Source organism: Arcobacter sp. AHV-9/2010 (genome assembly GCF_004116575.1).
GTDB classification, from domain to species: domain Bacteria; phylum Campylobacterota; class Campylobacteria; order Campylobacterales; family Arcobacteraceae; genus Aliarcobacter; species Aliarcobacter skirrowii.
This window is the reverse complement of sequence record NZ_PDKH01000001.1, coordinates 633,488-691,158: the sequence shown is the minus strand read 5'-3', so window position 1 is coordinate 691,158 and position 57,671 is coordinate 633,488. Positions and strand designations below refer to the sequence as shown.

At 28.0% G+C, this 57,671-nt stretch carries 58 protein-coding genes (1 of these 58 cut by a window edge); 33 read left to right on the top strand and 25 right to left on the bottom strand.

Annotated features, from left to right (window positions below; all coding sequences use genetic code 11):
* The 3 genes from moeB to typA form a co-directional block, all read right to left on the bottom strand.
* Positions 1–855 carry the 5' portion of a molybdopterin-synthase adenylyltransferase MoeB gene (moeB, locus tag CRU94_RS03685; RefSeq protein ID WP_129105451.1) on the bottom strand. Its footprint begins 273 nt before the window's first position, so only the first 855 of its 1,128 coding nucleotides appear in the window; its start codon is at positions 853–855; its stop codon lies beyond the left edge, outside the window.
* Positions 856–980: 125 nt separating this feature from the next.
* On the bottom strand, positions 981–1,394 hold the full coding sequence (locus CRU94_RS03680) for an Hsp20/alpha crystallin family protein (RefSeq protein WP_129105450.1): 414 nt from the start codon (positions 1,392–1,394) through the stop codon (positions 981–983).
* A gap of 321 nt (positions 1,395–1,715) precedes the next feature.
* A complete protein-coding gene (typA, locus tag CRU94_RS03675) occupies positions 1,716–3,530 on the bottom strand; it encodes a translational GTPase TypA (protein WP_129105449.1) in 1,815 nt (604 codons plus the stop codon).
* A 250-nt stretch (positions 3,531–3,780) separates the two neighbouring features.
* On the opposite strand from typA, the gene yedE reads away from it, so the two are divergent.
* From yedE to CRU94_RS03605, 14 genes are all read left to right on the top strand, one after another.
* Positions 3,781–4,974, top strand: a complete 1,194-nt coding sequence (gene yedE, locus CRU94_RS03670; RefSeq protein WP_129105448.1) for a selenium metabolism membrane protein YedE/FdhT — start codon at positions 3,781–3,783, stop codon at positions 4,972–4,974.
* Between the two features lie 10 nt (positions 4,975–4,984).
* Complete coding sequence (yedF, locus tag CRU94_RS03665; protein WP_129105447.1) at positions 4,985–5,224, top strand: sulfurtransferase-like selenium metabolism protein YedF; 240 nt, start codon at positions 4,985–4,987, stop codon at positions 5,222–5,224.
* A gap of 106 nt (positions 5,225–5,330) precedes the next feature.
* A complete protein-coding gene (locus tag CRU94_RS03660) occupies positions 5,331–6,938 on the top strand; it encodes a phosphoethanolamine transferase (RefSeq protein WP_129105446.1) in 1,608 nt (535 codons plus the stop codon).
* Positions 6,916–7,608: a phosphatase PAP2 family protein gene (locus CRU94_RS03655; RefSeq protein WP_129105445.1), complete on the top strand. Its 693-nt coding sequence runs from the start codon at positions 6,916–6,918 to the stop codon at positions 7,606–7,608. Before CRU94_RS03660 ends, CRU94_RS03655 begins: the two co-directional genes overlap by 23 nt.
* Positions 7,609–7,665: 57 nt before the next feature.
* A complete protein-coding gene (locus CRU94_RS03650) occupies positions 7,666–8,067 on the top strand; it encodes a DUF1924 domain-containing protein (RefSeq protein WP_129105444.1) in 402 nt (133 codons plus the stop codon).
* A 13-nt stretch (positions 8,068–8,080) separates the two neighbouring features.
* Positions 8,081–8,581, top strand: a complete 501-nt coding sequence (locus CRU94_RS03645) for a diheme cytochrome c (protein ID WP_129105443.1) — start codon at positions 8,081–8,083, stop codon at positions 8,579–8,581.
* 1 nt (position 8,582) lies between these two features.
* Positions 8,583–9,698: a cytochrome b/b6 domain-containing protein gene (locus CRU94_RS03640; RefSeq protein ID WP_129105442.1), complete on the top strand. Its 1,116-nt coding sequence runs from the start codon at positions 8,583–8,585 to the stop codon at positions 9,696–9,698.
* On the top strand, positions 9,664–10,053 hold the full coding sequence (locus CRU94_RS03635) for a hypothetical protein (RefSeq protein WP_129105441.1): 390 nt from the start codon (positions 9,664–9,666) through the stop codon (positions 10,051–10,053). The genes CRU94_RS03640 and CRU94_RS03635 overlap by 35 nt, the downstream gene beginning before the upstream one ends.
* Positions 10,046–10,711: a response regulator transcription factor gene (locus CRU94_RS03630; RefSeq protein WP_129105440.1), complete on the top strand. Its 666-nt coding sequence runs from the start codon at positions 10,046–10,048 to the stop codon at positions 10,709–10,711. The genes CRU94_RS03635 and CRU94_RS03630 overlap by 8 nt, the downstream gene beginning before the upstream one ends.
* A gap of 1 nt (position 10,712) precedes the next feature.
* Positions 10,713–11,903 carry an ArsS family sensor histidine kinase gene (locus tag CRU94_RS03625; RefSeq protein ID WP_129105439.1) on the top strand — a complete coding sequence of 397 codons (1,191 nt, stop codon included), beginning with the start codon at positions 10,713–10,715 and terminating at the stop codon, positions 11,901–11,903.
* 39 nt (positions 11,904–11,942) lie between these two features.
* The gene (locus CRU94_RS03620) at positions 11,943–13,841 is read left to right on the top strand and encodes an LTA synthase family protein (RefSeq protein ID WP_129105438.1); all 1,899 of its coding nucleotides are present in this window, start codon (positions 11,943–11,945) and stop codon (positions 13,839–13,841) included.
* A gap of 80 nt (positions 13,842–13,921) precedes the next feature.
* A complete protein-coding gene (locus CRU94_RS03615; RefSeq protein WP_129105437.1) occupies positions 13,922–14,743 on the top strand; it encodes an FAD-dependent thymidylate synthase in 822 nt (273 codons plus the stop codon).
* Complete coding sequence (locus CRU94_RS03610) at positions 14,740–15,357, top strand: trimeric intracellular cation channel family protein (protein ID WP_129098472.1); 618 nt, start codon at positions 14,740–14,742, stop codon at positions 15,355–15,357. The genes CRU94_RS03615 and CRU94_RS03610 overlap by 4 nt, the downstream gene beginning before the upstream one ends.
* A gap of 53 nt (positions 15,358–15,410) precedes the next feature.
* Complete coding sequence (locus CRU94_RS03605) at positions 15,411–15,872, top strand: hypothetical protein (protein ID WP_129105436.1); 462 nt, start codon at positions 15,411–15,413, stop codon at positions 15,870–15,872.
* A 14-nt stretch (positions 15,873–15,886) separates the two neighbouring features.
* On the opposite strand, the gene purN is transcribed toward CRU94_RS03605, so the two are convergent.
* Together purN and ruvC are read right to left on the bottom strand one after the other, a co-directional pair.
* Positions 15,887–16,471 (bottom strand): phosphoribosylglycinamide formyltransferase, encoded by a 585-nt coding sequence (gene purN / locus CRU94_RS03600; protein ID WP_129105435.1) that lies wholly within the window; start codon positions 16,469–16,471, stop codon positions 15,887–15,889.
* A gap of 6 nt (positions 16,472–16,477) precedes the next feature.
* The gene (gene ruvC / locus CRU94_RS03595; protein ID WP_129105434.1) at positions 16,478–16,948 is read right to left on the bottom strand and encodes a crossover junction endodeoxyribonuclease RuvC; all 471 of its coding nucleotides are present in this window, start codon (positions 16,946–16,948) and stop codon (positions 16,478–16,480) included.
* 198 nt (positions 16,949–17,146) lie between these two features.
* Here ruvC and dnaA point away from each other — a divergent pair, with 198 nt between their 5' ends.
* From dnaA to gyrB, 3 genes are all read left to right on the top strand, one after another.
* Positions 17,147–18,457 (top strand): chromosomal replication initiator protein DnaA, encoded by a 1,311-nt coding sequence (dnaA, locus tag CRU94_RS03590; protein ID WP_129105433.1) that lies wholly within the window; start codon positions 17,147–17,149, stop codon positions 18,455–18,457.
* 151 nt (positions 18,458–18,608) lie between these two features.
* Positions 18,609–19,679, top strand: a complete 1,071-nt coding sequence (gene dnaN, locus CRU94_RS03585) for a DNA polymerase III subunit beta (protein ID WP_129105432.1) — start codon at positions 18,609–18,611, stop codon at positions 19,677–19,679.
* Between the two features lie 18 nt (positions 19,680–19,697).
* Positions 19,698–22,019: a DNA topoisomerase (ATP-hydrolyzing) subunit B gene (gyrB, locus tag CRU94_RS03580; protein ID WP_129105431.1), complete on the top strand. Its 2,322-nt coding sequence runs from the start codon at positions 19,698–19,700 to the stop codon at positions 22,017–22,019.
* 1 nt (position 22,020) lies between these two features.
* Here the strand turns inward: gyrB and CRU94_RS03575 are convergent, their stop codons facing one another.
* Positions 22,021–22,989 carry an NAD(P)-binding domain-containing protein gene (locus CRU94_RS03575; protein WP_129105430.1) on the bottom strand — a complete coding sequence of 323 codons (969 nt, stop codon included), beginning with the start codon at positions 22,987–22,989 and terminating at the stop codon, positions 22,021–22,023.
* Positions 22,990–23,103: 114 nt separating this feature from the next.
* On the opposite strand from CRU94_RS03575, the gene queF reads away from it, so the two are divergent.
* From queF to tsaA, 4 genes are all read left to right on the top strand, one after another.
* Positions 23,104–23,481, top strand: coding sequence for a preQ(1) synthase (queF, locus tag CRU94_RS03570; protein WP_164966556.1), 378 nt, complete (start codon positions 23,104–23,106; stop codon positions 23,479–23,481).
* A gap of 12 nt (positions 23,482–23,493) precedes the next feature.
* Positions 23,494–24,066: a helix-turn-helix domain-containing protein gene (locus tag CRU94_RS03565; RefSeq protein WP_129105429.1), complete on the top strand. Its 573-nt coding sequence runs from the start codon at positions 23,494–23,496 to the stop codon at positions 24,064–24,066.
* A 206-nt stretch (positions 24,067–24,272) separates the two neighbouring features.
* The gene (locus CRU94_RS03560) at positions 24,273–24,680 is read left to right on the top strand and encodes a YqaA family protein (protein ID WP_066165573.1); all 408 of its coding nucleotides are present in this window, start codon (positions 24,273–24,275) and stop codon (positions 24,678–24,680) included.
* Between the two features lie 23 nt (positions 24,681–24,703).
* On the top strand, positions 24,704–25,192 hold the full coding sequence (gene tsaA / locus CRU94_RS03555; protein WP_129105428.1) for a tRNA (N6-threonylcarbamoyladenosine(37)-N6)-methyltransferase TrmO: 489 nt from the start codon (positions 24,704–24,706) through the stop codon (positions 25,190–25,192).
* An 11-nt stretch (positions 25,193–25,203) separates the two neighbouring features.
* Here the strand turns inward: tsaA and CRU94_RS03550 are convergent, their stop codons facing one another.
* The 13 genes from CRU94_RS03550 to CRU94_RS03490 all read right to left on the bottom strand — a co-directional run bounded on the left by CRU94_RS03550 (position 25,204) and on the right by CRU94_RS03490 (position 36,970).
* Positions 25,204–26,010 carry a class I SAM-dependent methyltransferase gene (locus CRU94_RS03550; protein ID WP_129105427.1) on the bottom strand — a complete coding sequence of 269 codons (807 nt, stop codon included), beginning with the start codon at positions 26,008–26,010 and terminating at the stop codon, positions 25,204–25,206.
* A gap of 18 nt (positions 26,011–26,028) precedes the next feature.
* On the bottom strand, positions 26,029–26,532 hold the full coding sequence (locus CRU94_RS03545; RefSeq protein WP_129105426.1) for a molybdopterin-dependent oxidoreductase: 504 nt from the start codon (positions 26,530–26,532) through the stop codon (positions 26,029–26,031).
* Positions 26,533–26,542: 10 nt separating this feature from the next.
* Entirely contained in the window at positions 26,543–27,310 is a 768-nt protein-coding gene (locus CRU94_RS03540; protein WP_129105425.1) for an ABC transporter ATP-binding protein, read from the bottom strand.
* A complete protein-coding gene (locus tag CRU94_RS03535) occupies positions 27,310–28,320 on the bottom strand; it encodes a FecCD family ABC transporter permease (protein ID WP_129105424.1) in 1,011 nt (336 codons plus the stop codon). Before CRU94_RS03535 ends, CRU94_RS03540 begins: the two co-directional genes overlap by 1 nt.
* Positions 28,317–29,327 carry an ABC transporter substrate-binding protein gene (locus CRU94_RS03530; protein ID WP_129105423.1) on the bottom strand — a complete coding sequence of 337 codons (1,011 nt, stop codon included), beginning with the start codon at positions 29,325–29,327 and terminating at the stop codon, positions 28,317–28,319. Before CRU94_RS03530 ends, CRU94_RS03535 begins: the two co-directional genes overlap by 4 nt.
* The gene (locus tag CRU94_RS03525) at positions 29,320–30,318 is read right to left on the bottom strand and encodes an LLM class flavin-dependent oxidoreductase (protein WP_129105422.1); all 999 of its coding nucleotides are present in this window, start codon (positions 30,316–30,318) and stop codon (positions 29,320–29,322) included. The genes CRU94_RS03530 and CRU94_RS03525 overlap by 8 nt, the downstream gene beginning before the upstream one ends.
* Positions 30,319–32,286 (bottom strand): TonB-dependent receptor plug domain-containing protein, encoded by a 1,968-nt coding sequence (locus tag CRU94_RS03520; RefSeq protein WP_129105421.1) that lies wholly within the window; start codon positions 32,284–32,286, stop codon positions 30,319–30,321.
* A gap of 46 nt (positions 32,287–32,332) precedes the next feature.
* Positions 32,333–33,187, bottom strand: a complete 855-nt coding sequence (locus CRU94_RS03515) for an ABC transporter ATP-binding protein (RefSeq protein ID WP_129105420.1) — start codon at positions 33,185–33,187, stop codon at positions 32,333–32,335.
* Positions 33,184–33,879, bottom strand: coding sequence for a molybdate ABC transporter permease subunit (gene modB, locus CRU94_RS03510; RefSeq protein WP_129105419.1), 696 nt, complete (start codon positions 33,877–33,879; stop codon positions 33,184–33,186). The genes CRU94_RS03515 and modB overlap by 4 nt, the downstream gene beginning before the upstream one ends.
* The gene (locus CRU94_RS03505; RefSeq protein ID WP_129105418.1) at positions 33,872–34,264 is read right to left on the bottom strand and encodes a TOBE domain-containing protein; all 393 of its coding nucleotides are present in this window, start codon (positions 34,262–34,264) and stop codon (positions 33,872–33,874) included. The genes modB and CRU94_RS03505 overlap by 8 nt, the downstream gene beginning before the upstream one ends.
* Before the next feature lie 11 nt (positions 34,265–34,275).
* Complete coding sequence (modA, locus tag CRU94_RS03500; RefSeq protein WP_129105417.1) at positions 34,276–35,022, bottom strand: molybdate ABC transporter substrate-binding protein; 747 nt, start codon at positions 35,020–35,022, stop codon at positions 34,276–34,278.
* A gap of 10 nt (positions 35,023–35,032) precedes the next feature.
* Positions 35,033–35,815 carry a TOBE domain-containing protein gene (locus tag CRU94_RS03495; RefSeq protein WP_129105416.1) on the bottom strand — a complete coding sequence of 261 codons (783 nt, stop codon included), beginning with the start codon at positions 35,813–35,815 and terminating at the stop codon, positions 35,033–35,035.
* A 318-nt stretch (positions 35,816–36,133) separates the two neighbouring features.
* Positions 36,134–36,970 carry a LysR family transcriptional regulator gene (locus CRU94_RS03490; RefSeq protein ID WP_129105415.1) on the bottom strand — a complete coding sequence of 279 codons (837 nt, stop codon included), beginning with the start codon at positions 36,968–36,970 and terminating at the stop codon, positions 36,134–36,136.
* Between the two features lie 95 nt (positions 36,971–37,065).
* Between CRU94_RS03490 and CRU94_RS03485 the strand changes: the two genes are divergently transcribed.
* The gene (locus tag CRU94_RS03485; RefSeq protein ID WP_129105414.1) at positions 37,066–38,247 is read left to right on the top strand and encodes a YbfB/YjiJ family MFS transporter; all 1,182 of its coding nucleotides are present in this window, start codon (positions 37,066–37,068) and stop codon (positions 38,245–38,247) included.
* A 9-nt stretch (positions 38,248–38,256) separates the two neighbouring features.
* Here the strand turns inward: CRU94_RS03485 and CRU94_RS03480 are convergent, their stop codons facing one another.
* Complete coding sequence (locus tag CRU94_RS03480; protein WP_129105413.1) at positions 38,257–39,159, bottom strand: RluA family pseudouridine synthase; 903 nt, start codon at positions 39,157–39,159, stop codon at positions 38,257–38,259.
* A 112-nt stretch (positions 39,160–39,271) separates the two neighbouring features.
* Here CRU94_RS03480 and purB point away from each other — a divergent pair, with 112 nt between their 5' ends.
* From purB to CRU94_RS03455, 5 genes are all read left to right on the top strand, one after another.
* Positions 39,272–40,600 (top strand): adenylosuccinate lyase, encoded by a 1,329-nt coding sequence (gene purB, locus CRU94_RS03475; protein WP_129105412.1) that lies wholly within the window; start codon positions 39,272–39,274, stop codon positions 40,598–40,600.
* 13 nt (positions 40,601–40,613) lie between these two features.
* Positions 40,614–42,998, top strand: coding sequence for a ribonucleoside-diphosphate reductase subunit alpha (locus CRU94_RS03470; RefSeq protein WP_129105411.1), 2,385 nt, complete (start codon positions 40,614–40,616; stop codon positions 42,996–42,998).
* A 30-nt stretch (positions 42,999–43,028) separates the two neighbouring features.
* On the top strand, positions 43,029–44,051 hold the full coding sequence (locus CRU94_RS03465) for a ribonucleotide-diphosphate reductase subunit beta (RefSeq protein ID WP_129105410.1): 1,023 nt from the start codon (positions 43,029–43,031) through the stop codon (positions 44,049–44,051).
* A 6-nt stretch (positions 44,052–44,057) separates the two neighbouring features.
* On the top strand, positions 44,058–44,576 hold the full coding sequence (locus CRU94_RS03460) for a hypothetical protein (protein ID WP_129105409.1): 519 nt from the start codon (positions 44,058–44,060) through the stop codon (positions 44,574–44,576).
* 75 nt (positions 44,577–44,651) lie between these two features.
* The gene (locus tag CRU94_RS03455) at positions 44,652–45,125 is read left to right on the top strand and encodes a hypothetical protein (protein ID WP_129105408.1); all 474 of its coding nucleotides are present in this window, start codon (positions 44,652–44,654) and stop codon (positions 45,123–45,125) included.
* Positions 45,126–45,135: 10 nt separating this feature from the next.
* Here CRU94_RS03455 and CRU94_RS03450 read toward each other — a convergent pair whose 3' ends face one another.
* Genes CRU94_RS03450 through CRU94_RS03430 form a run of 5 tightly spaced genes read right to left on the bottom strand, consistent with a single transcriptional unit; the run spans position 45,136 to position 49,796 of the window.
* The gene (locus CRU94_RS03450) at positions 45,136–46,119 is read right to left on the bottom strand and encodes a YhdH/YhfP family quinone oxidoreductase (protein WP_129105407.1); all 984 of its coding nucleotides are present in this window, start codon (positions 46,117–46,119) and stop codon (positions 45,136–45,138) included.
* Between the two features lie 10 nt (positions 46,120–46,129).
* A complete protein-coding gene (locus tag CRU94_RS03445; protein WP_129105406.1) occupies positions 46,130–47,026 on the bottom strand; it encodes an NAD(P)H-dependent glycerol-3-phosphate dehydrogenase in 897 nt (298 codons plus the stop codon).
* Positions 47,026–48,456, bottom strand: a complete 1,431-nt coding sequence (gatB, locus tag CRU94_RS03440) for an Asp-tRNA(Asn)/Glu-tRNA(Gln) amidotransferase subunit GatB (RefSeq protein WP_129105478.1) — start codon at positions 48,454–48,456, stop codon at positions 47,026–47,028. Before gatB ends, CRU94_RS03445 begins: the two co-directional genes overlap by 1 nt.
* 24 nt (positions 48,457–48,480) lie before the next feature.
* Entirely contained in the window at positions 48,481–49,305 is an 825-nt protein-coding gene (locus tag CRU94_RS03435) for a peptidyl-prolyl cis-trans isomerase (RefSeq protein ID WP_129105405.1), read from the bottom strand.
* A gap of 56 nt (positions 49,306–49,361) precedes the next feature.
* Entirely contained in the window at positions 49,362–49,796 is a 435-nt protein-coding gene (locus CRU94_RS03430) for a deoxycytidylate deaminase (protein ID WP_129105404.1), read from the bottom strand.
* Between the two features lie 127 nt (positions 49,797–49,923).
* On the opposite strand from CRU94_RS03430, the gene accB reads away from it, so the two are divergent.
* The 6 genes from accB to CRU94_RS03400 all read left to right on the top strand — a co-directional run bounded on the left by accB (position 49,924) and on the right by CRU94_RS03400 (position 57,671).
* On the top strand, positions 49,924–50,406 hold the full coding sequence (gene accB / locus CRU94_RS03425; protein ID WP_129105403.1) for an acetyl-CoA carboxylase biotin carboxyl carrier protein: 483 nt from the start codon (positions 49,924–49,926) through the stop codon (positions 50,404–50,406).
* 9 nt (positions 50,407–50,415) lie between these two features.
* Positions 50,416–51,768, top strand: a complete 1,353-nt coding sequence (locus CRU94_RS03420) for an acetyl-CoA carboxylase biotin carboxylase subunit (protein ID WP_129105402.1) — start codon at positions 50,416–50,418, stop codon at positions 51,766–51,768.
* Positions 51,769–51,978: 210 nt separating this feature from the next.
* Positions 51,979–53,466: a DEAD/DEAH box helicase gene (locus tag CRU94_RS03415; RefSeq protein ID WP_129105401.1), complete on the top strand. Its 1,488-nt coding sequence runs from the start codon at positions 51,979–51,981 to the stop codon at positions 53,464–53,466.
* Between the two features lie 79 nt (positions 53,467–53,545).
* Complete coding sequence (locus tag CRU94_RS03410; RefSeq protein WP_129105400.1) at positions 53,546–55,129, top strand: inorganic phosphate transporter; 1,584 nt, start codon at positions 53,546–53,548, stop codon at positions 55,127–55,129.
* Positions 55,130–55,170: 41 nt separating this feature from the next.
* Positions 55,171–56,082, top strand: a complete 912-nt coding sequence (locus CRU94_RS03405; protein ID WP_129105399.1) for an AEC family transporter — start codon at positions 55,171–55,173, stop codon at positions 56,080–56,082.
* Entirely contained in the window at positions 56,079–57,671 is a 1,593-nt protein-coding gene (locus CRU94_RS03400; protein ID WP_129105398.1) for an asparagine synthetase B family protein, read from the top strand. Before CRU94_RS03405 ends, CRU94_RS03400 begins: the two co-directional genes overlap by 4 nt.

Genomic DNA, 57,671 nt, shown 5'->3' with positions numbered 1-57,671 from the left:
AAACTCTTCAAGAGTTATCTCATCTACTTTTATATTTGTTTTCTCTTTTAATCCACAAAACTCTTCATAATCAATCAGCTCTTTAATTGTTGCATTTTTACTACAAATTGGGCAATTCTCATTTTTATTAAATTTCATATCACGAAACTGCATCTTTAAAGAGTCAAAACTTAGAAGTCTATTTTTTAAAGGTTCACCAATTTTTAAAATTATTTTTATAAGCTCATTTGTTTGAATTGTTCCAATAATTCCAGGTAAAACTCCTAAAACTCCAGCTTCTGAACAACTTGGAACTAGTCCAGCTTTTGGTGGATTTGGAAACAGACATCTATAACAAGCTCCACCATCATAATTAAAAACACTAACCTGCCCTTCAAATCTAAAAATCGAACCATAAACAAAAGGTTTTTTTAGCATTACACAAGCATCGTTGATTAGATATCTTGTTGGAAAATTATCTGTTCCATCTATTACAATATCAAAATCTTTTATGATATTTAAGGCATTTTTACTAGTTAGTTTATCATTAAAAGTAACTATTTTTGAGTTTGGATTTAAAGCCTCTAATTTCTCTTTAGCTGATTGGACTTTCTTCTTTTTTATATCATTTGTTGTATGAATAATTTGTCTATGCAAATTTGACTCTTCAACTACATCAAAATCAACAAGCCCAATAGTTCCTACACCAGCTGCTGCTAAATATAGTAAAATTGGACTTCCTAAAGCTCCAGTTCCAACTGCTAAAACTTTTGAATTTTTTAGTTTTAATTGACCTTCAAGTCCAACTTGTGGAAGGATTAAATGTCTGCTATATCTACTTATCTCTTGCTCTGATAGTTTTTGCTCTTTTGTCATACTAAATCCTTCTTAAAATTGAGTTGTAAGAATATCACAAGAGGTATTAGACTCTCTTTTATTTAAAGAGGTATTTTATTATTTTTAAGGTAAGTATTTTTGCTAAAGGCTTAGGCCTTTAGCTTTTATTTTATTTCAATAGATTTTTTAGTAATATCATCTTTTAATTTTGGAATTACAACCTCTAAAACACCATTGTCACTTTTTGCTTCAATATTTTCTATATCAGCATTTTCTGGTAATGTAAAACTTCTTGAGAATTTTCCAAAGTATGTCTCAACTTTGTAATAATCTTCTTGTTTTATCTCATCTTTAGATTTTCTTTCACCACTAATTGTAAGAATATTTTTGTTTATATCAACTTTTATATCCTCTTTTTTAACTCCTGGTAGATCAACATCAACATGATATGCAAACTCACCCTCTCTTGTATTTACAACAGGAACAAAGGCACTAACTCCTTCATTTTTTGAAACAGTATAAAAATCCTTCTCTAAATCTCTTAATTGTTTAAATGGGTCAAATTTTGTTAAAAACATCTTAAACTCCTCTATTTTTTATAAGCTTGATATGTTTCGTATCAAACTGCTGAAATTTTAGCAAAATATTTAGCACTTGTCAATAGTGAGTGCTAAATATTTTTAGAGTCGCCTATTTATGGCTTATCTTAATTAGCAATTAAACAATTGATTTGTAATTTTATTTTTGTGTCAATATTAAAAAAGGGAAAGAGGTAAAACCTCTCTCCCTTCTATTTAAATAAACTAAATTAGCTTTTTATGAATTTTTCTCTTTTTTGGCTGTTCGTTTTCTCGATATTGAAACTAAAGTTTCAAATCTCGTGCTCACAGATTAGCTTTTTATGAATTTTTCTCTTTTTTGGCTGTTCGTTTTCTAACTGTTGGGTCAAGCTCTCTTTTTCTAATTCTAATAGAGATAGGAGTAACCTCAACAGCTTCATCCTCTTCAATCCACTCTAAAGCATTTTCTAAAGACATAGTTTTTGGTGGAACTAATCTAATAGCCTCATCAGCACCACTTGATCTTACATTTGATTGTTGTTTCCCTTTAATAGGATTTACATCAAGGTCATTATCTTTTGCGTGTTGTCCAACAACCATTCCAATATAAACTTTATCTTGAGGTTTTATAAACATAACTCCTCTATCTTGTAGATTGAAAATTGAGTAAGCTAAAGCTTCACCATTTTCCATAGATACAAGTGCTCCATATTTTCTGCTTTCAACTGATCCACTATATGGTCTAAACTCTAAGAAAGAGTGATTCATAACACCCTCTCCTCTTGTATCTGTTAAAAACTCTGTTCTAATACCAATTAATCCTCGTGCTGGAATTTCAAACTCCAATCTTGTAAATCCAATTCCCATTGGAACCATATTTGTCATTACAGCTTTTCTTTTCCCAAGTTTTTCAATAATTGCTCCACTAAACTCATCTGGAGTATCAATTACTAAATGTTCAAATGGCTCCATTTTGATACCATTCTCTTCTTTTATAATAACCTCAGGTCTTCCAATACAGAACTCAAAACCTTCTCTTCTCATATTTTCTGCCAAAATAGTAATTTGAAGTTCACCTCTTCCGTTTACTTTAAATTTACCTTCACCAATTTGCTCATAACCCATAGCAATATTAGTATTCATCTCAGCTTTTAATCTCTCATCAATTTTGTTTGAAGTTACATATTTACCCTCAGTTCCAGCAAGTGGAGAGTCATTTACAGAGAATGTTACGCTTAAAGTTGGTTGTTCAATATGCATAGGATCAAGTGGCATTGGATTTATTGGATCACATAAACTATCTCCAACATCAATAGTTTCAAATCCAGCAACAGCAACAATATCACCAGCACCAGCTGTTTTAATATCGAATCTATCCATCCCTTTAAATCCAATAAGTTTAGTTACTCTTCCTTTAATTTTTTCACCATCTGCTTTAACTAAAAGTACAGTTTCACCTTGAGAGATAGTTCCATTAAAAATTCTAGCGATTCCTATTTTTCCAATAAAGTTATCATAATCAAGAGTAAATACTTGAAGTTGTAAACCATTTTCATCGCTTCCTTTTGGTTTTGGAACCTCTTTTAAAATAGTTTCATATAGTGGTTTAAAATCCATATTATCATCTGTTGGATTATATCTTGCAAATCCACTTCTAGCAGCTGCATAAACTACAGGAAAATCAAGTTGCTCTTCTGTTGCATCCATTTGTGCAAATAGGTCAAACACCTCATCAACAACTCTATCAGGTTCAGCTGCTGGTTTATCAATTTTGTTTACAACAACGATTGGTCTATGACCTAGTTGAAGTGCTTTTTTAACAACAAACTTTGTTTGTGGCATAACACCCTCTTGTGCATCAACAAGAAGTAAAACAGAATCAACCATTTTTAAAACCCTCTCAACTTCTCCACCAAAATCGGCGTGTCCTGGAGTATCTATAATGTTAATTCTTACACCCTCATAATCAATTGCTGTATTTTTTGAAAGAATTGTAATACCTCTCTCTTTCTCAATTGCATTACTATCCATAACTCTTTCATCTACGCTTTGATGCGCTGAAAATGTACCACTTTGTTTTAACAACTCATCAACCGTTGTTGTTTTTCCGTGGTCAACGTGAGCAATAACTGCTATATTTCTAATGTCTCTCATTTTTCTTCTTTATATAAAATTTCGTGCGGATTGTATCCAAAAAAAACTTAAAAGCTTATTATAGCTTAAAATATGGTTAAATAAAAGCTAAATAAAAGTAAAATATTTTTTACTTTTATATATTAATTTAATCTTATTTTGTTAATATTCCTAAATTATAGGTTTGCGGTGCAAACAGACAACTTGAAACTCTTTTTTTTACTTACTCAAGAATGTCAATCAAAAATATTTTTATTGTCAAAGGACTTTTATGGAGTTTTTACTAAATTTTAGAAAAACCCTTTCAAGATTTTGGTCACAAATTCCAGCAGTTATTGCACTTGGAGTTTTGAGTGCTTACTACTTTGGAATTACGGGAACTTACTGGGCTGTTACAGGGGAGTTTACTAGATGGGGTGGACACTTTTTACAGTTATTTGGTGTTGATGTTTCAACTTGGGGATATTATAAACTTATGAGTATAGAGGGAAATATCTTCACAAGAGTTGATGGCGTTATGATTATTGGTATGTTTGCTGGTTGTATTGCAGCTGCTTTTTGGGGAAATAATGTAAAATTTAGATTACCTCTAAACAAAATTAGGATTTATCAAGCCCTAATTGGTGGAGTTATAGCTGGATTTGGAGCAAGACTTGGAATGGGCTGTAACTTAGCTAGTTTTTTTACAGGAATTCCTCAATTTAGTTTTCATGCTTGGATATTTACTGCATTTATGATGGTTGGAGTCTATTTTGGAGTAAAAGTTGCTTTAAGTCCTTTTTTTCAATCAAAAATAAAGATGCAAAAAGTCTCTTGTGCAAAACCACTTGAACACAATGAAGAGAGAGTTAAAAAATTCTTTACTCTTGGAACATTTGCATTTATTGCAATTATGCTTTGGGCTTTATATTTAATCTTTGTTGCAAATAGTGTTAAACTTGGAATGGCAATGCTTTTTGGAGCATCTTTTGGACTTATTATTGCAAAAGCACAAATCTGTTTTACATCTGCATTTAGAGATATCTTTACAACTGGAAGAAGTGAGTTAGCAGTTGCAATTATTATTGGTATGGCAGTTGCCACTTTGGGAGTATTTACATATTTAAATATGGGTGCTGCTCCAAAGATTTTTTGGACTGGACCAAATGTTGTTATTGGTGGATTACTTTTTGGATTTGGAATTGTAATTGCTGGTGGTTGTGAGTGTGGTTGGATGTATAGAGCTGTTGAAGGACAAGTTCATTTTTGGATTGTTGGAGCTGGAAATATTATTGGTGCAACTTTACTTGCATTTGTTTGGGATGATATATCTGAACCTTTAGCAACTTCTTGGCCAAAAATAAATCTGCTTGAGAGTTTTGGTCAATATGGAGGTCTCGTAGCAAACTATGGATTACTTTTACTATTTTTTATAGTAATTTTAATTTTAGAGAAAAAATATTTAAGAAAATCAAGAAACAGATAAGGAAAAACTTATGGAAAATAAAAATATAGTTCCAGATTATAGAATTGATATGCAAGGTGAGCCTTGTCCATATCCAGCAATTAATACTCTTGAAGCTATGAAAGAGTTAAAAAGTGGTGAGATTTTGGAAGTTATTAGTGATTGTCCACAAAGTATAAATAATATTCCAATTGATGCAAAAAATCATGGATATAGAGTTTTATTAATAGATAGTGATGGACCAACTATTAGATATATAATTCAAAAATAGAAGTAGCATTTTGCTACTTTTAAATCTTGACACTTTCTTGACAAATCATTAATGCTATATTAATCTTACTCTCATAATATTCCTTCATTCGTAAATTAGGAACAACATGAAGAGAATTTCTCAAACAAAACTTATAATATTTAGCTCAATATTTTTTACAATATTTTATAACTTCAAATTTTTTAAAGAACTTTTCAACACTTATGGTTTTAGTGGTTTAAATACTATCTACTTTTTATCAACTACAATTTTATTAATATCTTTGATAACTCTGTTAATAACTCTTTTTAGCTCAAAATATACAACAAAAGCAATTTTAATAACTCTTTTTGCAATTTCAGCATTTACAGCTTATTTTATGGATACTTATGGTGTTGTAATAGATTCTGAAATGCTTAGAAATAGTATGCAAACAGATTTAAAAGAGTCAAAAGATCTACTTAGTTTTAAACTATTTTTATATATTTTATTTCTTGCTCTTATCCCAATATTTTATATTTCAAAACTTCAAATAGTTTATAAACCTATAAAACAAGAGATATTATCAAAAATAAAAACTATAGTTCTAGCTCTTTTAATAGTTATTACAATACTTTTTACTTTTAGTAAATTTTATACATCATTTTTTAGAGAGCATAAAGTTTTAAGATACAATGTAAATCCTATTTATTGGCTATATAGTGTAGGAAACTATATTCATAAAACTTTTGATACAGCCACTTTAACAATAAAACAAATAGGTCAAGATTCCAGAGTAGTTGAAGCAAAAAATGAGCCAAAAGAGCTAGTTATATTAATTGTAGGAGAGACAGCAAGAGCAGATAGGTTTTCAATAAATGGTTACCATAAAGAGACAAATCCGCTATTAAAGCAAGAGGATATTATAAATTTTCCAAATATGACCTCATGTGGAACATCAACAGCTTTATCTGTTCCTTGTATGTTCTCAATATATGAAAAAAGCAATTATAGTTATAAAAAAGGTATATCAACTCACAATATATTAGATGTACTTAAAAACACTCAAGATATAGCAATTTTATGGAGAGATAATAACTCTGATTCAAAAGGGGTTGCTTTAAGAGTTGATTATGAAGATTTCAAAACTTCTAAAACAAACCCTATTTGTGATGATGAGTGTAGAGATGAGGGAATGCTTGTTGGACTTGAAGATTATATTGAAAAAAACAAAGATAGAGATATATTAATAGTTCTTCATCAAATGGGAAATCATGGACCTGCATACTATAAAAGATATCCAAAAGAGTTTGAAAAATTTACTCCAGTTTGCAAAACAAATCAACTAGAAAACTGCTCAAAAGATGAGATAAATAATGCTTACGATAATGCAATTTTATATACAGACTATTTTTTATCAAAATCAATTAATCTTCTAAAAAAATATAACAATAGTCATGAAACTGCTTTAGTTTATATCTCTGATCATGGTGAGAGTTTGGGTGAAAATGGTATATATCTTCATGGAATGCCTTATGCCTTCGCACCAAAAGAGCAAACAAATGTTGCCTCTTTTATTTGGTTAGGAGATGGTGCTATGGAGCATGAATATGACAAAACAAAATTAAAATCTTATAAAAATAGAGAGTTTTCACAAGATAATCTATTTCATACACTTTTAGGAATTTTTGAAGTAAAGAGTGAAGTATATAAAAAAGAGATGGATATTTTAAATGATGCAAGAAAAGCTGAATAAACAGATTTTAATTACAACTATTTTATTAATAGCTGCAATTTGTCTATTTCAATTTACAAATCTTGATATTTTTATTCAATCATTTTTTTATAATTTTGAGTCAAAAAATTGGTTAATAGATAAAAATGAACCTATATTAAAACTCTTTTTATATGATGGATTAAAAAAAGCTATTATTATTTTTAATGTTTTAATATTAATAGCTTTACTATTTTTTAGAAAAAAGCAAATAGTTCAAGAGTACAAAAAAGCTCTTTTGATAGTTTTACTTTCAGCTATTTTTATTCCAAGTATTGTTGGAAGTTTAAAAGCTATTACTAATACTCCTTGTCCTTGCAATATTATAAATTTTGGAGGAGTTTATCCTGAAAAAAAAGTTTTTGATTCGTATCCTTCAGATTTTATACAAACTTCAAAAGCTAAATGTTGGCCAGCAGGTCATGCTAGTGGTGGTTTTGCTTTGATGTCACTATTTTTTTTATTTAAAAAACCAAAACATCAAAAAATTGCTCTTATTGGAACAATAATTTTAGCTTGGAGCATGGGAACATATAAAATGCTTTTAGGAGACCATTTTCTAAGTCATACTATAATCACTATGCTTTTAGCTTGGTTAGTAATATTGATTATAAGTAAATTTGTAAACAAATTGTCAAGTAATAAAACATAGTATATTGAAACTATTTTTCTACAATTCTAAATATAAAAAAATATTTAGGAGCAAATTATGAGAAATTTTCTATTTTTAGTATTAATTTCAACTTTAAGTTTTAGTGCAATAGTTGATGAGTACTTAAACTCTCTAAAACAAGAGGTTTTAAAAATAGATTCATCTTTTAAAGGTTTTGATTATAAAAGAGGTGAAGAGATATTTTTATCAAAACATATTGGAAAAAAAGGTGAATTAATCTCTTGTGCTTCTTGCCATGGTACAAATTTAAACAAATCAAATGAAAACTATTTTACAGGAAAAACAATAGATGCTCTATCTCCAAAAGCAAATCCAAAAAGATTTACAGATAAAAAAGAGATTGAAAAATGGTTAAAAAGAAACTTCAATGATGTTTACAATCGAGAAGGAACAGCACTTGAAAAAGGTGATGTAACAACTTACATCATAAATAAATAATAAGGATTAAAAAATGAAAAAACTAGCTCTTTTAAGTTTGGCTACTTGTTGTTTATTTGCTGGGAAAATGGATGTAACTATTAAACCAGTTGATAATGTAATTTATGAAAAAGAGTGTGGAAGTTGCCACTTTGCATATCCTGCTGGATTATTACCAAGTAGTTCTTGGAATAAAATGATGTCAAATTTAAGTGAGCACTTTGGTGATGATGCAACTGTAGATGAAAAGACTTTTCAAACATTAGTTGGCTATTTAAATGAAAATAGTGCTGAAAACAGTATGAATTATAAAAGAAGTAGAAAAATAGTTGAGAATTTAAATGGCTCTATTCCCGATTCTATTTCAAAAATGCCTTATATGAAAAAGAAACATAGAGATATAAAAGAGCATTTAATAACTCAAAAAGAGGTTAAAGGTCTGTTTAACTGTACAGCTTGTCATCAAAATGCAAAAAAAGGTATATTTAGTGATGATGATGTAAATATTCCAAATTATGGAAAATGGGAAGATTAATATGAAAAAATCATATATTTGGTCACTACCAACAAGAGTTTTTCACTTTTTATTTGCTCTGTTTATTCTATTTGCTTTTTTAACAGATGATGATGAATTTTTAAGATTTCACGCAATTGCTGGTTACTCTATTTTAATTTTATTGATTTTTAGAGTGTACTGGGGATATTTTGGTCCAAAATACTCTTTATTTAAAGATTTTCCAGCAAATAAGTGTGAAGCTAAAGAGTTTTTAAAAAATATCTTCGATGATAAACAAAAATATATAGGTCATAATCCATTAGCATCTTATGTGATGATAGCTATGTTAATTGTTACTTTTATTGTTATTATTACAGGAGTTTTAGCTTATGGAATACAAGATGGAAAAGGAGTAGCATCTTTTTTAAATGACTCTTTTTTTAAAAAAATGAAACTTTTTAAAGAGATTCATGAATTTTCTGCAAATTTTCTTATTTTTCTAATTGTTGCACATTTAGCTGGAGTTGCTGTTGATAGATTGCTTCATAAAAAGAGTGAAACTCTAAACTCTATAGTAACTGGCTATAAAATGACGCAAGAAGATGAGACCATAAAACTATCATTTTTCCAAAAATTGTTTGCTATTTTTATGTTTGTAGTTTTTATAGCTTTTTTGATTTTTAATCTTTATAAACCAAATAATGCTTTAGTTGCTTCAAAATTTCAAGCAATTGATTATAAAAGACAAAATATAGCTTTTGTAAATGAGTGTGGAAGTTGTCACACTCTTTATCCTCCAAATCTTTTGCCTAAAAAATCGTGGGAACTTATAATGAGTGATTTAGAAAATCATTTTGGAGATGATGCAAGTTTAGATGAAGATATAAATAAAGAGATTTTGGCTTTTTTAGTAAAAAATAGTGCTGAAACTTCAACTACTAAAGCTAGTTGGAATTTTCTAAATTCAATAGGCAATAAAGATATAATTGCTTTAAGCAAAACATCTTATTGGGAGAAAAAGCACAAAAAGATACCAAAAGATGTTTTCAAAAATGAAAAAGTAAAAAGTGTTGCAAACTGTAAAGCTTGTCATAGTGATATTGAAAAAGGATTGATTGAATATGAAAATATTAAAAATATTTCTGATTTTATTTAGTATATTTTTGTTTTTAAATGGTGATGATAATTACAAAAAATATAAGCACTCTTATAAAAATTTAGATTATTTAAATTTAAATTATAATCAAGTTAAAGCTATAAAAAATATTCTTTTAGAGCTAAAAGATGAATATAAAGAGTTTTATGAGTATAAAGATGAGATTGAAGATGAGATTGAAGATTTGATAGAAGAGTCAAATTTTAATGAAAATTTATATATAGAAAAAAGTATGGAAATAAAAAGAAAAGCTACAATTTTAGAAGCAAAAAGAATAAAAAAGATATTAGAAATTTTAAATGAAGAGCAAAAAGATGAATTTGCAGATCATTTCAAGGAGTGGATAATTGAATAAAAAGGTTTTACTAGTTGAAGATGATTTGCAAATGCAAAGTTTGATTGTGGATTATTTAAAAGATTATGGATTTATTGTCACTGCTTTTGATATTCCAAAAGATGTTTTAGAAGATTTTAAAACAAACAGTGACTACTCTATTATAATTTTAGATTTAATGCTTCCATTTATGGATGGTTTTGATCTATTTAACAAACTAAAAGAGATAAAAAATATACCTATAATCATCTCAACTGCAAGAGGAGATATAGGAAACAAAATACATGGATTTGAGCTTGGAGCCGATGATTATCTTGCAAAACCCTATGAACCACGAGAGTTGGTTTTAAGAATAGAGTCTATATTAAAAAGAAATTCAAATAAATCTTTCAAAGTTGGTGATTTTACAATAGATAAAGAAAATCGAACTGTTTTAATAGATGATTATGCTATTGATTTTACTAAAATAGAGTTTGAGATTTTTATCTATTTAGTAGAAAATCAAAACAAAATATCTTCAAGAGAGCAGATTTTAAATGCAACTTCATTGGATTTGGATACAAGAAATAGAACTATTGATATGCATATTTCAAATATTAGAGCAAAAATTGGTGATGATTCAAAAAACCCCAAATATATAAAATCTATTTGGGGAATTGGTTATAAGTTTGTAGGTTAATATGTCAATATTTAAAAAATTAACTATTCTTTTTATTATTAGTTTTGGCCTAATGACTGTAATTGGAGTATGGATTGATAATATAAATTCAAAAAAAATAGATAATTTTGCCAAAGAGAAGTATTTAAAAATAGTTGATGATATTTTTAGAAATATAGAGAATAAAAACTATGTAAATTTTTTAGTAGAAAAAAACAGTTTACAAATAGTGAAAAATTTAGATGAAAATAATTTAGAAGTTATATACTCTTTAGATTCAACATTTGGAAATATTTCAATACTAAAATATAACTCATCAAATATCTATATTCTAAAAATAAAATATTTGGATGAGTTATATATTTTTAGAGCTTTAGATGAAGAGAGTTTAAGTGATAAAACTATTTTAAATATATTGGTATTTTTGGATATTTTTGCACTTTTAATGATGTTTTTATTTATAATCAAACTTTTAAGCCCACTAAAAACAATAACAAAAGATATAAACTCTTTTGCAAATGGTAATTTATCAACAAGAATAGATATAAAATCCAATGATGAGATAGGAACTTTAGCATCTAATTTTAATAAAATGGCAAGTTCACTTGAAAACTCTATAAAAACAAGAGAAGAGCTACTTCGTGATATTGGACATGAGTTAAGAACTCCAATAGCTAAAGGAAAGTTTGCAATAGAAAAAATAGATGACTCTTCTCAAAAAGAGCTGCTTAAAAAGATTTTTAATGATTTAGAAAGGCTTACAAGCGAACTTATAGAACTTGAAAAACTAAATATTTCAAAATTAAATCTAACAACATTTAGTGCAGAGACTTTAGTTTTAGAATCTTTAGGAAAACTATATTTAGAAGATGAATCAAAAATCAAAATAGAGATAAACGAAGATTTTAAAATAAATGCGGATTTAGATTATTTATCAATTGCACTTAAAAATCTAATTGATAATGCTTTAAAGTATGCTACGGCTTTTCCAATTATTATAAAAGTTGGTAAAAATCAAATCTCTATTTTAAATAGTGGTGAAAAACTATCAAAAGATTTAGAGTACTATTTAAAGCCTTTTACCCAAGAACTTATACAAAGAGATGGTTTTGGACTTGGTTTAAGCATTGTAAAAAAGATTATTGATAAGCACAATTTTAAACTTATCTATAAATATGAGAATAGTTTTAATATTTTTAAGATTTTGCTCTAATTTTATGTATAATTTCAAAAAAAATTCAAGGAACTCTTTATGAAACTTTTTAGAGAACTTTTAAAAGTTTATCTTATTTTTGCATCTGTTTTTTTTATTGGAAGGTTACTATTTTTTATAGTTTTTTATGAAAGATTTACTGAGATACCTTTTTTTGAAGCACTTTTAACTTTTATTTTTGGTATTCGTATGGATACTATTGTTATATCTGTTATATTAGTTATTCCAACAATAATTTTGACTCTATCTCCTAGGTTTTTCTCAAAATCTATCTCAAAATTTTTAAATATCTATGTTTTAGCTTTTTTAGTTTTTGCTATTTTTATTGAGTGTGCTTCATTTCCATTTTTTGCACAATATGATTTAAAACCAAACTATCTATTTTTAGAGTATTTAGAGTATCCAAAAGAGGTTGGCTCTTTAATGTTTAAAGATTATAAATTAGAGCTATTTTTAACTTTTATTTTAATTTTAATAACTATTAAACTATTTACAAAATATAGATTTCTAAATTTTGAATCTGTTTTTGAACAAAGCTATTTATCAAGAGTTTTAACTCTTTTGCCAATTTTATTAATCCTATTTTTAGGAATTCGTTCATCTTTTGGTCACAGACCTGTAAACATCTCTGATGCTTTATATAGTTCAAATAGAGTATTAAATGAAGTCACAAAAAACTCGATTCACTCAATAGCTTACGCTTATTACTCATATAAAAGAAGTGAAGGAAATGTATCAAAATATGGAAAAATGGATATTAATGATGCTTACAAAATTGCATCTTCTGCTTTAGGAATAGAGTATAAAGATGATAAAAGACCATTTTATAGAGAGGTGAAATCTCATATAAAAAGTGAAAAAAAGAAAAATCTTGTAATTATAATTGAAGAGAGTATGGGTGCACAGTTTACAGGTTTTATAGGAGACAACACTCTAACTCCAAATCTTGATAAATTAGCAAGTGAGTATATTAGTTTTACAAATTTATACTCAAATGGAACAAGAAGCGTAAGAGGACTTGCAGCTCTTACAAGTGGAACTTTACCTATTCATGGAAATGAAGTAATAAAGAGAAATAAGACTCAAAGTGACTATTTTACAGTTGCAAATTTGCTAAAACCTTATGGATATAAATCTAGTTTTATATATGGTGGAGAGGCTAGATTTGATAATATGAGAAGTTGGTATTTAGGAAATGGTTTTGATATTGTAATTGAAGAAAAAGATTATGAAAATCCAATTTTTGCTAGTACTTGGGGAGTTAGTGATGAGGATTTGGTAATAAAAGCGAATGAAACATTTGTAAATCACTCAAAGGCAAATGAGAACTTTGTAAGTGTTATTTTTAGCTCATCAAATCACACACCTTTTGAGCTTCCTGATGGAAAAATTGAGCTTGAGAAAAATGTACCAAAACAAAGCGTTGAAAATGCTATAAAATATGCTGATTTTGCAATAGGAAGATTTTTTGATTTAGCAAAACAAGAGAGTTATTTTAAAGATACAGTTTTTATTATTGCATCTGATCATAATGTTAGAGTTTATGGAGATCAAGTAGTTCCAATAGATATGTTTCAAATTCCAGCAGTGATTGTTAATCAAGATATTAAATCTTTAGTTTACAACAAATTAAGCTCACAAGCTGATGTTTTAGCTACTGCCTTGGATTTAATAGGAGTTGATTTATCTTATCCAATACTTGGAAACTCTATTTTTAAAGATAATAAAAAAGAGATAAACCTAATGCTTTTTGATGAGACTTACGCATATAGAAAAAATAATAGAGTTGCTATTTTAATTCCTAATATGGATATAAAAACATATCTATATGAAGATAAAAAATTAATAGAAGTAGAAGAGGATTTACTTTTAGAACAAGAGGCTTTAGCTTTAATTTACATTTTAGATGATATGTACAAAAATAGAAGTTTTAAATAAAGAGGTGATTTTTAATCACTTCTTTAAGCATAAGATACTTTTTAGTATAATTGCCTTCAATTTTTTACAAAAGGGATAAGATGATAAATTTAATAAACAAAAAAGAGAATATTTTTAATGATGATATCGCTTTTGTAGAGAATTGGGATTTTAGCACTGCTAATTTAAATGAAAAAAATAGAATTCAAGCTATAACTCAAGTTGCAAGTATCTGTTATCAAAATCCAAAAGCTCTTGGAAATGAGAGCCTATATAATAGATTAGCCTCTGAAAGTATGGGATTACCAAGCTCTAGTTTTGAGTTTGTTCCAGTACTACTTGATTATGAAAATCCAAAACATAAAGAGATTTTAAAATTGGAGTACTCAAATTGTAAAAAATTTGGAGAACAACTTGATGATAAATATCTTCTTACAAACTATAGAGCTTTGGTTTATGATTATGAAAACCTACAAGAAGAGTTTAGTTTTGATATAAGAACGATTTTTAATACGCAAGATGAGTGCAATATTATAAAAGATTACTTCAAAGTATTTTTATTTAAAGTTGATTTTCCTACTAGAAGCCAAATGGTAAGACATAGAATTTCTTGGCAAGAGTTAAGTAGAAGATATGTAAGTGCAAAAAGAGTTCCTTTTGAGTTTTATGTTAGTGAAAAACTAAAACATAATCAAAAAGTTAAAGCTCTTGTAAAACAGAGCGAAGAGTTATATTTTGAACTATTAGATGCTGGAGTTAAACCCCAAGAAGCTAGACGCGTAATTCCTCAAATGGCTTATACTCAAATTTGGGGTGCATTTATGCCAAAACAGCTTGATAACTACTTCAAATTAAGACTTGATGAAACTGCTCAATGGGAGATTAGACAAACAGCACTTGCTATGCAAGAGCTTATAAAATGAGTGCTTTAGAGATTGCTGATATTATAGGTATTATCTCTTTTGCCCTAAGTGGTTTTTTAATAGCAGTTCACTGTAAACTTGATATTTTGGGAGTTTTTATCTCTGCTTTTTTAACTGCTTTTGGTGGTGGAATGACAAGAGATGTTTTAGCAGATAGAACTCCTTATGTTTTTACTTCAAACCTCCCTCTTAGTTTAGTAATTGCAACAGTTCTAATAGCAATGTTATTTAAACTTCATAAAATTACAAATTTAGAGGGTAAATGGGCTTTTGTAATCTCTGATGCAATAGGACTCTCATCATTTGCAATAACAGGTGCAATAATTGCAATTGAGAGTGGTTTTAACTTCCTAAGTGCTGTAATGTTAGCATTTATAACAGCTGTTGGTGGTGGAACAATTAGAGATGTTTTAATAAATAGAATGCCTTTTATTTTAGTATCTGAGTTTTATGCAACTGTTGCACTTATTATTGGAAGTGTTGTTTATATTTTAGAAATTTTTGAACTTAGAAATCTATTTTCACTTATTATTGTTTTCATATTTGGAGTTGCTTTAAGAGTTCTTGCATACTATAAAAAGTGGCACTTACCAACTTTATCAAAAGAAAATTAATTTTCTATTTACTTTTTACAGCTAGAATTTTGAAAATTTTTAAAGGAAAAAATATGTTTAAAAAACTACTTCTAGCTACATTTTTAGCTTTAGGATTAAATGCAGCTTCACTAAATATTGATAGCTCAATTGCTGATATAAAAATCAAAGATCAATTTGATAAGGTTCACACTTTAAATGAAGGTGTTAAAACTATACTTTTTGCAAGTGATAAAGGTACAAGTGATATGTTAAGAGATTATCTTTTACCACTAAGCCAAAATGAGAATATTTTAGAGAAAAATGGTGCTGTTTATGTTGCTGATATATCTGGAATGCCAAGTTTAATCTCTAAATTTATAGCACTTCCTAAAATGAAAAAATACCCTTTTTCAATTCTATTATTAGATGATTCAAATAAAACTAACTTCACAAAAGAGGATGGAAAGATTATTGTTTATAGCTTAGAAGATGGAAAAGTTGTAAAAATAGATAAAATCTCTACAAAAGAAGAGTTAGCAAATATTATAAAATAGATATTAGAGGAGTTTTATCTCTCCTCTAAAACCTTCTTAAATGCTTCTACAATAGCAATTTTTTCAAGCTCTTTTATTCTATTTTCCAAAGTTTGTGCAGTCTCATTTTCATTTAGTAAAAGCTCTTTTATTAAAATTTTCTCACCATCATCATAATTCTCATTTACATAATGAATTGTAACACCTGATTTTTTCTCACCATTTTTTACAACAGCTTCATGCACAAAATGTCCATACATTCCAGCTCCACCATAAATTGATGGTAAAATTGCTGGATGAGTATTTATAATTTTATTTTCAAATGTTTTAAGCATATTATCTTCAATCTTTTTCATATATCCTGATAAAAATATATAATCACATCCATACTCTTTTAAAGTTTGAGAAATTTTTAAATCCAAATTCTCATCTGGGAAAAGTTTTGAATTTATAATAAAACTATCAATGCCGTATTTATTTGCCTTTTCCAAAACTCCAGCACTACTATTATTTGTAATTATTACAACAACTTTTGCATCTAAAATTCCATCTTCAATTGCTTTTTGGATTGTCTCAAAACCACTTCCATTGTAAGATGCCAAAATTCCTATTTTTTTCATAATTTTCTATCCTTTTATTCTTTGAGAGTGTGTTAATGCAATAGCTATTGCATCTGTTATATCAAGAGGTTTTATCTCTTTTTTAATACCTAAAAGTCGCTTAACCATAAAAGACACCTGCTCTTTTGTAGCTTTTCCATTTCCAGTAACTGCTTGTTTTACTTGAAGAGGTGTATATTCAGCAAAATTTCCAAAATTTTGAAGTATTTTTAGACTAATTGCTCCTCTAAATTGAGCAAGCTTAATAACAGTTTTTGGGTTAAAAGCATAAAACATATCTTCAATAGATACTTCATCAATTTTATGATTTTTAAATATCAAATCAATCCCCTCTGTCATCTCTACAATTTGCTCTTGTAAAACTGTAGTTTTTATCTTAATTAATCCAGCTTCTATTAATTTTGTCTCTCTACCACTTTTTTCAATAACTGCATATCCACAATTTTTTGTCCCTGGATCTATTCCTAAAATTTTCAATATTCACTCTTTTCACAATAATCTATTCACATTAAAAAAAAGTGATTATATCGTAAAAAATTGAAAGATTTAAAAAACTATTCACATCTTTATTCACAAAATATTCGATAAATTCTACATTATAATCGATAATAAAGCTTATTTATAAAAAAATAAGATATAATAAGTGTTTAATTAAATCAAAAAAATTAGGTATAAATGACACAAAAAGAGTTTATTTTAAATATCCAAAGAGAGACAGAATCTATTGACTTTGAGAGATATTTTAGACAACTTAACTTAAAAAAACTATCAAAAGATGAAAATATCGCTATTTTTGAAGTAGCAAATAGATATATTGCATCTTGGATAAAAAATAAATATGAAAATATATTAAAAGAGTTTTTTGAAAAATATAGCAATTTCAAACCAGATATTGATATTAGAGTTACTGGTGAAAAAAAACTAAAAAAACAAAATGAACTACAAATTAAAAACCAAACTCCTGAAAGTACAATTTTAAATCCATCTTATACTTTTGACTCATTTGTTGTTGGACCTTCAAATCAAATGGCATACAACGCAGCACTTGCTGTTTCAAATAAACCAGGAATTCAATATAACCCACTTTTTATATATGGTGGAACTGGACTTGGAAAAACTCATATTCTTCAAGCTATTGGAAATAAAGCTTTAGAGGATGATAAAACTGTAATTTATGTAACAATTGAGCAGTTTATGAATGATTTTACATTTTCACTAAAAAATAAAAATATGGAACATTTTCGAGCAAAATATAGAAATTGTGATCTACTTTTGATAGATGATGTTCAATTTTTAAGTGAAAAAGAGCTTACTCAAGAGGAGTTTTTTCACACTTTTAATGAACTTCATAATGCAAAAAAACAGATAGTTATGACAAGTGATAAACTTCCATCTCAAATTGCAGGACTTGCAGAGAGACTTAAATCAAGATTTGAGTGGGGATTAACAACAGATATTCAAATTCCAAAGCTAGAGACTAAAATAGCAATTATTGAAAAAAAGAGTGAGCTAAATGGAATCAATTTAAGTAGAGACATAATCTCATTTATAGCAACAACACTTGATAGCTCTATTAGAGAGATAGAGGGTGTTTTAATTAGAATAAATGCAAATGCTTCGCTACTTAATTTAGAGATAAATCTTGCTATGGTTCAAAATCTATTAAAAGATCAAATTAGAGAGAATAAAGAGAATATTAAACTTCCAGATATTATAAATATAGTTGCAAGTGAGTTAAATATTAAACCAAGTGATATTAAATCTAAAAAAAGAACAGCAACTGTTGCAAATGCAAGAAGAGTTGTAATTTATCTAGCAAGAGAGTTAACTCACAACTCAATGCCAGATATTGCAAAGTTCTTAGATATGAAAGATCATAGCTCAATTTCTCACAATATGAAAAAGACTCAAGAGCTTATGCAAAATGATGAAAATTTTAAGCTTGTAATTCAAAATTTAAAGAATAAATTAATAAATAAGGAGTAGAAGAAGTAGCTTAATGTGTGAAAAGATGTGAATATGTTTTTAGTTTTATTCACTATCTCAAAGTGTTATTTGTTGGCTCTTTGAACTATATTTTCATCTTTTCACATAGACTACTACTAATACTAAAAAAAATAGAAAAATAGGAGAACAAATGAAGTTGGTAATAAACAAACAAGTTTTAGAAAATGTTGTTAGCTCAATGCAACCTTTTTTAGAGAAAAAAGATTCAAGTGCAATTACTTCACATATCTATCTTGAAATTTCAAATAGTAGATTAATTGCAAAAGCAACAGATTATGAGATTGGATTTGAAACTTTTGTAGAAAATATATCAAACTTTGAAGATGGAAAAACAACTGTAAATGGAGTTAATCTATTAAGTTTTATTAAAAGATTAAAAAATGAAGATATAACTTTAGAGACTACTTCTAATAATCTTGTAATCAAACAAAATAAATCAGTTTTTAAACTTCCTACTTATGATGCAAATGAATTTCCAACAATAAACAGATATGAAAATCTAAAAGAGTTATCAATATCTATGTTAAATTTTATTAACTCTATTAAAAAAATTTCTCCAGCAATAGATACAAATAACCCAAAATTTGAGTTAAATGGTGCATTAATTGATATTAAAAGTCAAAAAATAAACTTCTGTGCAACTGATACTAGAAGATTAGCTTTAACTCATTTGGAAAATATATCAAATAGTGAAGCTCAATTAATAATTCCAAAAAAAGCTATATTTGAGATTCAAAAACTATTTTTAGATGATGCAAAAATATCTTATGATAATACAAATTTAGTAATTTCAAATGAAAATAGCATTTTCTTCACAAAACTTATAAATGGAAAATATCCAGATTATGAGAGAATTATTCCAAATAATTTAAAATATAATCTTTATATTCCAAAAAATAGTGTAGTAGAGTCAATAAAACTTGTAACTTCTTTATCTTCAAATGTAAAAATATCTTTTACGCAAAATGCAATCTTATTTGAATCATTAGATGAAGATAGTGTAGCAAATACTCAAATTGATATTGATTTAAATGTTGAAAAAGATTTTTATGTTGCAGTAAATGCTAAATATCTTTTAGATTTTTTTAGTATGTCAAATAGTGAAAAGATAAAAATAGGATTTAATGAATCAAATCTACCATTTTATTTAGAAGATGGTAAATTTATAACAATTGTAATGCCAATTGTATTAGAAAAATAAAAGTAAGGATTTATAAAAATGTCACAACAAGAGTACGGTGCTAGTAATATTAAAGTTTTAAAAGGTCTTGAAGCTGTTAGAAAAAGACCTGGAATGTATATTGGTGATACAAATGTAAATGGTCTTCACCATTTAATTTATGAAGTTGTTGATAACTCTATTGATGAGGCAATGGCTGGATATTGTAAAAATATAAAAGTTACTTTAACAAAAAATGGTTACGCAAGAATAGAAGATGATGGAAGAGGAATTCCAACTGCAATTCATCCAACTGAAGGAGTTAGTGCTGCAACAATTGCTTTAACAGTTCTTCATGCTGGTGGAAAATTTGATAAAGATACATATAAAGTTTCAGGTGGACTTCACGGTGTTGGGGTAAGTGTAGTTAATGCTTTATCAAAACATTTAAAAATGACAATTTATAGAGAGGGAAAAATCCACTCTCAAGAGTTTAGTGAAGGTATTCCAAAAGCTGCATTAGAGGTAATTGGAGATAGTCCAAGAAAAACTGGAACAACAATTGAATTTTTAGTAGATGATACTATATTTGAAGTTACTCAATATGAGTTTGCAATTTTAGCTAAAAGATTTAGAGAAGTTGCATATTTAAATCCATTTATTACAATTACTTTAGAAGATGAAAAAATTAATAAAAAAGAGGTTTATCATTTTGAAGGTGGTATAAAACAGTTTGTTGAAGATTTAAATAAAGATACAGCTGTTTCTGAAGTTGTTCATTTTAATGATAGAGTTGATGGAGTTGAAGTTGATATTGCTTTAATGTATAACGATACTTATATTGAAAAAACTCTATCTTTTGTAAATAATATTAGAACAATAGATGGTGGAACTCATGAAGCTGGTTTTAAAGCAGGACTTACAAGAAGTATCTCTAAATACTTAAGTGAAAATGCAGCCGCTAGAGAAAAAGATGTAAAAATTACAGGTGATGATGTAAGAGAAGGTTTAATTGCTGTTGTTTCGGTTAAAGTTCCTGAACCTCAATTTGAAGGTCAAACTAAAGGAAAATTAGGAAGCTCTTATGTAAGACCAATTGCACAAAAACTTACAAGTGATAGTTTAGATAAGTATTTTGAAGAGAATCCTACTCATGCAAAAGCTATTATGGAAAAATCTTTAATGGCTGCAAGAGGAAGAGAAGCTGCTAAAAAAGCTAGAGATTTAACTAGAAAAAAAGACTCTATGAGTGTAGGGACACTTCCTGGGAAACTTGCAGATTGTCAAAGTAAAGATCCAACAATTAAAGAGTTATATTTAGTGGAAGGTGATAGTGCTGGAGGAAGTGCTAAACAAGGAAGAGATAGAGTTTATCAAGCAATTTTACCTCTAAAAGGTAAAATTTTAAATGTTGAAAAATCTAGACTTGATAAAATTTTAAAATCTGATGAGATTAGAAATATTATAACTGCACTTGGTTGTGGAATTGGTGATGATTTTGATGATGAAAAAATTAGATATCACAAAATTATAATTATGACGGATGCCGATGTTGATGGTAGCCATATTCAAACACTTCTTTTAACATTCTTCTTTAGATTTTTAAGACCAGTTGTTGAAAAAGGTTATTTATATATTGCTCAACCACCACTTTATAGATATAAAAAAGGTAAAAATGAGATTTATTTAAAAGATAATAATGCTCTATCTTCTTATTTGATTGAAAATGGTTTAGAGAGTTTTGAATTTGAAGGAATGGGATATAATGATCTTTTAGATCTATTTAAACAAGTTTCAAGATATAGATCTATGCTTGAGCAATTAGGAAAAAGATACTCACTTTTAGAGGTTTTAAAACATCTAATTGAAAATAGTGATTTAGTAAATTTAGATTTTAGCTCTTTATATGAAAAAATTAAAGAGTTTATTGAAGCAAAAGGTCACAATATATTATCAAAGGTGGTAACTGAAGATAAAATTCAACTTTTCGTTCAAACAAAAGAGGGACTTGAAGAGTTAGTTATTGATGATGAACTTTTTGCATCACCATATTTTAGTCAAGCTACTTTTATTTTTAATAAATTAAAAGATAGAGATTTAACACTATTTGAAGGTAAAGATTTAGTAAATCTACTTGAAGATATAGAAAATCTTGCTAAAAAAGGTGCTTATATTCAAAGATATAAAGGTCTTGGAGAGATGAATCCTGAACAACTTTGGGAGACTACTATGACTCCTGAGAATAGAAGACTTTTAAGAGTTAAAATAGAGGATGCTGAAGCTGCTAGTGATACATTTACACTATTTATGGGTGATGAAGTTGAACCTAGAAGAAACTATATAGAATCTCACGCAAAAGATGTAGAACATCTTGATGTTTAAGCTAAAGGTTTAAACCTTTAGCTATATTTTGTGCAATTAAAAATCCATGATTTAAACTACTGCAAATTGATCCTTCGTTTGTTGAAGTTATATCTCCAGCTAAATATAAGTTTTTACAACAACACTCAAAATTTTCATCAAAAATTGGTTTAATATTATTATCAAAATTTACGCCACAAATTTTTAAAAAATCAATTGGTGCAGTTCCACCTATTGCATAAATTACTCTATTAAAATTTTCACTTTTACTATTTGAGAAGTTTACTTTTACAAATCCATTATCATCTTCTAAAGAGTTTATATCACAATTTAATTTTATAGTTAATTTGTTATTAGCTTCAAACTCTTTTAACATATTTTCATTTATAGAGTTTAATCTTGTAAAAGACTCTTTTCTATATGCCAAAGTTACAATATTATCATCCAAAGCTAGTAAATATGAATACTCAGCTGCACTATTTCCACCACCAACAACTAATATTTTCTCATTTTTTGAACATTTATCAAGATTAAAATTTACATTTTTTTGAATCTTAAGAGCTATTTTATAATCTGGTTTATTTGGTTTTCCCATCTTTCCAATAGCAACTACAACATTTTTTGCTTTTAAAATATCTGATTTTAAATGAACTTCAAAAATATCATCTGAGTTTTTAATAATCTTCTCTACTTCACTATTGTATATTGGATTTATATTATATTTTTTTAATAGATTTTCAAAATAATTCAAAATATCCTCTTTTAAACCACCATCAAAATCTATATTTCCTAAAAGCTCAATAACTTGATTTCTCCAATTTTTATCAACTCTTTTACCATCTTTATAAAAAGTTCTAATAGTGCTAAAAAAGTTATCACTTTTTTCAACAATAGCAATATTATCTATATTTTTTATCTTTAATTCAACAGCACAACTAATTCCTGAAACACCAGCTCCAACAATAACTGCATCAAATATTTTTGAACTCATATTTAGCCTTTTAAAATATATTTAAATTCTATCCTTATTTTTAGAAATTAGCTTTATAAGAGATATTTAGATAGAATATTTTTTAAAAATTTTAAAAAAAGGTTACTAATGGAAATAAAATATGGTGAAAAAGAGATTTTAGAGTTTGATATAAATAATTCTGAAAATTTTTGGCCAAATGAACATGATAAAAACTATATAATTGATATTGAGTTACCAGAATTTATGGCAAAATGTCCAAGAAGTGGTTACCCTGATTTTGCAACTATTAAAATTCAATACAGACCAAATAAAAGAGTTATTGAGCTTAAAGCACTTAAAATTTATATAAACTCATTTATGAATAGATATATCTCTCACGAAAACTCTGCAAATGAGATTTTTGATACACTTTTTTCAAAACTAGAACCAAAATGGTTAAAAGTAGTTGCAGATTTTAAACCAAGAGGAAATGTGCACACAGTTATTGAAATAGATAGCTCAAAACTATAAGAGAAAAACACCTTGAAAAGATTAGTTAGTACATCAGAAGCTTCAAAGATTTTGGGTATCTCTATTCAAGGTGTTCACTATAGAATTAAAAAAAATCAACTTGAACATATAAAAAAAGATGGAAAAATTTTAGTCTATATTGATGAGATAGATCAAAAATATTCTGAAAAATTGGATGATAATCTACTTTTAAAATTAAAAGATGAACAGATTTTAATACTTAAAAAATCACTAAAATATCTAAAAAAAATGCATCAAAAAGAGATAAAAAGATTAGAAAATAGTCATAAAATGGCAATTGATGTTTTTAATAGTGAGATAAAACTTCTTCAAAGTGCTTTTAATGAGATGAGAACAGTTTATAAAAATCAAATTGAGTATAATCAAAATGAACAAAAACAAAACCAGAGTGAATTTATAACACTAAAAGAGTTTTTTGTAATATTAAAAAAATCATCAAAAAGTGATGAACAGATAAAAGATATAATAATAAATTCTATAAAAAATGGTGATAAAAGATTTATTTACAACAAATCCACAAAGAAAATTTTGATTTATAAAGATGATTTTAAAGATTTAATCTAAAGAAGTACAAAGTACTCCTTTCCAGATACCCAAACACAACACTAAAAAAGGTGCCTTGCTATGTTCCCATCCTGGGGCGTTGTCTTTAGAAGTGCTTGAAAGGGTCTAAAAAGGAGCATTCAAAACATATCTTATGTTCTCAATGCTACTTTTAAGAGTTGCGATTATAACTAAGATAAAATTAATTTATTATAAAAAAGAGAAAAATGACATATTTAATACTTTTTATTTCAGCATTTGCATCTGCAACTTTGCTTCCACTTGGTAGTGAAGCTTTACTTATTTACAATATTAAAGAGGGTTTTAATATCTATGCTCTTTTATTAATTGCAACTTTTGGAAATGTTTTAGGCTCAATTTTGAACTACTATTTGGGTTTAAAAGGCGAAGAGTATTTAGTAGATAAAAAATTGGTTAAACAAAAATATATAGATAGTTCAAAAAGATATTTTGATAGATTTGGAGCTTTCTCTTTACTTTTTGCATGGTTACCAATAATTGGTGATCCAATCACTTTTATAGCAGGAGTTTTGAGATATGATTTTAGAAAATTTCTTGTTTTAGTAGTAATTTCTAAGTTTTCAAGATATTTTTTTATAGCTTTAATAGTTTAAATTTAATACTAAAAGGATTAAAAATGAAAATAGATATAGAGTCAATTGGTACAATATTTACAGAGTTTAAAGATCGTGAAAATATGCCTGTACAACCTTGTGGAGGCGATAAAAGTATAGGAAAAATTGTAATAAAAGATGAGTATAAACAAGGTTTAAAAGATTTAGATGGATTTAGTCATATCTATTTAATATACTATTTTCATAAATCAAAAGATTATAAACTAGAAGTTATCCCTTTTAATGATAAAAGCAATTCACAAAGGGGAGTTTTTTCAACTAGAACTCCGATTCATCCAAATAAGATAGGATTATCTTTGGTTAAGTTAGAGAGTGTTAAGGATAATATTATTGAGATTAGAGGGGTTGATATTTTAAATGAAACCCCTTTAATAGATATAAAACCATATATTCCAAATTTTGATTTTGTTGAGGGTGAAATTAAATCTGGATGGATGAACTCATCTTTAGATGAAGTAAAAAATAAAAAATCAGATAAGAGATTTTTATAAGAAGAGTCTATTTATAAACTCTTCTGCCAAGAGATAAATGCCCAAGTTAAACTCTCTTTCTCTTTTTTATTTTTATAAGTAGTATTAAAATACTCTCTTAATATTTTCTCCTCTTTTTTAGACAAATCTCCTAAGCTCCATTTTAAGCTTTGAATAAATTCATCTTCATCTAAGGTATCAAATTTAGAATTTTTTGTCTCAATAAAATCAACCTTTGCATAAATTCCCATGCTATGAAGAGTATTTAAAAGATATATATAATCAGGTCTTGGAATAATATCTCTTTTTAATTGCTTTAAAATCTCTTTATCTATAAAACTTCCACCCACTTTTGTTGTTATATAGACTCTTTTATTTGCTTTTTCATCTAATTTTTTTAAAGCTTTTTTTATATCTTTTACTTCCATAGACCTACTTGCAACCACAATATCAGCATTTGGAACATCTTCCCAAGAGTCATACCAAGATTTATGAATGCTTACTAAATTTTCTATATTTTGCTCTTTTGCATTTTGTTCGGCATAATTTAACATCTCTTTTGAATAATCAAGAGCATAAACAGTTTTTAATTTTTTTGCTAGTGCTAAACTAATAGTTGCTGGACCACTTCCAACATCAAGCAAAGTTTCACAAGCACTTAAATCAACTCTTTTTATAAACTCTTTTATATATGGACTATTCATAACATTTTGACTAAAATGCAAAGCTTTTTTATCCCAATCACTACTACTTTTACTCTTAAAAGTAGAGTTCTTCATTTGTATTTTATATAGTTTTGAAAAGTTCAATTTATCTAAATTTGTTTTTGCTAGTGGCATTATTTCCCCTTTTTATTTTTAAATTTTCCCTACAACAATTTTTTTAAGCCATTTTATATGTCTAGGACCATTTTTTATATCATCTATACTGATTAATGCAATTTTTCCTTGATAATCTTCAAGATAATTTCCATTTTTTTTATAGAAAACTATTATATTTTCTCCTAATTTTGTATTAAAGACTTCATTATAGGAAAAAATTGCTTCATAACCATCTGTTGAAATAGCTTTAAAATATATATTGTTGTACTCTTTACGACTATTTACTTTTAAAATAGCTTTATCAATAATATCTCTTAATAAAACTCCTTCATAACTCTCAACATTATCTTTTATCTCTCCACTCATACAAATAACAGGAGTTGAGCCACTTTTAAAATAACTCATTTTTTCAAGCTCTTTTACATTCAGTTTTATACTATTTTCGACCAATCCAGAAACTTCAATTTCTGTTGATATTTTATAATTCTCATTTGCAAATAAGTTAATTGCAAGAACTAAAACTAAAACTATTTTTTTCATATATTTCTCCTTAAATTATTGGTATACAAAATTTGTAACCATTTTCTCTTTTAATTATCTCAACATTTACATCATAAAGTTTGTTTATATTTTCAACAGTTAGTTTGTCATCAACTAAACCATTATCTAATATTTGTCCATCTTTTAGCATCATTACTTTATTTGAAGCATATAAAGCATGATCTGGATAGTGAGTTGTTTTTACAAATGTGTATTCTTCTTTTGATAACTCCTTTAAAAAATTTAATAGTTTTAGTTGATTTCCATAATCAAGTCCAGTAACTGGCTCATCCATAAAGATGATTTTTGCACTTTGTGTTAAAGCTCTTGCAATAAAAGCAAGTTGTCTTTCTCCACCACTTATTTGAGAATATATCTTCTCTTTTAGATGCAAAATTCCTACTTTTTCTAAAGCTTTTGTAGCAATATTTCTATCTTTTTGTGAGTAGTTTGAAAAAAGTCCAATATGTGGTAACCTTCCCATTAAAACTACATCAAAAACAGTGTAATCAAATGGGATTTGATGAGTTTGTGGAACATAAGAGATGATTTTTGCTAACTCTTTATTTGAATACTCTTTTATATTTTTGTTTAAAATTTTTATTTCACCTTTTGATTTGAATATTCCTAAAAGTATTTTTAATAAAGTTGTTTTTCCTGAGCCATTTTTTCCTAAAAGTGAAAGAATATCTCCTTCATTTAATTCAAAACTAACATCTTTTAAAACTTGATTATTTTTATATGAAAAAGATATATTTTTTGCTTCTATTAATTTCATTAAAAACCTTTTTTAGCATTTTTTAGAACAAAAATAAAAATAGGAATTCCTATAATTGCTGTAACAATTCCAATAGGTATTTCAAAGCTAAAAATTAGTTTAGATGTATTATCAACAATAAGTAAAAATATTGCACCAATTAATGCACTCATTGGTAATATTACTTTATTATCAGCACCAAATAAAAGCCTTGTAATATGTGGAATAATCAATCCAATCCAACCAATAATTCCAGCTAAAATAACACTAAGTGCACTTATTAAAGTGGCTACTATTATTATGATTAGTTTTATAAGTTTTGTATTTATTCCAAGAGCTTTTGCCTCTTCATCTCCAAGACTTAAAGCATTTAAATATTTTGAAAAAAAGATTAAAATCAAAATTCCACCAAGCATAGGAATAGTTAAATTCCAAACAATAGAGCTTGTGCTAAAAGATAAGCTTCCCATAAGCCAATATGTAATTGCAGGTAAAACATCATTTGTATCGGCTCCATATTTTATAATAGAAAGCAAAGCTGAAAATAGTGAGCTACTTATAATTCCACCAAGTACCAAAATAATCATATTTCTTGAACTTGAATATATAAAAGATATTGTAATAGCAAAAAAAACGGCAAGTATTCCAAAAATAAAAGTAGAAAGATTTATCAAAAACCAATTTAAGCCTAAAATCATTCCAAGAGCAGCACCAAATGAAGCTCCACTTAAAACTCCTAAAATTCCAGGAGAAACTAAAGGATTTACAAACATCGCTTGAAAAGATGCTCCAGCAACTGCTAAAGAAGCTCCTATTAAAATGGCAGAGATAATTCTAGGTAGTCTAATATCAAAAATAATATTTTTTAAAGTCTCATATTTTTCATCATCAATCAATGAGTTAAGTCCAATTAATTTTTTTAAAAACATTAAATACTCATCAAAACTAATTTGATATTGACCCAAAAAAAGTGAAATATTTATCATTAAAATCAAAATAACAATTAAAGCAAAAGAGCTTATTTTTATCATATGTTTTTGCCTAAAATATCATCAATTTGAGAATCATCTAAATCTAAATCTAAAAATAGTTTATAAAACTTTTTTGATTCTTCATAAATATCTAACTCATATAAATCAGGATGTAAAATAGAAATAACATATTTTAAACCCAATAATCTCATAAATGATGGTGGTCTATCAAACCAGCTAAAAGGATCCTTTGGTAAGAAATATACTTTTTTATTTTTTACAGCATCTATTAGTTGCCATTTTTTATCTTTATAAATATTTTTATAAAACTCTTTTTCATAAACTAAGATTATCTCAGGGTTGTAGTTTAAAACTTGTTCAAAATTTACAGATTGTCTTCCAAAACTGTTTGTTGTTTTGCACTTATGAACATTATCTCCACTTGCAAGATTTATTAACTCTGAGTGAATTGAAGTATTACAATCAGTCAGAAGTCCATTATTTCCTTCTGCATAATATACTTTTGGTTTTTTATCTACTTTTTTTGATATTGTTTTTGCTAAATTTAAACTCTCATTTCCATAATTTTCTAGCTCTTTTGCTCTTTCTTCTTTATCTACAAGTTTTCCTATATATGAAAAAGATAAAACAAGCTCTTCAAGCGTATTTGATTTTAGATAAACCAAAGGAACATCTATATTTCCTAAAGATGATTTTAGTTTCTTTTCACCCATTTTTTTTGTAGAATCAGACAATAAAATCACATCAGGCTTTGTTTGTAAAATCATCTCACTATTTGGAATTCTTCCTTGTCCAAACCAACCACCAAGAACAGGAAGATTTACAACTCTTTCATCTAAATATTTTGCTTCATCTTCATTAAATGAGAAGCTTAATCCAGCAATTTTATCTTTGTCAATTGCATATAATGAATACAAAAGAGTAGGAGTTGCTGCATGAATTTTCTCTACTTTTTTTATCTCTATTTTTGTTCCAAGCATATCTTCATAAATTTGTGCATTTAAAAAAATTGCAATAGAAAATATAAAACTAACTATTTTAAACATATGGTTTTACCTCATTTATATATAAATCTAAAACCTCTTTTGCTCTTTTTTGTGAGCTTACAAGAGGTTTTAATAAAAGTGCTTCAATATTAAATTCACTTTTTAACTCTTTAGTTTGTTTAATACACTCTTTGGGAGTTCCATAAATTGCATTTTGTAAAATTCTATTTGAATCAAACAAAGATTCTCTAATTTCTAAATACTCTTTTGTCAAAAGTTTTACCAAAGTTGGATTTGTATCTTTTGATAAGAGCATAGATTTCAAGAAAATATCAGCACTTTTTTTTGTCTCTTCTTCAATCTCTTTTTTATCAAAACCAATATTTATGCCTCTTGCAACTCTAAAAGAGAGCTCTTTTTTAGAATTAAAACTATCAAAAGTTTTAAAAATATCTCTTATTTTTTCTTTGCTTAAAGCTAAACTTCCAATCAAAGAGAAGTTTCCTTTTGCACATTTTTCTATGGCTTCCAGTGATTCAGAAGCTATAAAAGTAGTGATTGGTTTTTTTATTTTTGGTCTTATAGATATATCTTCACAAGAGAAATAACTGCCTTTAAAAGTTACTCTCTCTTCTAAAAGTAATCTATGAATAAGCTCATTTGCTTCAAACATAAGTTCACGATTTGATATGCCATCTGTTTTAAATGTTTTATCATAAATAGCAAATGCACCTTTTGCAATTCCATATAAAAATCTATCTTCATCATAAGCTTTGATTGTTGCAATCTCTTCTGCTAGTTTTATAGGATTATAATATGGAAGAAGTATTCCAGCTGTTCCTATTTTTATCTTTTTTGTTTTTCCTAAAAGATAGTTTGCAACACTAAGAGGAGATGGAGTTACACTAAAGTTATTAAAATGATGTTCTGTAAGCCATGCTTCATCAAATCCTAGCTTTTGAGCATAACAAACCAGATCTATCTGGTCTGTTATAGCTTTTTTGTAATCATCTTCCCAGTTTTCAAAAAGAGAAAAAATCGCACTTTTCATTTAGAATTTATATGTCATATTTGTGTAAACAACTCTTCCAGATTCTGGGTAACCATAACTATATTCGTAGTTTTTATCAAAAATATTTGAAGCTCCTATATCCCAAGTTAATCCTTTTACAAGCTCATAAGCAATTTTTGCATTCCAAATAGCAGCACTACTTACATCTTTAGCATTACTTTTAGAATCAGTGTGTCTGCTTGAAGAGAATTGCATATTTACATTTGCCATTAAAGCTTTGATTGGTCTATATGTTGCACTTAGAGCAATTTTATGTTTTGGAGCATCTGTGATTAGGTCTTTTTTACCTGTATCTTTATTTACTTCTTTGTTTTTAGTTAAAAGTCTTGTATAGCTTGCATCAAAATCAAGATTGTTTTCAAATGCATAGAAATACTCTAGCTCATATCCCATATGTTTAACTTTACCAATGTTCTTATTTTGAGAAATTTCATTAGTTTTATCTATTTCTTCAGATTGTATATAATCTTTTACATCAGAATAAAATAGAACCGCTTTTATTCCTTGATTTTCATATAGCTTATTTGCACCTATCTCATAGTTTATAGTTTGTTCAGGTTTTAACTCAGGATTAGGAATATATGAATTAAATTTATAAGAATATTTTTCTTTTAAGCTTGCAAATCTTGTTTTCTTTGCAACTCCTGCATAAGTAGAAAAACTATCATCTATATCATACTCAACTTTAATCATAGGATTAAAAGATGAATGGCTTGTATGTTCAAATTCAGCTCCATAATAAATGTCAGGTTTCTTATTATTTGCTTCTTTTACATCATCTTTATCCCAGCTTGCACCTGCAATAACTCTAAAATCATCTGTTACTCTAAAAGTATTTTCTAGACCAATAGAAAAATAGTTCATTTTATTTCTATTAATTTTCCCACTATCATCTTCTTTTTGAACATCTTGTTTTGCATGAAGAGCAAGTTTTAAACTATTTCTTAAAGTATCGAATTGTCCTAGTTCTAGTGAAATACCTTTTGTACTTGCATCATATGGAGTTGCATCAAATTTTAATTGAGTGTAAGAGCTATCTTTAAAAAAGTTCATACTATCTTCATATTTGTCATAAAAAACTCTAGATTTTATATATCCTAAATCAAAGTTTGTATTTGATAAGAAGTAGAAGCTCTCTTTATTTGAGTAAGGCCATTGTCTATAAGGGTTACCTTTTTTCCCATTTGTATTAACATCAACTGGCATTCCTTTATCTGTTTTTTGATTTATATAGTTAAATGCATACTCATCAGTTTCATTTGGAGTAAAACCTACTTTAAGATTTATATTTTGATCATTTTTATATGAGTTTACTCTTTTTTTATTATCTTGATTTGAGTTTGATTTAAAATCACTAGACATTGGATAGTAATCTCTTTCCATAATAGAACCACTAGCTTGAACATAGTATAAACCTTGGTTTGTAGCTAGATTTAAGTAAGATTTTCTTCCTTTACCATTAAAAACACCAGTTGAAAGAGTTCCTTCTAGCTCTTTTGTTGGTCTTTTTGTAACTAAGTTAATTGCACCTGCAAAAGTATTAATACCTAAAAGTGGAGAGCTTAAACCTTTTGTTACTTGGATTTTATCAAGATTAAAAGTCATATAGTTTGATAAATCTACATAACCTTCAACAGGTAAATTTATAGCAATACCATCAATAAACACAGGAGCATGTCTTGCACTAAAGCCTCTTATTGAAACTGTTTGTTCTCCTCTTGCACCATAACCATAAGTGTTTAAACCACTAATTGTATTTAAAGCTTCTAAAACACTATTTTTGTTTTGAAGCTCCATCTCTTCAGCACTTATTTCATTGCTTTTAAATTTACTATCTGTATTTGATTTCTCAAATATATCAATTTGTCCTAAATTTATTGTTTCGTTTGCAAGAAGTGTTCCTGAAAAAAGTGTTGTAGCTACAACAAAGCTTAATTTTCTAACCATATCTATTCCTTTATCTATTTTAGTATATAACGACCTTTAAAAAAAACTATACTCCTTTTAAATTTGGAGTGAATGCTTTTGTACTTACATTTACTTTTTCTCCAATTACTAAGTTTTTAGCTTCTATATTTGAAATTACAACTTCAACAATCTGTTGACCAATAGCTACAATAGCGATATTTATAACATCAACTTTTATAATATCCAAAAGCTCACCCTCAAAGCTAAATTTCTGGCTACCTTGAGTTTTTAGTAAAATATCTTTTGGCAATCCATCATCTATAATTTTTCCATCTTTTAAAACTAAAACTCTAGATGCTAATTTATACATCTCACTTGGATCATGACTTACCATAATAGTTGTAGTTTTAAACTCTTTATGAAGTGTTAAAATCTCATCTTGAAGTTTTGCTCTCATGTGAGGATCAAGAGCCGAAAGAGGTTCATCCATAAGAAGTATTTTTGGTTTTTTCATTAAAGCCCTACATAAACTAACACGCTGTTTTTGACCACCACTTAAAGAGTTTGGATATCTATTTTTAAGCTCATATAAATCTGTTAAGCTTAGAAGTTGTTTAGCTAAATCTTTATCTTTTTTTACATAAAGCAGATTTTCAATCACATTTAAATTTGGAAAAAGTGCATAATCTTGAAAAACAAAACCAATATCTCTTTTTTGAATTGGTTTTTTAATCTTTTCATCTAGCCAAATTTCACCATCTACAATAATCTCTCCACTTGCCTCTTCAAGACCTGCAAGTATTCGCAAAATTGTAGTTTTTCCACTTCCACTATCTCCACTTAATGCTACAAATTCTCCATTTTGTAAAGATAGATTTATATCTAAATTCATAAGCCCATTTGAACCGTGAAGCTCTTTTTTTATATTTAAACTAATCATTTCACAATTCCAATCTTCTTTTGCTTTCCATTAAAAATATAGACAGCAAGCAAAGTTAAAAAACTAAGAATAATCATAATTAAACTATAAATATGTGCATTTTTATAATCCATGATTTCAACAAACTCATAAATTGCAATTGCTGCTACTCTTGTCTCATTTGGAATACTTCCACCAATCATTAAAACAACTCCAAACTCTCCAACAGTGTGTGCGAAAGTTATGATTAAAGCTGTTAATAAAGATGGTTTGATATTTGGTAAAGCAATTAATAAAACGGTTTTAAATTTGCTTTTCCCACTAATATAACTAGCTTCAATCATATTTTTATTTAAGCTTTCAAACCCACTTTGAAGTGGTTGAACCATAAATGGAAGACTATAAATACAACTAGCAATTATAATTCCATATAAATTAAATACTAAACTAATACCAAAATGCTCTTGAAAAAATTGACCAATAATTGAGTTATGAGATAATCCCCAAAGAAGATAAAATCCTAAAACAGTAGGAGGAACTACCAAAGGCATTGTGCAAAGTGCTTCTAAAAATGGTTTGAATTTTGACTTTGTTTGTGATAAATACCAGCTAAGTGGAAGGCATAGCACAAACAAAATCAAAGTAGTAATAAATGCCAATTTAAATGAGAGCAAAAATGGTGCATAATCAACACTTAATAGATAATCAATCATTTAAAACCTTTAAAATTGATAGATCACTAGCTTTTATTAAAATATATACATTATCATCTATTTTAAGATTTAATCTTATAAAAGAGTCCTTTGTGATTATACTTTCAAAAATTGTATTATTTAATTCTAAAGTTATAATACATAGAAGTTCACCACAATTAATATCTACTATTTTTGCAAGAGTTTGGTTTGATAAACTAATATCTTCTATAAAATTTTTAGAGATAATTATATTTGTTGGTTTTACTACAAGTTCAACCCTTTTACCAATAGTTATATCTTTATTTAACTCCAAACTCATCATTTTTAAAGTTATATTATTAAAATCAAACTCTACGATATTTAAACTATCTTTTGTTCTAATCTCTTTTACTCTTGCAATCATACTCTCTTCTTTTATTTAACTAAGTATCCAAATTTTACAAAAATATCTTTTGCTTCTTTACTTAGAATAAAATCATAAAAAGCTTTTGCTTCACTGTTTCCTTGAGCTCTTTTTAATATTACTATACCTTGGTCAATTGGAGTATAAAGCTTAGGATCTACACTTACCCAGTGAATATTCTCTTTGTATTTTGACATTTTTTCATCATATAAAGATGATTTTGCAATAAATCCAATATCAGTTGCTGTTATAGCATAAGTTACAGTTTGAGATATAGATTCAGCATATACAAGTTTATTTTCAATCTTCTCTTTTAAATTTGCATTTTCAAAAGCTTCCATAGTTGCTCTTCCATAAGGAGCTGTTTTTGGATTTGCAATAGCTATTTTATTTATATTTGAATCTTCAACTATACTAAGTCCTTTTTTTAAATCAAGCTCTTTAGAACTTAACATTGCTAAACTTCCTTGAGCATAAATAACAGGTTTTGTAATAGTTAAATTCTCTTTCTCTAAAGCTTGTGGAAATTTCATATCAGCACTTAAAAAAATATCAAATGGTGCACCATTTTGAATTTGGGCTGTAAATTTACCACTACTTCCTAATGTTACTTGAACTTTAGTATCTGGATTTGTTTTATTGAACTCTTTTATTAAATCATTAATTGCATAACTTACATTTGCTGCAACTGCTACATTTATTGTTCCTGCAAAAGCAGTTGAACATAAAATCGCAAGTGTTAAAATAATCTTTTTCATAATATCTTCCTTATCTTCCAATCATAATATCAGATGCTTTTATAATAGCATCAACTTTAGTTCCAACTTCTAGTTCCATATTTTTTATAGATTCAGTAGTTATAACTGCAACAACTTTATCTTCATTTCCAATATTTATTATAACTTCTGAGTTTACCTTGGATAGATTGATTTGCTCTATCTCTCCTTTTAATATATTTCTAGCACTAATTTTAAATTCACCTTGATTTGATACTAAAACATTACTAGATTTTATAACAGCAACAACCTCATCAAAAAGCTCTAAACCAAGATTTTGTACAGCACTATTTGTTATAGTTGAAGTTAAAATATTCCCACTTTTTAGTTTTAAACTAATTTGAGCATTAACTTCTCCTAAAACTATATCTTGTACAACACCAACTATTTGATTTCTAGCACTAATTTGCATTGATAGCCTCCTTATAGTTTTAAGTGTTCCACTATTTAAATCTGTAATTCGATTTAAATTTTCAATAAATTTTTTATGCTCCTCTTTTAGTAAAGAGTAAGTTTGTAAAATCTTCTCTCCATACTCCGTAAGAGTTGTTCCACCACCACCAGCTCCTCCTGTTTCTCTTAAAACAATAGCACTGTCGGCTAAATTATTCATATCTTCAATAGCTTCCCATGCACCTTTATAGCTCATAGGAACTACTTTTGCCGCTTTATTTATAGATCCTGTTTGTTTAATTGCTTTTAAAAGTTCAATTCTTTTTTCAAGTAAAAAAGGTTTATTTAAAATTTCAAAAGTTAAAGTAGATGAAACTGGCATACTTCTCCTTGTTATTTTTATTATATATAACGAACGAGAATTCTATCTTTATATAACTTAATATATAATGATTTTTTATCAACTTTTCTATCTGCTATTTACTTTTCAACTCCAATAGCAGTCCTCTTTTCAAAAAATCTCAATCTTTAGTTTTATTTTCCTACTTATTATTACATTTTGATTAAATTTTTATATAAGTTTTTAAAATAAATCTAAATGAAATAAATTTTTGCTATAATTTTGATTTTAAAATGATTTATAATTGATGAGTATAAAACTTACAGAAAAGTTTAACTAAAACACTATACTCATCACTTATCAATCATCTAAATTCATCTTTCTTAAATAATCACTAATTCTTGGAATATTATCAGCTCTACAAACTAAACATGTTGGGATATAAGCCTCTTCTTTTGGTAAAATAGTAATTTTTATATCTTTATCATATCCCATTTTTTTTACAATACTAAGTGGTAGCAAAGATTTTCCCATACCAACTTTTATACAAGATAAAATAGTTTCTAAATTTCCAAAAGGAAGACTCTTTTGTACAAAAATATTTTTTTGTTGGTAATAGTTTTTTAAAAATTCATCATAAACACAACCCTCTTTAAATGTTAAAGTTACATTTGGAACATCATCTTTTTGTGGTTCAAGTATTGCAATTTGCTCTTCAAACTTTTTTAAAACTATTAAAGAGTCATTTTTAGGTTCACCACTTATAAATGCTATATCAACTCTATAATCAAGTATTAACTCATATATATCTTTTGTTGTTCCAGTAAATAGTTCAAGATGTAAATTTGGAAAATCTTTATGAAGTTTTAATAAAAATGGTGAAATTCTAACAGCAGCATTACAATCTGTTGAGCCAATTTTTAAAGTTCCAGTTTCAATATTGTTATTAGAAATAGAGTCTATACAATTTTGCATTTTATGTATTAATTCAAGAGCTTGAGGATATAGTTTTTCGCCCTCTTTTGTCAAAATAACACCCTTTGGAACTCTAAAAAACAGCTCAACTTTTAAATTTTTTTCTAGTTGTTTTATTCTTGAAGTTACATTTGATTGGGCACATTTTAGCTCATTTGCTGCTAGTGAAATACTCTTTTTATTTGCAACGCTTACAAAAACTTTTAATAAATTCAAATCCATATCATTTTTCCTTATATCACATATCATTATTAATTATTTGACACAAAATAACTTTTAGTGATATCATAACAAAAATTTGGTTTTTGAGGCAAAATATGTTGAAGCTTTTTGATAGAAATAATAATATCTCAATTTTAATTGCTGGAATTTTCTCTATAATTATTGGTATTGGTGTTGCAAGATTTGCATTTACAGGTTTAATTCCTCCTATGCTTGATGATTATTTAACTATTAAATTTGTTGGAATATTAGCCTCTTTAAATTTTGCTGGATATTTAAGTGGATCACTATTTTCAATATTTATAAAAGATATAAATGTAAAAGTTTATCTATATAGGTTTGGTGTTGTTTTAGCAACTCTTACAACTTTTGTTTTAGTTTATAGCACAAACGATACAGTTTGGATGATATCAAGAGTATTAGCAGGATTTGCAGGAGCTATGTGTTTAATTGTAGGAACTGCAATTGTTATGCAAAAACTTACAATAAAAAGTAAAACAAAAGCTATGGGAATTCACTTTAGTGGAATTGGATTTTCTATTTTAACTACAGATTTAATTGCAAGATTTGTTTTGAGTTTAGATTATAGCTGGAGAGATTCATGGTTTGTCTTAGCTATTTTTGCAATAGTTTTGTCATTTTATAGTGTTTATATTCTATCATTTGACAAAGAGGTAAAACAAAATCAAGTAAAACAGAAGTTTGATTTTACAATTTTCACACCATTTGTAATAGTTTTAATTATGGCATATTTTGCAGAAGGTGTAGGTTTTGTAGTTCAAGCTACATTTTTACCAGATATTATAAATAATCTTTCTGGACTTGAAGGTTATGGAAGTCTTACTTGGACACTTGTAGGAGTTGCTGGAATTCCATCTTGTATTATTTGGATGTTATTGGCACATAAATTTGGAAGTTCAAACATAATAATAATTGCACTCTTACTTCAAGCAGTTGGAATTTTAATTCCAGCTTTTACAAGTGATGTATATATGAATTTATTAAGTGGAGTTTTATATGGAGGTACTTTCATAGGACTTGTTGCTCTGTTTATGAATTTAGGTGGACAGTTATCAAAAGGAAATCCAGTTGTTTTAATGGGAGCTTTAACAACATCTTATGGAGTTGGACAAGTAATAGCTCCACTTTATAGTGTATATTTTATTGAAAAATATGGAAACTATGATTATGCTCTATATTTAACAGCTATTATTGTAATTGGTGGAGCTATTTTACTTTTTATGGCAAAAAAATTTGAGCCAAAAGATATTTGCTAAGTTAAAATATTACTTTATCTGCTCCAAAATCTCTTGATTTTTTGAGTAGATTTTGTAAGTTACACCTTTATATGGAAACTCAAGATGATTTGCATGAAGCCAAAGTCTACTTGAACCTGTAACTTTAAATCTATCCTCTTTACTTAGAGTTTTATTTAAGTAGTTTTCAGCATTCTCATCATCAACTCCATAAATAGGATCTCCTAAAATTGTATGTCCAATAGAGTATAGATGAACTCTTATTTGATGTTGTCTTCCTGTTAGAGGAATTGCTTCAATAAGTGTCAAATCTTTTTCTTTATTATATTTTATTGGTTTTATAATTGTAATTGACTCTTTTCCACCCTCATTTTCACTGCAAACTTTCATTCTAACACCTATTAATAAACCTTCTTTATCAATAGCTTTATCAATTTTTATCTCTTTTTTTATCTCACCATTTACAATTGCTAAATATGATTTATGATATTTTTTATCTTGAAACATCTCTTTTAGCTCAATTTCACTCTTTTTATTTTTTCCAACTATTACTAATCCACTTGTTTCAGCATCAATTCTATGAATTAAATTTGCATTTTCTCCAAAGTGATATCTTATCTCATCAAGTAAAGAGTATGGAGTATTTTTTGATATTGGGTGAACCATAAGATGTGTTGGTTTATCAAAAATTGCAAAATCTTTAAATTCTAATAAAGGTTTTAATCCTCTAGAATTGCCTTCAAAAAGTGCTATAAAGATATGATTTGTTGGTATTGTTTCACCTGTGTTTATATTATTGTTATTTTCATCAAAAACTCTTCCTTTTGATACAAGTCTTTGTGCTACTTTGCCTTCTATACCGAGGTTGTGAACTAGAAATGCTTGAATTTTTTTATCTTTTATTGCTTCATATTTCTTTAGTGTAAATGCCAAATTTATTCCTTAGATTTTATCTTATATTTTGCTCTAGTTAGGTATAGTTCAAATTCAAATTTAAAGCAATTTTATAATAAAAAATATAGAAATACGATTAGAAGGGTAATTTATGGTAGAAAGATATGCAAGAGAAGAGATGAGCTCAAAATGGACACAAGAGGCAAGATATGCAGCTTGGTTGGAAGTAGAAAAAGCAGCTGTAAAAGCTTGGAATAAATTAGGTCTTATACCAGATAGTGATTGTGAAAAAATAGTAAAAAATGCAAAATTTTCAGTTGAGAGAATTGAAGAGATAGAGGCTATTACAAAACATGATTTAATTGCGTTTAATACAAGTGTAAGTGAGAGTTTAGGAGAAGAGTCAAGATGGTTTCATTATGGAATGACATCTTCAGATGCCGTTGATACAGGTGTTGCTTTACAAATGAGAGACTCTTTACAAATTATAATTGATGATGTGAAAATGCTACTTGAATCTATTAAAAAAAGAGCAGAAGAGCACAAATACACTTTAATGGTTGGAAGAAGCCACGGTATTCATGGAGAGCCAATAACTTTTGGTCTTACTTTAGCTGTTTGGTATGATGAAGTTAAAAGACATCTAAAAAATCTTGAAGAGACTATGGAGGTTATTGCTGTTGGACAAATAAGTGGAGCTATGGGAAATTTTGCTCATGCACCACTTGAGCTTGAAGAGTACGCAATGGCTGAGCTTGGACTTAAACCAGAACCTTGTAGTAACCAAGTAATTCATAGAGATAGATATGCAAGACTTGCTACAACTTTAGCACTACTAGCTTCAAGTGTTGAGAAATTTGCAGTACAAATTAGACATCTTCAAAGAACAGAAGTTTATGAAGCTGAGGAGTATTTTGCAGCTGGACAAAAGGGAAGTTCAGCTATGCCACACAAAAGAAACCCTATTTTAACTGAAAATATCACAGGACTTGCAAGAATAATTAGAGCATATGTAACTCCAGCTTTAGAGAATGTTGCATTATGGCATGAAAGAGATATAAGTCACTCTTCAACAGAGAGATTCTGGTTACCAGATGCATTTATTACAACAGATTTTATGCTTCATAGAATGAATAGCGTTATTGCAAATCTTACAGTTATGCCTGAAAATATGATGAAAAATTTAAACTTAACTGGCGGACTTGTATTTTCTCAAAGAGTTTTACTAGAACTTCCACTTCAAGGAGTTAGTAGAGAAGATGCATATAAAATAGTTCAAAGAAATGCTATGAAAGTTTGGGAAGAGATTCAAAAAGGAAAACCAACTACAAATGAAAAAGGTGAGTCTTTATATCTTCAATATCTTTTAGCAGATGAAGAGTTAAGAAAATCTTTAAGTGAAGAGAAGATAAGAGAGTGTTTTAATTTTGACTACTATACAAAAAATGTAGAAAAAATTTTCAGTAGAGTTTTTAAGTAATAGGGGATTTCAAATGGCAATAATGATTCAAAAAAGAAATGGTCGAAAAGAGATTTTAGATATTACAAAAATCCAAAAAATGACTATTGAAGCAACAGCAGGACTTGAGGGAGTTAGTCAAAGTGAGTTAGAGCTTGATTCTCATATTAAATTTGTGGATGGAATGAATTCAAGTGATATTCAAGATGCTTTAATTAAAACAGCAGTTGAAAAAATAGATATTGATGTTCCAAACTGGACTTTTGTTGCTGCTAGACTATTTTTATACGATTTATACCATAGGGTTGGAATTGCAACTTATGGAGTAAAAGGTGAAGCATATAGACACTTAGAAGAGTATATTAAATTTGGAATTGAAGCTGGAAGATTAATACCAAATTTAGCAAGTGGTTATGATTTGGATGATTTAAACTCTTACATAAAACAAGAGAGAGATTTCTTATTCAACTATCTTGGAATAAAAACTCTATATGATAGATATTTACTAAAGAATAGCAAAGGTGAGCCAATAGAGTTGCCACAACAAATGTTTATGGCAATTGCAATGTTTTTAGCTCAAAATGAAGATAATAAACAAGAAAAAGCAAAAGAGTTTTATGATGTTATCTCTAAATTTGAAGTTATGCTTGCAACTCCAACTTTAAGTAATGCTAGAACAAATAGACATCAATTAAGCTCTTGTTATATTGGAAGTAGTCCTGATAATATTGAAGGTATCTTTGATGGTTACAAAGAGATGGCACTATTGTCTAAATATGGTGGTGGAATTGGTTGGGATTGGAATCAAATAAGAAGTCTTGGTGGGGCTATTGATGGTCACAAAAGTGCAGCTGGAGGAACTGTTCCGTTTTTAAAAATAACAAATGATATTGCAATTGCTGTTGATCAATTAGGTACAAGAAAAGGTGCGATTGCAGTATATCTTGAGCCTTGGCATATGGATATTATTGATTTTATTGATTTAAAGAAAAATAGTGGAGAAGAGAGAAGAAGAGCTCATGATCTTTTCCCAGCGCTTTGGATTAGTGATCTGTTTATGCAAAGAGTTTTAGAGGACTCTTATTGGACTTTATTTGACCCAGCTGAAGTAAAAGATTTAAGTGAGTGTTTTGGTGATGAGTTTAATGAAAAGTATATTGCATATGAAAATAGTGATCAAGTTACAAAAAATAGAATAAAAGCAAAAGATTTATGGAAAAAGATATTAACTTCATATTTTGAAAGTGGAAGCCCATTCTTATGCTTTAAAGATACTGCAAATAGAGTTAATCCAAATCAAAATAGTGGAATTATTAGAAGTTCAAACTTATGTACAGAGATATTCCAAAATACAAATCCAAATCACTATTTGATTAAAGTAGAGTTTGAAGATAGAACTATTGAAACTTTTGAAGAGAATGATGTTTTAAATTTAGATAGTGGAATTTCAAAAAAAGCAAATAAAGTAACTGCACTTGATAGTATAAATGGTAAAAAAATCTTTATAGTTGAAAAAGAGAAAATTGATGGAGATACAGCCGTTTGTAATTTAGCAAGTGTAAATCTATCAAGAATTAATAGTTTTGAAGATATAAAAAGAGTTGTTCCAATAGCTATTAGAATGCTTGATAATGTGATAGATTTAAACTTCTATCCACTTAGAAAAGTAAAAGCAACAAACCTAAAAACAAGAGCAATTGGTCTTGGAGTTATGGGTGAAGCTGAAATGTTAGCAAACAATAAAATATCTTGGGGAAGCGTTGAGCATTTCAAAAAGATTGATGAAATTATGGAAGCTATTTCATATAACGCAATAGAGTCAAGTTCAAATTTAGCTCTTGAAAAAGGTGCATATAGTTTATTTGAAGGTTCAAATTGGAGTAAAGGTATAATGCCTCAAGACCATACTCCTCAAGCTGTAAATGCTTTGGTTGAGAAAGATTTATTTGATAGCTCTTGTGATTGGGAAAGTTTACGAGAAAAAGTTAAAAAAGATGGAATGAGAAATGGATATTTAATGGCTATTGCTCCTACATCATCTATCTCTATTTTAGTAGGAACAACACAAGCTATTGAGCCTGTTTATAAGAGAAAATGGTTTGAAGAGAATCTAAGTGGTTTAATTCCAGTAGTAGCTCCAAAACTAAGTCCAGAAACTTGGTCTTTTTATACTCCTGCATTTGAAATAGACCAACTTCAAGTTGTAAAAGCAGCAGCAATAAGACAAAAATGGATAGATCAAGGACAAAGTACAAATATATTTATGAGTTTAGATAAAGCAAGTGGAAAATATCTACACGAAATATATACTTTAGCTTGGAAACTAGGTCTTAAATCAACTTATTATTTAAGAAGTCAAAGTCCAGAAGCAAAAAATGATGTTGAAGATAGAAGTATGGAGTGCGCTGGTTGTCAATAATGACACCATTTATATTTTAAAAGGAAAGATATGGAAAGAAAGATTATTTATAACCCAAATTCAAAAGAGTCTTTAAACGATAGAAGAGTTTTTGGTGGAAATAGTGATGGAATGATTAACTTCACTAAAATGAAATATCAATGGGCATTAAATCTTTGGGACACTATGGAGGCTAATACTTGGTTTCCAAGAGAAGTTCAAATGACACAAGATGCAAAAGATTATAAGTTTTTAACTCCAGCTGAAAAAAGAATGTATGATTTAGTATTAAGTCAATTAATCTTTATGGATAGTTTACAAACAAATAATCTAATGGATAATATAAATCCATATATAACAGCACCTGAGATAAATGCTTGTTTATCTAGACAATCTTATGAAGAGGCAAATCATAGCAAATCTTATGCTGTAATGGTTGAGAGTATTTCTGATAATACTGATTTAATCTATGATATGTGGAAAACTGATGCAAAATTAAAAGAGAAAAATACATATATTGCAGAAGTTTATAAAAATTTATCAGAAGGTGAATTAACAGATGAAAAACTGCTTTTAGCACTATTTGCAAATCAAATCTTAGAAGGTCTATATTTTTATGCTGGATTTGCAGCGATTTATGCACTTGGTAAAAGTGGAAAAATGCTTGGAAGTTCACAGATGATTAGATTTATTCAAAGAGATGAAGTTACGCATCTACTACTATTTCAAAATATGATAAATAGTGTAAGAAAGGAGAGACCTGAACTTTTTACTATTGAATTAGAACAAAAAGTTAGAGCAATGTTTAGAAAAGCAGTTGAGCTTGAATCTGCTTGGGGTTCTTACATAACACAAGGTCAAATTTTAGGGTTTACAGATGCAATAATCACACAATATATTCAATATTTAGCAGATAGAAGACTTGAAGCTGTTGGATATAAAGCAGAGTATAATGTAAAACACCCTATTCCTTGGGTTGATGGTTATGCTTCATTTAATGATCAAAGAACAAATTTCTTTGAAGGAAATGTTGTAAACTATTCAAAAGGAAGCATTGATTTTGATGATTTTTAATTAAATATGTCAAATTTTAGAAAAATATATTTATTAGTTATATTTACAATTTTATTAAATTTTGTAGCTATTTATAGTTTTGACTATAAAGAGTTTTTTAGTGATAAAAATGAGTTTAAAATCGGTGATGTAGATGATTTTAGTAATCTTTTTTTTGAAAAAAGATATTTATCTTCTGATTATACAATTTTAAAACAAAATAATCTTCTTGTACTAAGTGGAACATTTAGTACAAATGCCGTTTTAAATGAGTTTAAAACGGCTCTTAAAATAAATTTAGATGAAAATATTACTATTGATAAAAGTAGAAAAATAGATTTTGAAACTGCAAATAAAGTTTATAAGATTATAGATTTTTTAAAAGAGTATATGGAAAATGGTTCAAAAATCATAGTAAAAAATAATAATATCATTTTTGAGGGTGCCGTTCAATATAAAAGATACGCAAGATTAGTTCAAATTTTAGAAAATGAGTTTGAAAGTGATACTTTTTTTATTGATATTGATACTTTAGAGTTTAATTAAAGATTTAAATATCATTTTAATTTAAAATAATATAGAATATTACCAATTTATTAAAATAAACATAGGGGATATTTTATGATAGAAGTTTATGAGTATATAGTTTCAAAACCATTTCTTGTTTTGTTAATAGGAATTTTAATTGGATATTTCATTTCAAGAGGACAAAAAGAGAGATTTAAAGCTATCTCTAACTCTTCAAGTACACAAGAAATAGAAGAAAAAAGAGTTAAAATAAATCCAATTTTTAACAAAAATGCCTCTCTTGATGCAAAACCCATGGTTCTTAGTGCTTCAATAAAAAAAGATAGTTTTATTAAAATTAAAGGTATTAATGAAGATTTAGAAAAAAAGCTTTATGATTTGGGTATTTATCAATATGATCAGATTGCTACTTGGACAAGTAAAAACTGTGATTGGGTTGAGAGTTTTTTACAACTTCCAGGATATATTAGAATAAATCAATGGGTAGAGCAAGCAAAAATTTTAAAAACAGGAAGAGAGACAAGCTATAGCCAAAAGCTTTTAGATGAAGAGATTTCAGAAAATTAGTAAAAATAGATCAATCTATTTTTACTAAATATCTTCCAACAGCTTTTGAATTTAAAAGATTTGAATAGGCATCTTTTATATCATTTAGTTTTATCTCTTTAGTAATTAAATTTAAATTACCAGCTTTGTATATTGATGCCAATTTTTCCCAAGCATCTTGTTTTTTATCTAAACTACACTCAACACTATCAATTCCAACTAATCTAACACCTCTTAAAATAAAAGGGAATACATTTGTGTGTAAATCGCTTGAAGATGTAAGTCCGCAACAAGTAACAACTCCATCATAATTTGTCTGTTTTAAAGCAGTTGATAAAATCTCTCCACCAGCTGTATCAATTACAGCACTATATTTTGTAGGTAAAAGAGCTTTTTGACTATCTTTTAGAAAATCATTTCTTAAAATAACCTCTTTTGCTCCAATATCTTTTAGAAAATCAATGCTACTCTCTTTTCCTGTAACTGCTGTGACATAAAATCCTAAATTATTTAAAATAGTAACCGCTAAAGAACCAACTCCACCTGTGGCACCTGTAACTAAAATATGGCTACCTTTAAAATCTTTAATATGATTTATTATCTCATTGATACTTAGTGCTGCTGTAAGTCCTGCTGTACCATAAATCATTATATCTTTATCACTTAATTTATCAGGAATTTTTGCTACCCAGTTTGATGGTACTTTTACATATTGACTATGCCCACCATTACTATTCATTCCAAAATCATAGCCAGTTACTAATACTCTATCTCCTACTTTAAATTTTGAAGATTTAGTTTCAACTATTATTCCAGCAACATCTACTCCAGTAATATGAGGAAATTTTTTTGTAACTCCAGGATGTCCAATTGAACTTAGTGCATCTTTATAATTTAAAGATGAGTAAGTAGCCTTTATAATAACTTCATTTTCACCACATATTGGTTTTTCTATCTCTTTTACACTTGAAGATATATTCCCATTTTCATCTTTTTCTACTACAAAAGCTTTCATTTTAAATCCTTTAGTTTTTTAATAAATCCTTTAGACTATCTTGAGGTTTTTTACCATCTAAAATTAGTTTTATCTCTTTTGCTATTGGTGTGTATATATTATGTTTATTGGCAAGTTTATCGATAGCATAAGCTGTTTTAACACCCTCTGCAACCTCTCCTAGCTCTTCTAAGATATCTTGTAACTCTTTATTTTTTGATAAACCTAAACCTACTCTAAAGTTTCTGCTCATTGTAGAATTTGCTGTTAAAAATAGATCTCCAGCACCACTAAGACCTAAAAATGATGAGTTTTTTGCTCCAAAATATTTTCCAAATCTTTGCATCTCTACTAAACCTCTTGCAATTAAAGATGCTTGAGCATTTTTACCAAGATTTAATCCTTCACAAATTCCACTTGCAATTGCAAGAACATTTTTGTATGCACCTGCAATTTCAGCTCCTATTACATCAGAGCTATAGTAAGTTTTTATGAAATTTGGGAAAAAAGGGCTAAATTGTCTATATAGTTTTTTTGATTTTGAGTTTATTACCAGTGCACAAGGAAGACCTTGTATAACCTCAGCAGCAAAGGATGGTCCTGAGATAAATCCAATATTTTTATCTGGAACAAAAGAGGCATAGATTTCATTTAAAAAATCTCCAGTTGAAGCCTCTATTCCTTTACTTGCAACCAATATTTTTTGATTATTAAAAACAAAGTTATCTTTTAGCCAAGCTCTTATCTCTTGAGCTGGGATTGCAATTACTAAATATTCACAAGATAGTGCAAACTCTAAATCAACAAAGTTTTTAATATCTCTTTTTGTTCTTGAAGTAATATAACAATCTTGTTTAGCACTTAGTGCAAAATGAAGAGCCTGTCCCCATTTTCCAGCACCAATAACTGCAATCTTACCTTTTTGCATTATTTTGATAATCTCTCTTTAATTAGTTCATTTACTTTTTGAGGATTTGCACTTCCTTTAGATGCCTTCATAGTTTGTCCAACAAAAAATGCAAACATCTTCTCTTTCCCAGCTTTGTACTCTGCTACTTTATCAGCATTTGAAGCTAAAATTTCATCGATAATTGCTAATAAAGAACCATCATCTGAAACTTGTTTTAAACCTAACTTGTCAATTGCTTCATCAACATTTTTTGAACTTTTTTCAATCAGATAATCTAAAACCTCTTTGGCAGCTTTTCCAGAGATTGTACTATCTTCAATTCTTTTAACAATTGTTGCTAGTGTTTTTGCATCTATTGGTGATTGCTCAATAGTAACACCCTCTTTTAATCTTCCTTGAAGTTCAACAGTAAGCCAAGTTGTAGCATTTTTAGCACTAATTCCTTCACTCATCATCTCATCAAAGTAGTTTGCCATCTCTAAAGATGAAGTTATAACAGAAGCATCATACTCTTTTAGTCCATACTCTTTTACAAATCTCTCTTTTTTCTCATCAGGAAGTTCTGGAATTTTAGAGTACTCTTTAATCATCTCATCACTAATAATTAATGGAAGCAGATCTGGATCTGGAAAATATCTATAATCAGCAGCATCCTCTTTTCCTCTCATAGATCTTGTCTCTCCAGTAGTTGTATCAAAAAGTCTTGTCTCTTGAACAATTTTATCTTCATACTCTCCATCTTCCCAAGCCTCTATTTGTCTATTTACTTCATATGCAATTGCTTTTTCAATAAATCTAAATGAGTTCATATTTTTAATTTCACATCTTGTGTAAAATTTAGTATCACCTTTTGGTCTTATAGATATGTTAACATCACATCTAAAACTACCCTCTTGCATATTTGCATCACTAATTCCTAAATATCTTACAATTGAGTGAAGTTTTTTAAGATATAAAATAGCCTCTTCAGCACTTCTCATATCAGGCTCTGAAACAATTTCAAGTAAAGGTGTCCCTGCACGATTTAAATCAACTTGTGAGTGGTTACCACTATGGATATTTTTTCCCGCATCATTTTCTAAGTGAGCTCTTGTAACTCCAATAGTTTTACTTCTTCCATCAGCAAAATCAATAGTTAATTCACCAAGACCAACAACTGGAATACTTAATTGTGATATTTGATAACCAGTTGGCAAATCTGGATAAAAGTAATTTTTTCTATCAAAAATTGAAACTTTGTTTATCTTTGATTTAAGAGCAGTTCCAAGCATAATAGCCTTATGAACAGCCTCTTTATTTAATACAGGAAGACCTCCTGGAAGTGCTAAACAAGTTGGACAAGTATTACTATTTGCCTCTTCTCCAAAACTTGTTGCACATGAACAAAAAAGTTTTGTTTTTGTATTTAGTTGTACATGAACTTCTAATCCTATAACTATTTCAAACATATTATTTGACATCTAATTTACTCCTTATCTTATTACTTTAATATCTGCTGTTAATTTTTGTTTTTCAAAATGTTGTTCTAAAAACACCTTCTCTCTTTGTTCCATAATTTCATTAAAAATTCTATCTTTTACAATATCAAAATTTATAGCTTCACTTCCCTCTTTGTTTTTTACATATAAAGATATATATTGATTATTCAGTGTAAATATTGGAGTAAAAGATCTATTTTTAGTAGTAGTTAAAACATATTGTAGTTGCGCATTAATATCTTTACTATCAATTTTTAGCTCACTTACTGTTACTGCTGGTATAACCTTCATTGGAGTTGAAATTTTTTCAATTAAATCCTCTTTATTAGAAGAGCTATATTGAGTTACATAAAAATATTTTGAAGTTTGATATTGTGAAATATTTTTTTCATAATATAACTTTACATCATCAATAGTAGCAATTGCAAGTTGCCCACGAACAAGTTTTTTGATTAGTTTTTGTCTAATAACACTATCTTTTACTTCATTTTCAAAATCACTATAGTTTGGATATTTTTGTTTAATAATTGATTTAAAACTATAAACATCCATCCCGTTTGAATTTGCAAGTTTTTCAATCTGTTCATTAATATCAAATATATCAGCACTTATATTGTTTTGTTTTACAAGTTGCTCAAAAAGAGTTTTATCTATTAAATAAGAGACAGCGCTATTTTCATCAACTCCTCTTTTTTTCATATCCTCTTTTATATCATATATAGTTATTGGATCTTCATTTACTAATAGCGCTATACCATTTATAGTGTTAGCTAAAGTAAAACCAATAAAAAGAGAAAAAATTAATAAAATTTTTTTCATAGTGAGAATTTTCCTTTTTAAATAAAGATATTATTTTATCAAAACACTCTTAAGTTTTAGGAAATTTGCTCTATTTTTACCCCATTGTCTTCTAAAAATTTTGAAACTACATCTGAATTTGTGTGTTCATACGATTTTTCATAAACAATTTTTTTAATACCACAAGCAATAATATTTTTAGAACATTCGCTACAAGGCTCAAGTGTTACATATATTGTTGCTCCTTCTATTGCTATTCCTTTTCTTGCAGCCCAAATAATTGCATTCATTTCAGCATGAATTTCATAAGTCTTAGACCATTCGTGATGATCTTTTGTATATTCACCATTCCAATAATTACAACAATTTTGATATCCAGATGGTGTTCCATTGTAACCAGTTGATAAAATTCTTCCATCTTTTACAATAACAGCACCAACTTGTTTTGATACACATTTTGAAGCTTTTGCAATCTCTTTTGCAATATTTATAAAATTTTTATCACTTATCATCTTTTATCCTAATTTTTTTTGGTATTTTAGCTATTTTTCTTAAAAAAAGCTTATTTTTTATAATAAAAGAATTAAAATTAGAAATATTTTGATATTATTTGAGAAATTTTTGAAAAAAAGGTACAAAATGGATTTTAAAGATATCAAAGAACTAATTAGAGTTTTTGACAAAAGCGAACTTAATAAGTTAAGAATAAAAGAGGCAGATTTTGAAATCTCTATGCAAAGAGGTTTTGAAGGAGGAGTTACAACTGTAGCTACAACTCCAATGGTATCTGCACCTGTTGCTTCTATTGCACCTGCTTCTGTGGCTACAACATCTTCTGTTGCATCTGAAGTAGCAAAAGATGATAGCAATGCTAATTCAAATGGAGTTACAATAAACGCTCCAATGGTTGGAACTTATTACTCTGCTCCATCTCCTGATGCTCCACAATTTTGTGCAATTGGTGATATAGTTAGAAAAGGTCAAACTCTATGTATTTTAGAGGCTATGAAAATTATGAATGAGGTTGAAGCTGAATTTGACTGCAAAATTATAGATATATTAGTACAAAATGGATCACCTGTAGAGTACGATATGCCAATTTTTGTTGTAGAAAAAATATAAGAGCTTAAAATGGCAGAAATTAAAAAAATATTAATTGCAAATAGAGGAGAGATTGTTCAAAGAGCTATTAGAACAATCAGAGAGATGGGAAAAAAATCTGTTGCAATATATAGTGCTGGTGATAAAAATGCCTCTTATTTAAAACATGCTGATGAAGCTGTTTGTATTGGTGGAGCAAAATCAAGCGAATCTTACTTAAATATTCCAGCAATCATAACTGCGGCTGAGATGACAGGTTGTGATGCAATTTTCCCTGGATATGGGTTTTTATCTGAAAATCAAGATTTCGTTGAGATTTGTAAACTTCATAATATTAAATTTATTGGTCCATCTTCTGAAGTTATGGAGAAAATGGCTGATAAATCAAAAGCTAAAGAAGAGATGGTAAGAGCTGGAGTTCCTGTTGTGCCTGGAAGTAAAGGTGCTGTTAGAACTCTAGAAGAGGGTAAAAAAATTGCAAGAGAGATTGGTTATCCAATTATGGCTAAAGCTGCTGCTGGTGGTGGTGGAAGAGGAATGAGACTTATTAAAGAGGAGAAAGACTTTGATCACCAATATTTAGCAGCTTCTAGTGAAGCATTAGCAGCTTTTGGTGATGGAACAATGTATTTAGAGAGATTTATAAACAATCCAAGACACATTGAAGTTCAAGTTCTAGGTGATTCTCACGGTAATGCAATCCATGTAGGCGAGAGAGATTGTTCTCTTCAAAGAAGACACCAAAAAGTAATAGAAGAATCACCTGCAATTTTACTAAATGAAGAGACAAGACAAAAACTTCTTGCTGTTGCAGTAAAAGCAACTAAATATTTAAAATATGAAGGTGCTGGAACTTTTGAATTTTTAGCAGATGATAAACAAAATATCTATTTTATGGAGATGAATACAAGACTTCAAGTTGAGCATCCAGTTTCAGAGATGGTTTCTGGAATAGATATTGTTGAGTGGATGATAAAAGTTGCACAAGGTGAAGAGCTACCACCTCAAGAGAGTATTAAATTTAGAGGTCATGCAATTGAGTGTAGAATTACAGCTGAAGATCCAAATACATTCTTACCTTGTCCTGGAAAAATCACTCAATGGATGGTTCCAGGTGGAAGAAATGTAAGAGTTGATTCACATATTTATGCAAACTATATTGTTCCTCCATATTATGACTCAATGATAGGAAAACTTATTGTTTGGGGAAGAGATAGAGAAAAAGCTATTAATATTATGAAAAGAGCTTTAAATGAGTTTGAAGTTACTGGAATTAAAACAAATATCCCATTCCATCAAAAAATGATGCTAAACAAAGATTTCATAAATAATAACTACGATACAAAATACCTTGAAGATTATAAAGGTTTAGATAGTATCTAAAAATTTAAGAGAGATTTCCTCTCTTAAAGCAAAACTTAATATAAACTTAGATAAAATCCGCCAATTTATACACATTTATATGCCTATCTTTTTTTAAGATTTAGTAATTTTATACTAATAACTTACATAATTTTTATATTTGATTATCCATTATAGGAAGGTTTTTTAATATAAGAGTGTATATTTAAAATATATACTTAAGGATAAAAAGTGACTTTTCAAGATTTTAATTTTAAAGAAAAATTACAAAAAGCAATAGACGAAGCTGGTTTTAAAGAACCAAGCCCAATACAAGTTGATGCAATACCACATATTTTAGCAGGTAAAGATATTGTTGGACAAGCTCATACAGGAACAGGAAAAACTGCAGCATTTGGATTGCCAGTTTTAAATCAATTAACAGGTAAAAATGCTGAAGCAGTTGTTATAGTTCCAACAAGAGAACTTGCAATGCAAGTGTCAGATGAGTTATTTAAGTTTGGAAAACTTTTAGGAATAAATACAGCAACAGTTTATGGTGGACAATCATACTCAAGACAATTAAAATTAATTGAAACTGCAAGTATTATTGTGGCAACTCCAGGAAGATTTTTAGATTTGTTAAGAAGTGGACAAATAAAAATTCAACCAAAATTTGTAATTTTGGATGAAGCTGATGAGATGCTTGATATGGGATTTTTGGATGATATTAAAGAGATATTTACATTTTTACCAAGTGAGAGACAAACTCTACTTTTCTCTGCAACAATGCCAGTAGCAATAAAAAATCTTGCAAAAACAATTTTAAAAGAGCCAGAGTTTGTAACTATTACTAAATCAGATGTTACAAATAAAAATATTACACAAACTTTTTATGTTGTAGATGAGAAAGAAAGAGATGATGCTCTTATTAGACTTTTTGATTACAAAAATCCAAAAAAATCTATAATATTTTGTAGAACAAAAAAAGATGTTGATAGATTATCTACATTTTTAATCTCTCAAGGTTTTATGGCTAAATCTCTTCATGGAGATATGGAGCAAAAACAAAGAGAAGAGGCAATTAAAGCATTTAAAACTTCAAAACTTGAAATTCTAATTGCTACAGATGTTGCTGCAAGAGGATTAGATGTTAATGATGTAACTCATGTATTTAATTACCATTTACCATTTGATGGTGAGTCTTATGTTCATAGAATTGGAAGAACTGGAAGAGCAGGAAAAGATGGAGTTGCAATTTCAATAGTTACACCACATGAGTTTAAAACTCTTCAAAGAATTGAAAAAACTATCGGAACTAAGCTTGAATCTAAAGTTGTACCAAATATTAGTACAGTAAAAGAGAAAAAAATAGATGATTTAAAACAATCTATTATCACTCAAGAGATAAAAGATTATGCAATTGAATTAGTTGAAAGCCTAAAAGATGAGTTTGATGTTTCAACAATTGCATTTAAATTAGCTTCAATTATTGCATCAAAAACTTATGTAAAAGGTAACAACAATATTGGTAAAAATGAAGTTGATTTAAAAAGATTAACTGAAATGTTATCAAAAGTTACAGATAGAAATGATGATAGAAGAGGATATAGAGGTAGAGGTCAAGGAAGTAGAAATAGTAGAGGCGCTGGAGCTTCAAGATCAAGACAAAGAAGTTCAAGTGGATCTAAAGAGAGATCTAGTTCAAATAGATCGCCTAGAAGTAGAAGAGCCGACTAAAAAGAGCTTTCCATAAAATATTTTAATAAGGGTATTTATAATATAATCCCTTATTATAATTTTATTACAAGGAAATTTTATGGATATCAAAACTATAAAGACCATTGAAAGTGCCACCGAAAAATCTCTTTCAAGTTTCGCTAAATTAACTCTCTCTTTGCTATTTTTACTAGCAGTTTTTCTTTGGACATACTCTTCTCACGGTACAGTTCCTGATAATACTTTCTTAATTATTGGTGCAATTTTTGGCGCTTATATGGCTTTAAATATTGGTGCAAATGATGTTGCAAACAATGTTGGACCAGCAGTTGGAGCTAAAGCTTTAACTTTAACAGGTGCAATTATAATTGCAGCTATTTTTGAAAGTGCTGGTGCAATTATTGCTGGAGGAGATGTTGTAAATACTATTAAAAGTGGTATCATTAATCCTGATTTAATAACAAGTAAAGACTCTTTTATTTGGGCTATGACAGCTGGTCTTTTAGCAGCTGCTATTTGGTTAAATTTTGCAACATCTATTGGAGCACCTGTTTCAACAACTCACTCAATTGTTGGTGGAGTTATGGGAGCTGGAATTGCTAGTGCTGGATTTGCTATTTTAGATTGGGGTAGTTTAGCAGAGATTGCATCTTCATGGGTAATATCTCCAATTTTAGGTGGAATTGTAGCTGCTGCATTTCTATTTTTTATAAAAAAACAGATTATTTTTAAAGAAAATATGTTGGAACAAGCTAATAGGTTTGTTCCATATTTGATTGCTATTATGACATGGGCATTTACAACTTATTTAATTTTAAAGGGTTTAAAACAGCTAGTAAATATAGGTTTTTGGGGTGCTTCATTTATTGGTATATTATTTGCTGTTGTCTCTTATTTTTTAATGAAAAAATATGTATCACAAGCATCTAAAAATTTAGCAAACGATAGATCAAGTATAAATAACTTATTTACTGTTCCACTTATATTTGGTGCTGCTTTATTATCTTTTGCTCATGGTGCAAATGATGTTTCAAATGCTATTGGACCACTTGCAGCTATTAATGACGCAATAATGTCAGGTGGAACAGGAGTTAAAGCTTCAGTTCCATTTTGGATACTTTTTGTTGGTGCAATAGGTATTGTAATTGGTCTTTTACTTTATGGACCAAGACTTATTAAGACGGTTGGTAGTGAGATAACTGAACTTGATCAAATGAGAGCTTTCTCTGTTGCAATGGCAACAGCAGTTACAGTTATTTTTGCTAGTCAATTAGGACTTCCTGTATCTTCAACTCATATTGCAATTGGTGGTGTATTTGGAGTTGGTTTTTTAAGAGAGACTTTAGATATTACTGAGAAAAAATTTATTCAAGATATTAGAGAGAAGTTTAAAAAACACAAAAAAGATTTAGAAAAATCTCAACAAGAACTTGCAAAATTAGAGGCTATAAAAGATAAAAATAAAGGTACTTATATTAAGATTGTTGAACTTTTCAAAAAAATTGATGATATTGAAGCACAAGTTAAACAAGAGAAAAAAGATTTCAAAAAAGCAAAAGGTGCAAAATATGTTAAAAGAGATGCAGTAAAAAGAATTATTGCTGCTTGGCTTATTACGGTTCCAACTTCAGCTCTTTTAGCTGCAGGAATTTATTATATGATTAAAGGTATAGTTGCAGTATAAGTAGATTTTCTACTTATACTATATTTTTTTAGGATTTTAAAATAGAAGCTATTTTTTCGGTTCTTCCAATATATTTTTTTATTTTATTAGGTTTTTTTGCAAAGAAAAAACTACAAACTCAAATAGATGAAAAATCATTAGTTCTATTATCTCTATATTTTCTTCAACCAATTATGATTTTTTGGGGCTTGACAAAAGAGCAAATTAATTATGAGTTTGTATTGTCTCCACTATTTTTTCTTTTATCAATGTTAATAGCTCTTATTTTTATGCTTATGTACTCAAAATTCCTATTCTCTTCAAAAACAGATGAAAATATATTTTTAGCAACAGCATTAATAGGAAATACAGGAAACTTAGGAATTCCACTTGGAATTGCGTTATTTGGAGTAGAATCAGTTCCTTATACAAGTATAATTAATATTGCAAATATATTTTTTATGTACACAATATCTATCTATTTTTTTGCACGAGATAAGTTTAATTTTAAAGATTCAGTAAAATCTATATTTAAAATTCCAGTTATCTGGTTTGCAATTTTTGCTTTGGCTTTTAACTATTTTGAGTTTAAAATTCCAAAAGAGTTTGATTTTGCACTAGAAATGGGAGCTTATACATCTTTAACTCTTCAATTAATCATTTTTGGAACATATTTGTATAGTGTGAAGGTTAAAACAATTCCTTGGAAATTGTCCCTACAAATAAGTTTCGTAAAGCATATTCTACTTCCAGTTGTAGGTATTGTAGTTATTGTAGGATTTACAAATTTAAATCCTATGATAGCATCAATTTTAATTATGGAGTTAATGATGCCTCTTGCTGTAAACAATGTAAATTTTTCTGCTGTTTATAATACAAAGCCTAGTGAAGTAGCAGCTACTATTCTAGTCTCATCAGCTATTTTTGTAGGAATTTTGCATTTTTATATAGAGATTATTAACTATTTTATATGAAAAAAATCGATACAGAACTATTAACTATATATTTTGAAGGTGAAATATATAATAAAAACTCTTTTAATTTTAGTGATAATCTTTTATTATTAGAAGAACTTTATTTAAAGTATAAATATGATTTTTTAACAAAGCTTGATGGAATTTTTGCTTTTTCTATTTATGATAAGCAAGACAATACATATTTTTGTGCTAGAGATAGATTTGGCAATATTCCCTTATATTACTATATTAAAGAAGATAAATTCTATTTTTCAACTCAAATAAGAGATATATTAAATAGTTTACCAAAGAGACCAAAAATGAATAAAGTTGCTTTAAGTAAATATATTCAATATTTTTCTACTTTTGGCGAGGATACTTTTTATCAAGATATTTATAAACTAGAAGATAGTACTTATATTGTTTATAAATCAAATAAAGAGCTAATAAAAAAAAGATATTATAAAATCAACACATATAAAGCTGTAAACGATGAAAAAACAGCTTTAAAGAGCATAGAAGAGCTTTTATACTCAAGTATTGAAAAGCGTCTTAAAAACTCTCCTAGCTCACTTTTAAGCGGAGGAGTTGATAGCTCTTTAATTGCATCAATTTATACTAAGATTTCTGGAAAAAAAATAGATACATTCTCAATTGGTTATAGTGAGTTTAAAAACTATTGTGAACTTCCATATGCCAAAATTACTTCAAACTTTATAAATTCAAATCATCATGAAGTTATTTTAGATAAAAAAACTTATATTGATAATTTTTATAGCTCACTTGATAATTTTGATGAACCTCACGGTGATAGTGCATCAACTCCTTTAAATATCTTGTTAAAGAGTGTTAAAGAGTTTGGGGTAAGTGATATCTTATCTGGTGAAGGAGCTGATGAGCTATTTTTTGGTTACGATAACTATTCAAAATTTCTAAGATACTATAACTTCCAAAAATCTTTGACAAAAAATCAATTTGAATTTTTAGATGAGATAATAGGTGCTCTACAAAACAACACAAAAGAGAGTGAATATTTAAGAAGAGTTGTTAAAAAAGAGACTGTTTATAACTCATTTGGTGAAGTTTTCAATGATATTCAAAAAAGGAAACTATTTAAAAAAGTTCCAACATTTAAAAGTGAAGCAGCAAAACAGGATTTTATAGATAATATGAGCTATACAGATTTAAAAATTTGGGTTTCAAATGCAGTTTTAACAAAAACTTATAGAGTTACAAAAGCAAATGATTTGCAAATACACACACCTTTTTTGGATAATGATATATTAAAATATGTTTTTAGTATAGATAGTAGTTTAAAAATGGGAGATACAAATAAGTATTTGCTTAAGAAAATTGCACAAAAACATATTCCAAAAGAGATTATAAATAGAGTAAAAAAAGGTTTTAATAGTCCATTTAATGAGTGGCTTCAAAGCGAATTTGGAACTTATATCTTAGATATAATTTTAGAGGTCAATAAAAAGACAGATTTGTTTAATGATGATTATCTAAAACAGATATTTAATCTTGCAAGTTCAAATAAATTTAAACAGCATTTATATTCAATATTTATATTCTCTTTGTGGTATAAGAGAGTCTATCTATAA

Excerpts from the sequence above, each read along its gene's own strand:
- CRU94_RS03680 (WP_129105450.1), bottom strand. The coding sequence starts at position 1,394 with ATGTTTTTAACAAAATTTGACCCATTTAAACAATTAAGAGATTTAGAG.
- typA (WP_129105449.1), bottom strand. The coding sequence starts at position 3,530 with ATGAGAGACATTAGAAATATAGCAGTTATTGCTCACGTTGACCACGGA.
- yedE (WP_129105448.1), top strand. The coding sequence starts at position 3,781 with ATGGAGTTTTTACTAAATTTTAGAAAAACCCTTTCAAGATTTTGGTCA.
- yedF (WP_129105447.1), top strand. The coding sequence starts at position 4,985 with ATGGAAAATAAAAATATAGTTCCAGATTATAGAATTGATATGCAAGGT.
- CRU94_RS03660 (WP_129105446.1), top strand. The coding sequence starts at position 5,331 with ATGAAGAGAATTTCTCAAACAAAACTTATAATATTTAGCTCAATATTT.
- CRU94_RS03655 (WP_129105445.1), top strand. The coding sequence starts at position 6,916 with ATGATGCAAGAAAAGCTGAATAAACAGATTTTAATTACAACTATTTTA.
- CRU94_RS03650 (WP_129105444.1), top strand. The coding sequence starts at position 7,666 with ATGAGAAATTTTCTATTTTTAGTATTAATTTCAACTTTAAGTTTTAGT.
- CRU94_RS03645 (WP_129105443.1), top strand. The coding sequence starts at position 8,081 with ATGAAAAAACTAGCTCTTTTAAGTTTGGCTACTTGTTGTTTATTTGCT.
- CRU94_RS03640 (WP_129105442.1), top strand. The coding sequence starts at position 8,583 with ATGAAAAAATCATATATTTGGTCACTACCAACAAGAGTTTTTCACTTT.
- CRU94_RS03635 (WP_129105441.1), top strand. The coding sequence starts at position 9,664 with ATGAAAATATTAAAAATATTTCTGATTTTATTTAGTATATTTTTGTTT.
- CRU94_RS03625 (WP_129105439.1), top strand. The coding sequence starts at position 10,713 with ATGTCAATATTTAAAAAATTAACTATTCTTTTTATTATTAGTTTTGGC.
- CRU94_RS03620 (WP_129105438.1), top strand. The coding sequence starts at position 11,943 with ATGAAACTTTTTAGAGAACTTTTAAAAGTTTATCTTATTTTTGCATCT.
- CRU94_RS03615 (WP_129105437.1), top strand. The coding sequence starts at position 13,922 with ATGATAAATTTAATAAACAAAAAAGAGAATATTTTTAATGATGATATC.
- CRU94_RS03610 (WP_129098472.1), top strand. The coding sequence starts at position 14,740 with ATGAGTGCTTTAGAGATTGCTGATATTATAGGTATTATCTCTTTTGCC.
- CRU94_RS03605 (WP_129105436.1), top strand. The coding sequence starts at position 15,411 with ATGTTTAAAAAACTACTTCTAGCTACATTTTTAGCTTTAGGATTAAAT.
- purN (WP_129105435.1), bottom strand. The coding sequence starts at position 16,471 with ATGAAAAAAATAGGAATTTTGGCATCTTACAATGGAAGTGGTTTTGAG.
- dnaA (WP_129105433.1), top strand. The coding sequence starts at position 17,147 with ATGACACAAAAAGAGTTTATTTTAAATATCCAAAGAGAGACAGAATCT.
- dnaN (WP_129105432.1), top strand. The coding sequence starts at position 18,609 with ATGAAGTTGGTAATAAACAAACAAGTTTTAGAAAATGTTGTTAGCTCA.
- gyrB (WP_129105431.1), top strand. The coding sequence starts at position 19,698 with ATGTCACAACAAGAGTACGGTGCTAGTAATATTAAAGTTTTAAAAGGT.
- CRU94_RS03575 (WP_129105430.1), bottom strand. The coding sequence starts at position 22,989 with ATGAGTTCAAAAATATTTGATGCAGTTATTGTTGGAGCTGGTGTTTCA.
- CRU94_RS03560 (WP_066165573.1), top strand. The coding sequence starts at position 24,273 with ATGACATATTTAATACTTTTTATTTCAGCATTTGCATCTGCAACTTTG.
- tsaA (WP_129105428.1), top strand. The coding sequence starts at position 24,704 with ATGAAAATAGATATAGAGTCAATTGGTACAATATTTACAGAGTTTAAA.
- CRU94_RS03550 (WP_129105427.1), bottom strand. The coding sequence starts at position 26,010 with ATGCCACTAGCAAAAACAAATTTAGATAAATTGAACTTTTCAAAACTA.
- CRU94_RS03545 (WP_129105426.1), bottom strand. The coding sequence starts at position 26,532 with ATGAAAAAAATAGTTTTAGTTTTAGTTCTTGCAATTAACTTATTTGCA.
- CRU94_RS03540 (WP_129105425.1), bottom strand. The coding sequence starts at position 27,310 with ATGAAATTAATAGAAGCAAAAAATATATCTTTTTCATATAAAAATAAT.
- CRU94_RS03535 (WP_129105424.1), bottom strand. The coding sequence starts at position 28,320 with ATGATAAAAATAAGCTCTTTTGCTTTAATTGTTATTTTGATTTTAATG.
- CRU94_RS03530 (WP_129105423.1), bottom strand. The coding sequence starts at position 29,327 with ATGTTTAAAATAGTTAGTTTTATATTTTCTATTGCAATTTTTTTAAAT.
- CRU94_RS03525 (WP_129105422.1), bottom strand. The coding sequence starts at position 30,318 with ATGAAAAGTGCGATTTTTTCTCTTTTTGAAAACTGGGAAGATGATTAC.
- CRU94_RS03520 (WP_129105421.1), bottom strand. The coding sequence starts at position 32,286 with ATGGTTAGAAAATTAAGCTTTGTTGTAGCTACAACACTTTTTTCAGGA.
- CRU94_RS03515 (WP_129105420.1), bottom strand. The coding sequence starts at position 33,187 with ATGATTAGTTTAAATATAAAAAAAGAGCTTCACGGTTCAAATGGGCTT.
- modB (WP_129105419.1), bottom strand. The coding sequence starts at position 33,879 with ATGATTGATTATCTATTAAGTGTTGATTATGCACCATTTTTGCTCTCA.
- CRU94_RS03505 (WP_129105418.1), bottom strand. The coding sequence starts at position 34,264 with ATGATTGCAAGAGTAAAAGAGATTAGAACAAAAGATAGTTTAAATATC.
- modA (WP_129105417.1), bottom strand. The coding sequence starts at position 35,022 with ATGAAAAAGATTATTTTAACACTTGCGATTTTATGTTCAACTGCTTTT.
- CRU94_RS03495 (WP_129105416.1), bottom strand. The coding sequence starts at position 35,815 with ATGCCAGTTTCATCTACTTTAACTTTTGAAATTTTAAATAAACCTTTT.
- CRU94_RS03490 (WP_129105415.1), bottom strand. The coding sequence starts at position 36,970 with ATGGATTTGAATTTATTAAAAGTTTTTGTAAGCGTTGCAAATAAAAAG.
- CRU94_RS03485 (WP_129105414.1), top strand. The coding sequence starts at position 37,066 with ATGTTGAAGCTTTTTGATAGAAATAATAATATCTCAATTTTAATTGCT.
- purB (WP_129105412.1), top strand. The coding sequence starts at position 39,272 with ATGGTAGAAAGATATGCAAGAGAAGAGATGAGCTCAAAATGGACACAA.
- CRU94_RS03470 (WP_129105411.1), top strand. The coding sequence starts at position 40,614 with ATGGCAATAATGATTCAAAAAAGAAATGGTCGAAAAGAGATTTTAGAT.
- CRU94_RS03465 (WP_129105410.1), top strand. The coding sequence starts at position 43,029 with ATGGAAAGAAAGATTATTTATAACCCAAATTCAAAAGAGTCTTTAAAC.
- CRU94_RS03460 (WP_129105409.1), top strand. The coding sequence starts at position 44,058 with ATGTCAAATTTTAGAAAAATATATTTATTAGTTATATTTACAATTTTA.
- CRU94_RS03455 (WP_129105408.1), top strand. The coding sequence starts at position 44,652 with ATGATAGAAGTTTATGAGTATATAGTTTCAAAACCATTTCTTGTTTTG.
- CRU94_RS03450 (WP_129105407.1), bottom strand. The coding sequence starts at position 46,119 with ATGAAAGCTTTTGTAGTAGAAAAAGATGAAAATGGGAATATATCTTCA.
- CRU94_RS03445 (WP_129105406.1), bottom strand. The coding sequence starts at position 47,026 with ATGCAAAAAGGTAAGATTGCAGTTATTGGTGCTGGAAAATGGGGACAG.
- gatB (WP_129105478.1), bottom strand. The coding sequence starts at position 48,456 with ATGTTTGAAATAGTTATAGGATTAGAAGTTCATGTACAACTAAATACA.
- CRU94_RS03435 (WP_129105405.1), bottom strand. The coding sequence starts at position 49,305 with ATGAAAAAAATTTTATTAATTTTTTCTCTTTTTATTGGTTTTACTTTA.
- CRU94_RS03430 (WP_129105404.1), bottom strand. The coding sequence starts at position 49,796 with ATGATAAGTGATAAAAATTTTATAAATATTGCAAAAGAGATTGCAAAA.
- accB (WP_129105403.1), top strand. The coding sequence starts at position 49,924 with ATGGATTTTAAAGATATCAAAGAACTAATTAGAGTTTTTGACAAAAGC.
- CRU94_RS03420 (WP_129105402.1), top strand. The coding sequence starts at position 50,416 with ATGGCAGAAATTAAAAAAATATTAATTGCAAATAGAGGAGAGATTGTT.
- CRU94_RS03410 (WP_129105400.1), top strand. The coding sequence starts at position 53,546 with ATGGATATCAAAACTATAAAGACCATTGAAAGTGCCACCGAAAAATCT.
- CRU94_RS03400 (WP_129105398.1), top strand. The coding sequence starts at position 56,079 with ATGAAAAAAATCGATACAGAACTATTAACTATATATTTTGAAGGTGAA.